The sequence below is a fragment of the Brevibacterium sp. ACRRH genome (genome assembly GCF_022346365.1).
In the GTDB taxonomy this organism is placed as follows: Bacteria; Actinomycetota; Actinomycetes; order Actinomycetales; family Brevibacteriaceae; genus Brevibacterium; species Brevibacterium paucivorans.
Map to the genome: position 1 here is coordinate 172098 of NZ_JAKRMN010000005.1, position 57671 is coordinate 229768.

Consider the following 57671-nt stretch of genomic DNA (forward strand, 5'->3'; position numbering starts at 1 on the left):
TTCGCCGTCTGGCTGGTCACCATCTGGCGCTGTGTGGGTGCGAACACCGTGTAGTTCCAGAAGACCGGTCACGATCTCAACATCGCGAATTCGCGGAACGCTACGCAGAACTGACGGGGTCTCACCCAGAAGCGAGGCCACCATCGCCTTAGACACCAAGTTCTTGGCTCCGCGTACGCGAACTGTGCCGGCCAGAGGTGTACCTCCGTGCACGATCAGCATCGGAATCCTTTCTTTGGGCAACTAGAGCAATGCTAGCCCAGGCAGGGTTCCTTTGTTTTCAGTTTGCTCACTCTGGGACAGGAACAGTTGTGGGCTTGAAGCCTGGTCGCTGGGCTTCATACGTGTCGATATCGCCTTCGTGCTGCAGTGTCAGGCTGATGTCATCCAGCCCCTCCATGAGGCGGTAGCGCGTGAAGTCGTCGATGTCGAAAGGCAGTGTGAGGTCATCGCAGTGGACCGTCCGCGTTTCGAGGTTGACGGTGACTTCGATCCCAGGCTGGTTTTCGATGCGCTTGAGCAGCAGATCGATGTCACTTTGCTCAAGTTGGGCCACGACAAGGCCGTTCTTTCCTGCGTTTCCGCGGAAGATGTCGGCAAAGCGTGATGACAGAACGGCTTTGAAACCGTAGTCGCGTAGCGCCCACACTGCGTGTTCACGGGATGAGCCCGTTCCAAAGTCGGGTCCTGCCACCAGCACTGACCCGTGTGTGTACGGTTCGCGGTTGAGAACGAACTCAGGGTCTTTGCGCCAGCGCGCAAACAACGCGTCGTCGAAACCAGTTTTGGTTACGCGTTTGAGGTACACGGCCGGAATGATCTGGTCAGTGTCAACGGCCGAACGGTTCAATGGAACACCCACGCCGGTGTGTGAAGTGAACTTTTCCACGATGACTCCTATGTGCTCTTCGTTGCGTGGCTCTATGCCAGGTCTGCCGGGGTTGACAAGGTTCCGTTGACTGCGGTGGCCGCGGCCACGACTGGGCTGACCAAGTGGGTGCGTCCGCCTTTTCCTTGGCGTCCTTCAAAGTTGCGGTTCGAGGTGGATGCGCACCGCTCGCCTTCCGAAAGCTGGTCCGGGTTCATTCCCAGGCACATGGAGCATCCGGCGAAACGCCATTCTGCGCCGAAGTCGGTGAATACCTTGTCCAGCCCCTCTTCTTCAGCCTTCAGGCGCACTTTAGCCGAGCCGGGGACCACCAGCATGCGTACATTGGGAGCCTTTGAACGACCTCGGAGAACGCTTGCTGCGCTACGCAGGTCCTCAATTCTGGCGTTGGTACACGAGCCTAAGAACACGGTGTCCACCGCGATGTCTTTCAGCGGGGTGCCAGGTTCCAGGTCCATATAGGCCAAGGCGTTTTCTGCCGCGATTCGTTCGTTTTCGTCAACGATCTGGGCGGGGTCGGGAACCGACTGTGAAAGTGGCAACCCTTGGCCAGGGTTCGTCCCCCATGTGACATAAGGTTCGATGTCCGCGGCGTCCAAAACGACCTCGGCGTCAAATTCCGCATTCTCATCCGTACGCAAGGTCTTCCAGTACGCAACCGCCTGGTCCCACGCGTCACCCGTGGGCGCGTGGGGGCGACCCCGCAGGTACTCGAACGTGACGTCGTCGGGTGCGACCATACCGGCGCGGGCACCTGCTTCAATCGACATGTTGCACAGGGTCATGCGCGCTTCCATGGACAGGTTGCGGATCGCTTCGCCTCGGAACTCAAGCACGTGGCCGGAACCACCGTTGGTGCCGATTTTTGCGATGACAGCCAGGATGATGTCCTTGGCCGAGGAGTGTTCGGGCAGGGTTCCGTTGACCGTAATGGCCATGGTCTTAAACGGCTTGAGGGAGAGTGTCTGGGTGGCCAGCACGTGTTCGACTTCGCTGGTGCCGATCCCGAACGCAAGAGCACCGAACGCACCGTGGGTCGAGGTGTGGGAGTCACCACACACCACAGTGGTTCCCGGTTGCGTCAGGCCCAGCTGAGGGCCCACCACGTGTACGATCCCCTGCTCCACGTCACCCAAGGAGTGCAAGCGGATGCCGAATTCTTCAGCGTTCTTCCGCAGGGTTTCGATCTGGGTGCGGCTGGTGAGGTCGGCGATGGGTTGGTCGATGTCAACGGTAGGGGTGTTGTGGTCTTCCGTTGCGATTGTGAGGTCGGGGCGGCGTACTTTGCGGCCTGCGAGTCGAAGCCCTTCGAATGCCTGAGGGCTGGTGACTTCGTGGACGAGGTGGAGGTCGATGTAGATGAGGTCGGGTTCGTTGTTTTGACCGGCTGTGACAACGTGGTCAGCCCAGACCTTCTCCGCCAGTGTGGTTCCCACGGTAGATCTCCTTCACGACACGCAACCTGCACCTGCTACGTGGCGCCGGCGCTCACATGCGATTTTCGAGACTCACACTAGCCAGATGTACCACCATCCGAACTTGCATCTTAGATGGTGAGACCTACAATTGAGGGTATGAGCAACCAAAATGGAAGTGGCGTTGGAGTTATCGACAAAGCCGCACTCGTCTTGTCCGCACTTGAAGCCGGGCCCGCTTCGCTGGCTGAACTCGTGAGCCTCACCGGCTTGGCCCGCCCCACCGCACACCGCCTGGCGGTTGCTCTTGAGTATCACCGGCTGGTTGGGCGAGACCTTCAAGGGCGGTTCGTTTTGGGCCCACGCCTATCCGAGCTTTCATCCGCAGCCGGCGAGGACCGTCTGCTCGCTGCCGCTGGCCCTGTTCTCAACCAGTTGCGTGATCGCACGGGTGAGTCCGCTCAGCTGTTCCGTCGCCAGGGTGACTTGCGCTTGTGCGTCGCCGCAGCTGAACGTCCCGTGGGTCTGCGCGACTCCGTTCCTATTGGCGCAACCTTGAGCATGCGCGCGGGTTCCGCTGCGCAGGTTTTGCTCGCATGGGAGGAGCCAGACCGTATGCACACAGGCCTGCGTGGCGCACGCTTTTCTGCCACGATTCTTTCTGGTGTCCGCCGCCGAGGTTGGGCACAGTCGATCGCGGAACGTGAACGTGGCGTTGCTTCAGTTTCCGCTCCCGTGCGTGGGCCAAGTTCGCGAGTTGTGGCGGCGGTGTCGATTTCCGGACCGGTTGAGCGATTGACCAGGCAGCCTGGTCGCTTGCACGCGCAGTCCGTTCTGGAGGCGGCGAAGGCTCTCACGGATGCGCTAAACCGCGCATAAAACGCTTTTACACAGCGGGGTTGCCCTCACGTGGGGTAGCCCCGCTTTTTATGTCCGAATTGCGTAACATGTGTGGTGTAGCACCACCATGGACAAAGGATGCCAGCATGACTGACAACTACCCTTCAAACGGCGCACCTAATAACCCGACGCCACCCTCCAACGCACCCAGCGCGTACGGTTCAAGCCCATATGGTTCCGCCCCGCAGGCAACCCCGGGCAACGTGCCTCAGGGATCGGCCCAGACGAGCCAGGTTCCGCAGCAACAGTATGCTTCTGCACCTGTTCAACCGGCCGCTGGCCAACCGTACCCAACGACCAATTACAGCACGGGCGGGGTTCCCGTCCAGAACGTTCAGCCAACTGGCCAGGTTCAGACGCAGGCTCCTAAAGGCAATGTGTTTACGCGCTTCGTCAAGGCACTGTTTGATCTGAAGTTTGAAACCTTTGTCACGATCAACTTTGCAAGTGTCTTGTACACGCTTTCAATCGTCACTGCAGTGGGAACATGGCTTCTGTGGATCGTCATCACCGCGCTTGCTTCTGCGGCCGCTAGTGGTCTCAGCTACGCCCTTTCTGGTGAAGGCGGTGGACTCTTGGGCATGATGTTCCTGCCCACTATTTTCCTGGGGTGGATTCCTGCTCTTGCGCAGATCATTTTGTCGCGTATTGCGCTCGAATTCATGGTCGCCAATATCCGCACAGCTCAAAACACCACCGAAATGCGGAGGGCTCTGACCGACTAGTCGGAGCTAGCAACCGCATACGGCACGCATGAGGGGCGCATCTGTGTAGATGCGCCCCTCATTTGTATGAAGTTTTGGAATGTGTACCCCCGAGCAGGTTCGAACTGCCGTTTCCGCCTTGAGAGGGCGGCGTCCTAGGCCACTAGACGACGGGGGCTTGTGCTGAAATAGCGCTGGGGTACCAGGACTTGAACCTAGACTAAATGAACCAGAATCACTCGTGCTGCCAATTACACCATACCCCAATGCAAGACTCGGGCTTGAAGCCCGCGTCGGCAACGAAAGACTACTTTACATACCTCGGCGCTCTTGTGCAAAACGGACTCGCATTTGTGTTGCCCATCACAGGGGGGCGCTATCATCAAACCATCTCACCGGGTGTTTTCAAGGAGGCGAAAATGTTCGTATCAACTGTGGCGTTGTGCTCCCATCTTGTCATGAACACCGGCCCGCAGGTTCCCTTCTATGCCGACGCAGGTGTTGTGGCCATGATGTTCGTAGCTCCTGTTTCACTCATATTGCTGGTCACTGCGATAGTCCTGGTAGTTTTCGCCCGGCTCAAACCGCTACACACGACACTGCTGATTCTGTTAGCAGTATTCGTGCCCATTCTGGGTCCGATCATCGCGATCATCATCGCTACCGTACTCAAACGGCGCAACCAAGCTGTGAGCTAGCTACTCGCACCTAGGCAGACCGCGCGCCATCACACTTCGCCGCGCGTCATGGCCAGCAGGCGGTCCAGCACCCGCTCCCCTGACGCACGCAGTCCGTTGTGCTCATACTCGTTAGTCACCCACGGCTCAACACCCGCGAGCTTGGCAGTGGCCAAGGAATGTTTGCACGGCACATACGCATCGTCGAAGTACACCGCAGCAGCCGCGGGAACCTTGCCACGTGCGTGAGCAAGCTTGTCCGCGTCCCACATGACCGGCCACTCGTGGTCTGCCAGCAGATGCGCCACATCCTTCCACGCCTCCAGAGGACCGGACTCAAAGTGATCCTGCGTCACGTGCTCTCCGGCCAAAGCGAACGGCGACTGCCCTTCCGGGCGGGCCCGCTCGGCCGCCCAACGCGTAACGACACCGGATGCCCAGCAGCTTTCGTGCAACACCGCATAGATGGGGTTGCGCGCACCAAATGTCAAAGCGTCCTGGAGGTCGTGACGCCCGGCGACCGAGTCACCCAGTGCCAACAGATAGTTCAAGCGTTCCGCTCCCCCGCTGGCGCCCAGGAACTGGCCCAGTCCACGCACATGAGCCTGCGTAGCCACTGTGCCATCCGGCAACTCAATCCCATCAGATGCCCGCTCAAACAGACGCTCATACGCCTCGCGCGCATGCGGATAGCGCTTGAAGAACCGCTCCGATTTCCCGGCCATGATCGTCCACGTGTCCTGGTACGCCACCGCAGGATCAGCTTCACCGCCGTCCGCACCTGGCACCCGTGGTAGCCCGCCGGTGAACATGACACGCTCCAAGGACTCAGGGTGTTCGGCCAAGTACCGCAACGCGGTAAATCCGCCGAACGACTGCCCCAACACCGCCCATGTGGAAGCACCTAGGGACTGGCGAACGACCTCGGCGTCCTCCACAATGGCGTCCGCCCGGAAATGCGTCAGGTAGTCCGCCACCGTGGCCGGTGTCTGGTTGTCGCCCGTGCCCACAAAGTGCCCGTCAACAAAACCAACAGGGCTGGACTGCCCGGTGCCCCGCTGGTCCAACATGACCACGTTGTAGTCGCGAAGTGCGCGCCCGACCCATCCGGAAGGGTCGGTCACTCGCTGGGCTTCAAACCCCGGCCCACCCTGCAGGTACACCAGGTACGGCTTCTCTGCGGAACCCGGCAGGGAGTACACGCGCGCGAACACCTCGAGCTCCCCTGGGGTGTCCCCAAAGTGATCGAGCGGCACCGTGACGGTGTGTTCGTCAACGTTGAGTCCGGGAATCGTGTACGTGCGGGTGAGCATGGGTCTCCTTGTCGTTGTTCGCCGAGGTGGTTGCCGGGTTTCGTGGCTCAGGGCGTGCTTGCGGGTTACTCAGCCAGGTGCTCGCGTAGTTTGTTGAGACGGAACATGGACGAGTCCTTGCCCAGAATCTCCATGGATTCGAACAGAGGTGGCGAGATTCGGCGTCCAGAAACTGCCACGCGAAGTGGCCCGAACGCCAGACGAGGCTTAATGCCGGCCTTGTCCACCAGGGTTTCTTGCAGTGCCGTGTGGAGCGTGTCTGTGGTCCAGTCGGTGATGGGTTCCAGCGTTTCGATCGCTTGGTCCAGAACCTGTGGCGCGGTGTCTTTCAGTGTTTTGAGGCCGTCTTCGTAGAACTCGAAGTTGTCGTCTGACACGAAGAGGAAGCGCAGAAGATCAGGGGCTTCGCTGAGCAGGTTCATGCGGGTCTGCACAAGCGGCGCCGCTTCCTTCAACACTGCCAACTGCTCGGCGGTCGGTTCCTGGGGCAACACCTCGGCCGCTTGCAGGTACGGCACCAGACGCTGCGCAAAGTCGTCAACGTCCAACATGCGAATGTGGTCGGCGTTAATGGCCGTGGCTTTCTTCACGTCGAAGCGCGCCGGGTTGGGCAACACGTCGTGGATGTCGAACGCTTCGATGAGTTCATCAACGCTGAAAATGTCGCGGTCAGCAGCGATCGACCAGCCCAAAAGCGCAAGGTAGTTGATGAAACCTTCGGGGATGAACCCGTTGTCGCGGTGGTGGAACAGGTTCGATTCGGGGTCACGCTTGGACAGCTTCTTGTTGCCTTCGCCCATCACATAAGGCAGGTGACCAAACTCTGGGGTGCGCTCAGCAACACCGATCGCCTTGAGGTGTTCATACAAGACAATCTGGCGTGGGGTTGAGCTCAACAGGTCTTCACCACGCAGCACGTGGGTAATACCCATGAGCGCGTCATCAACCGGGTTCACCAGGGTGTACAGTGGCTGGCCGTTGGCGCGCACGACCACGAAGTCGGGAACAGAACCGGCCTTGAACGTAATGTCGCCGCGCACCATGTCGGTGAACGTGATGTCTTCATCGGGCATGCGCACACGCCACACAGGTTCGCGGCCCTGCGCCTTAAACTCTGCGATCTGTTCCTGGGTCAGGTCACGGTCATACCCGTCGTAGCCCAGTTTGGGGTCACGGCCGGCAGCCCGGTGACGGGCTTCAATTTCTTCCGCGTTGGAGTACGACTCGTAAATGTGGCCGCCGGCCTTGAGCTTCTCAATGATCTGGGCGTAGATGTCGCCACGCTGTGACTGGCGGTAGGGACCGTGTGGTCCGCCCACGTCGATACCTTCGTCCCAGTCCAGCCCCAGCCACTTCATCGCTTCGATGATTTGGCCGTAGGACTCTTCTGAGTCGCGGGCGGCGTCGGTGTCTTCGATACGGAAAACAAAGGTTCCGCCGGTGTGCTTGGCGTATGCCCAGTTAAACAGGGCGGTACGCACCATTCCCACGTGCGGGGTTCCGGTTGGTGACGGGCAAAAGCGGACTCGTACAGTCACGGTGTTCCTTCTTTGTATGTGTGTTCGTGTGTGTAAGTGTGGTGGTGAAGTTACGTTACGACGTTAGACGTCCATGACGGGGTTGGACAGGACTCCCAGCCCGTCAATCGCAATGTCAACGCGGTTACCCGCCTCAATGCGGCCAACTCCCGCGGGTGTTCCCGTCAAGATGACGTCACCGGGCAGCAAAGTCATGACTTCGGTGAGGTGGGCAATGACGGTGGGAATGTCGAAGATGAAGTGTTCTGTGTTCCCGTCTTGTTTGAGGTCACCGTCAACCCACGAACGGATGCGTACGGTTTCTGGGTCGTATTCGGTTTCGATCCATGGCCCCAGCGGGCAGCTGGAGTCGAAGCCTTTGGCCCGTGACCACTGTTTGTCGATCCGCTGGATGTCGCGAAGTGTTACGTCGTTTGCCGCGGTGTATCCCAAAACATAGGAATACGCGTTTTCTGGCGCGACGTTTTTGGCGATCTTGGAAATGACCACGGCCAGCTCAGCCTCGTAGGACACTTCTTCACTGATGGCAGGCAACCGAATAGGTTCGCCGGGCCCCACCACCGAGGTGTTGGGCTTGAAGAACGTCAGCGGGCTCACCGGGACCTCGTTTCCGAGTTCGCGGGCGTGGTCGGCAAAGTTCCGGCCCACACCAATGACTTTTGAGCGGGGCAGGATCGGGGCCAACATCCGCACTTCGTCATAAGGCAGGCGTTCGCCGGTCGATTGCGCAGGGCTAAAGAATGGGTCAGAACTTAGGACAGCCACCTCCAGTTCCGAGGTGTCGAGAGTTCCGTCGTCGCTAACTTCAGGGAGGTTTCCTTCAACTACGCCGTAGTGTGGCGCGTCGTTGTGAACAAAACGAACGATTCGCATGGGCACTAGTCTAGTAGCCATGGAAACCCTCGCTTCGAATCCTGCGTATTCCCCTGTCACCGAATACTTGCAATCGATCCATGAAGCCGGTTTGAGGAAAACCGGTGGGGCGATGGCAGATTACATCCCCGAACTCGCCAATCAGGACCCCACTCTGTTTGGGCTGTCCCTGTGCACCCCAGAAGGAATCGTCTATTCCGTGGGAGACTCCGATACGCAGTTTTCTATCCAGTCGGTATCTAAGCCGTTCGTATATGCGATGGCACTTGCCGACCGTGGCCTGGAGCGCGTCAACGAATCTGTCGGTGAGGAACCGTCTGGCGACCCGTTTAATTCGATCAGTTTGGATGAAGAGACCGGACGGCCAGACAACCCCATGATCAACATTGGTGCGGTGACCACCCACGCTTTGGTGCATTCAAAAGGCGCCAGCAGGGAGGAGCGCGAAAAGCGGATTCTTGCCGGGATGAGCGCTTTTGCTGGCCGGGAGTTGTCCTATGACGACGCCGTGTATGAGTCTGAGATCGACAAGGCGTGGCGTAATTTGGCACTGGCTGCGTTGGTGCGTGCAAATGACCTCATCATCAGTGATCCCGCCGAGGTGGTGCGTGGCTACACGCGTCAGTGTTCCGTTGCGGTGACGGCCAAGGACCTGGCAGTGATGGGCATGACTCTGGCTTCCGGTGGAGTGAACCCGCAGACGGGTGAGCGCGTGGTTCCCGAATGGGTGGCCCAGCAGGTGTTGTCCGTGATGACCACGTGCGGAATGTATGACGCGGCTGGTGACTGGCTCACCAATGTGGGGATTCCCGCCAAGTCGGGGGTTTCTGGCTGCATTATGGGATCTTTACCCGGCCAGATGGGTGCGGCGGCGTTCTCGCCTCCGATTGATAAGTTCGGCAACTCGGTGCGTGGCGTGGACGCGTTTGAACGCATGAGCGAAGATCTGGGTCTGCACATGATGAGGCCGCCAAGCCCTGTCCTGTCGTCTGTTCTGGAAAAGGAAACGGATAGCTCGGGCCGCCTGCACATCCACATTCAGGGAAGCATGGACTTCTCGCTGGCTGAAAAAGCGTTGCGCTCCATTCTTGAGACCTCGCAGAACAACCAGCGCATCGTCATCGATTTCAGGAGCGTGCCATCGGTATCCCTGGTGGGATACAAGTTGCTCCACGCTGGAATCTTTGAACTCAAGCGCCGTGGTCACACAGTGACCATTCTCGACCCCAATGAGCACTTTGCGGACCTGCGCGATGAGGTCTACACGTCACTGTCGGACATCGAACCGACCGAAGAACCCGTGGATTCGAGCTGGTTCGCTAAGTAATGTTCGACCTCGGACGAATCTCTGCCAATCTGCCCGCAGCCTCGCTCGTGGAGCAGATTGCGGATCAACGACCTCGGGTAGCTGTTATTCAGGCACCCCCGGGTTCCGGTAAGACCACTGTGGTCCCGCCTGCGGTTGCCAATCTGGGTTCAGGGCGGGTGATCGTCACGCAGCCGCGCCGCATTGCCGCTCAGGCGGCGGCTGCCCGGTTGCGGGAACTGTCCGGGTTGCCAGTGGGGTATACCGTCCGAGGTGACCGTGACGTCCCAGCGAATGCGAAGGTTGAGTTCGTGACGACTGGGGTGTTGATCCGTCGGTTGTTACGGGACCCGGAGCTGCCCGGAGTTTCGGCCGTCATTTTGGACGAGGTCCATGAACGGTCGATCGATTCGGATCTTGCGTGCGCATTCGTGGCTCAGGTCGCGGCGATGCGGGATGACCTGCGCGTGTACGCGATGTCGGCCACGTTGGACAGTGCCATGTGGACGGGTCTTCTCACGCAAGCCACGGGTGAAGAGGCGGCGCTGTTGTGCGCTCACGTGCCCACGTTTGAGTGTGAGACCGTGTGGGAACCTGGGCCGCGTCCGCTCACTGAGCGTGGCGTGGACTGGGGCTTCTTGGACCACGTGGCAGGCGTCGCGGTCGCCGAGGCCGGGCACCGCGGCGAGCGCGGTGGGGACGTCTTGGTGTTTGTGCCTGGCGCGCGCGAAATTGAGCGCGTGGCGGCCAGTGTGCGCCGTGACTTCCCCACCGAGGAGCTGTCCGGCCGTCTCAGTGTCGCGGCACAGCAGCGGATCGTGCGCGGTCACGTACCTGGCAGCACCCGGGTGATTGTGGCGACCAACATTGCCGAGTCGGCGATCACGGTTCCAGGTGTTCGTTCTGTGGTCGATGCTGGTTTGGATCGGCAGGCGCGGTTTGATTCCGTGCGCGGGATGTCCGGCCTGGTCACGGTGGGTGCGTCAAAAGCGGCCATGGTGCAGCGAGCGGGCCGTGCGCACCGCGAAGCCCCGGGCCTGGCCATCAGGTGTATGAACCAAGCGGATTTTGCGTCCCGGCCAGCCCACACTCCCCCAGAGATCACAACCTCAGACCTCACGTCTACTGTGCTTGATTTAGCGGTGTGGGGAACCCCGCTGGGAGTCGGGCTGGACATGCCAACGGAGCTGCCGCCTCGGGCAACGGAGCGGGCGGTGCAGGCACTCACTGCGCTGGGAGCGTTGGACGAGGACGGGGAGGCGACCCCGGTTGGGCACAAGCTCGCGAGCGTCCCGGCTGATCCGCATGTGGCTCGCGCGCTGTTTGACGGGGTGGAGAAGGTGGGGCCGCAGGCGGTGCGGGTCGCGTGCGCGCTGGCCGCTGATGAGAGGGCGCGCGATGTGCCGGAGTTAGTGTCGAAGCTTTCGGGCACGGCGGCATTTGAGCGCGAAGTTGCGAGGCTTTCCCGGATTGCCGGTGTTGATGCGCCCCAGGGTGCCGTGCCACGTTCTGTTGTGGGGTTGGTGACCGCGTTGGCGCGGCCGGAGTGGATTGCCCGCCGCCGAGGTGACACCTACCTGGCTGCTTCCGGAACCGGTGTGCGCGCGGATGGGTTCGATGACTGGATCGCGGTTGCCAGCATGGCACGTGCGGGCAGTGAGGCGCGTGCACAGTTGGCCGTGTCGATCGATGAAGCGACTGCGCTAGTGGCCGCCGGGGCGCTGCACCGCACGGTTGAGCGTGCCGAGTTTGTGCACGGTAAAGTGCAGGCCCGGAAGGTGGAGGAACTGGGTGCGATTGAGCTTGCATCAACTCCGGTGCAGCCGTCAGCTCAGGCGGTTGTGGACGCTGTGCGTGTTGCGTGTGCGACACGTGGGCTACACGCCGTGGTGCCGGGGATTTCCGAGCAGCCGGGTGAGGGTGATCCCGCGTTTGAGGCCTTGCGTGCACGGTTGGGTTTTGTGCACGCCGTCGTGGGTGATCCGTGGCCCGATGTCACCTTGGATGCTCTGCGGGATCTCACATGGCTGGAACCTGATCTGGAGAAACTGGGGCGTGGACACAAGGTTGACCTGGTGGCGGCCCTGCAGCGCGTGTTCCCGTGGCCGGAAGCGGCCCGGTTTAACGAGTTGGTTCCTGAACGTCTCGAGGTTCCCAGTGGTGCAAAAGTCCGGGTCACCTACCCCACGCCTGAGTCCCACGGCGACGAAGCGGAAGCGCCTGTGTTGGCGGTGAAGCTCCAGGAGTGCTTTGGTCTGGCGGACACGCCTTCGATTCTGGGGCGTCCAGTGCTCATGCACTTGTTGTCACCGGCCCGCAGGCCCCTGGCAGTCACGGATGATCTGCGCAGTTTTTGGAATGGCGCGTATGCGCATGTGCGGGCCGAAAATCGGGGCAAGTACTCCAAACACCCGTGGCCTGAGGACCCGTGGAACGCGATTCCCACGGCGCGCACTAACCGGTCAGCACCTCGGTGATCTGCCCGCACCTGGCCGATAGAATAATTCCAGACTTCAGAAAGGGGCGCTCATGAAAATCGTTGCTGTTTCAGGTGCTGCAGGAAATATCGGATACAACGTTCTGGGCCGGCTCGCTGACGGCTATGTCTACGGGGACGAACCCATTGAGTTGCGCCTCCTCGAAGTCCCACAGGCGGTTCAGGCTCTGGACGGGGTCATTATGGAGCTCGTGGACCACGCCTCGCCGCGCATCGCAAACATCGTGGCCACCGATGATCCCGAGGTTGCTTTTGACGGCGCCCACGCGGCCTTGCTCATTGGTTCGGCACCCCGCAAGGACGGCATGACGCGTGGCGATCTTCTTGAAGTCAACGCTGGTATTTTCGCCACCCAGGGCCGTGTTCTGGGGCAGGTCGCGCACCCTGACTGCAAGGTCGTCGTCACGGGAAACCCTGCCAACACGAACGCGTTGGTGGCCGCCCACCACGCAGAAAAAGAGGGATTCAACCCCGCAAACATCACCGCGCTCACCCGTCTGGACCACAACCGTCTGATTGGACAATTGGCCCAGCGCGCTCGCGTGAGTGCGGGTGAGATCGCTCAAGTGGCCGTGTGGGGTAACCACTCGAACACACAGTTCCCTGACCTCACGTTCGCAACCGTGAGTGGCGCTCCTGCCTTGGACGTCATTGACAGGGAAACCTGGTTGGACACCATCGTCCCTACCGTCGCCACCCGCGGTGGCGCCGTGATAAAGGCCCGAGGTGGTTCCTCGGTGGTATCTGCAGCGTCAGCGACCTTGGATCATCTCCGCGACTGGGAGCAGGGAACGGACGGCCGTTGGGTGTCCATGGCGGTCCCCACCCAGACATTGCCTGAAGATGCGCGCTACGGTGTGCCAGCCGGAGTGGTCTGTTCCTACCCGGTGACGATTGCGAACGGCACTTACACGGTGGTTCCCCAGCTGGAACTGAACGATCTGCAGCGGGAGCGGATTACTGCCTCGGCCAACGAACTTCTTGACGAACGCTCCACCGCAGCGGGCAAAGGACACCTCGACTAAACCGTGCACATTCTTTCACCCCGCGAATGGCGGGAACTTCGTGACGTTCACGAACAGGCCGTTCATGAACGCACTGCTTCCCACCTGGAACGCCGGTCCCGTGGCGAAAAACACCCGGTTGAGGACTTCCTTTTCACGTACTACCCGTTCAAACCCGGCAAACTCGCCACATGGCACCCGGGTGCGGGAACAGCGGTGGTGGTTGAGACCTCGGCGGATGAGGCCTACTTCAACCGGCGCTGGTACACATGCAGCCAGCACGCCGGGCACACGGTAGCCCACGTTGACGTGCACGCGTGGGCATCCGACCGCGGCCAGGGGGCCACATTCATCCGGCAACTGTTGGAAGCGACCGTGGACCGGGAGGCCTCATTCGGGTGTTTTGGGCTCCACGAATGGGCCATGGTGTACAAGCAGACGGCTCACGAACACCGCCACTCGCAAGTGCCATTGCGGTTGAGCCAAGAAGAGACGGACCGCGTGGTCGAAAACCACCGCATCCAGTGCAGTCACTACGATGCGTTCAGGTTCTTCACTCCCCCGGCGCGTCCGCTGAACACGCTGCAACCCACGCGGCAAGGGATGCGCGCGAACGAACAACCCGGGTGTCTACACGCCGGAATGGACTTGTACAAGTGGGCGATGAAGCTGGAGCCGATTGTGGAATCTGCGACGGTGTTGGACGCGTTCGACCTTGCGCGCGCGATTCGCACTCTCGACATGGAAGCCTCACCTTACGATGTGCGCGCGTGGGGGTACGGGGTCGTCGCGATTGAAACCGCCCAGGGGAAGGCCGAATACATGCACCGGCAAGAGGATTTTTCCCTGCAGGCTCAAGACTTAAGACGCCGTCTCATCACCCAGATTGACCAGGCACTAGAGCTGATCTAGTTGCCCGGCTGGTGCTAGACTCCCAGGCATGGGTCGGTTCAGTTTTTTGCAGTGGCCGGTGGTGCGTCAGCTCACCACTGGTGACGCGTTTGGTCGCGGCCCTTCCGTGACCAGTTCAAAGACCCAGAACACTGAACCGCGCACGGTGACCGCTGACAAAGTCGTTCAGTCCGTGTGCCCCTACTGCGCCGTGGGATGTGGGCAACGCATCTTCGTGAAAGACAACAAGGTTGTACAGATCGAAGGTGACCCGGACTCCCCTATTTCACGTGGACGCTTGTGCCCTAAGGGTGCAGCCTCAGAACAGTTGGTCAACGCGCCTGGGCGTGTCACGGATGTCCTGTACCGTGCTCCCCACTCCACGGATTGGGAAAAGATCAGCTTAGACACCGCGATGGACATGATCGCGGATCGTTTCATTGAAGCGCGTCGCGCTCACTGGCAAGACACTGACGAACACGGTCGTCCGCTCAACCGCACCATGGGAATCGCGTCCCTGGGTGGAGCCACGATCGACAACGAAGAAAACTACCTGGCTAAGAAACTGTTCACCGCCGCCGGCGCTGTTCAGATGGAAAATCAGGCGCGTATTTGACACTCTGCCACGGTCCCCAGTTTGGGGTCCTCATTTGGGCGAGGAGGCGCCACCCAGTACCTCCAGGACATGGCCAATGCCGACTGCATTGTGATCCAAGGTTCTAACATGGCTGAAGCTCACCCCGTTGGGTTCCAATGGGTGACGGAAGCTAAAAAGCGTGGGGCACGCGTCATTCACATCGACCCTCGCTTTAGTCGCACCTCGGCACTTGCTGACAAGTACGTGCCTATCCGGGCGGGTTCGGACATTGTGTTCTTAGGAGCGCTGATCCGGTGGGTTATTGAAAACGACGCGTACTTTGCTGAGTACGTGCAGGCCTACACCAACGCCGCCACGATCATCAACGAAGACTACCGCGACACGGAGGACCTCGACGGGCTGTTCTCTGGGTTCGACAAGGACTCCAAAACCTACGACCAGTCCAGCTGGGCGTACGAAATCGACCCTGAAACGGGTCGCCCAGCCACCGACCCCACATATGAACACCCCAGGACTGTTTTCCAGATCCTTAAACGCCACTACGCGCGCTACACCCCTGAGCTGGTGGAACAGATGTGTGGCATTAAGCGTGAGGACTTTAAGTACGTGGCACGCTCCATTACGCAGAACTCTGGGCGGGAACGCACCACGTGTTTTGCCTACGCAGTGGGCTGGACGCAACACTCCATGGGAACGCAGTTCATCCGCACGGCAGCGATCCTCCAGCTTCTGCTTGGAAACATGGGACGCCCCGGCGGTGGAATCATGGCGCTGCGCGGGCACGCCACCATTCAAGGTGCCTCCGACATCCCAACCCTGTTCCACTTGCTTCCCGGCTACCTGCCCATGCCCAAAGCCGGAACACACGACACCCTGGACCAATACCTCGGCGCCGTGGGTGACAAAAAGAAGAAGGGCTTCTGGGCCAACGGTGATGCGTACGCGGTGAGCCTGCTCAAGTCGTGGTGGGGTGACAAGGCCACACCAGAAAATGACTTCGCGTACGACTACCTCCCCCGCATCAACGGGCCACACGGCACGTACCAGTCATGCATGTTGATGCTTGAAGACAAGGTTGACGGGTACTTCTTGCTGGGGCAGAACCCGGCGGTGGGTTCCGCGAACGGTCGCATGCAGCGCATGGCCATGTCGCACCTCAAGTGGTTGGTTGTGCGCGACTTCAACATGATCGAATCGGCGACCTGGTGGAAAGAAGGGCCCGAAATCGAAACGGGCGAACTGCGAACAGAAGACATCGGCACCGAAGTCTTCTTCATGCCGGCTGCCAACCACACGGAAAAGGCCGGAACGTTCACCCAAACTCAGCGCCTTGTACAGTGGCGCCACCAGGCCATCACCCCACCCGGGGATGCCACCTCGGACTTGGAGTTCCTCTACGACTTAGGAAACCGGATCCGCGCAAAGCTCGCCGACTCCACCGACCCGCGTGACCGTCCGCTCTTGGACCTCACGTGGGACTACCCGGTTGATGAGCACGGCGAACCCGACGCGTCAGCGGTCCTTGCCGAAATCAACGGATTCCACCTCGACGGCCCCAACAAGGGTGAGCCACTTGCCAACTTCAATGAGATGCGGGCGGACGGAACCACCTCGGGCGGTTGCTGGATCTACACCGGTGTGTTTGCAGACGGAATCAACCACGCCGCCAACCGTAAACCGGGGCAGGAACAGGACGTCGCGGCCCGCGAATGGGCCTGGGCATGGCCGGCCAACCGTCGCATGCTTTACAATCGCGCATCCGCTGACCCGCAGGGAAAGCCGTGGTCAGAACGGAAGAAGTACGTGTGGTGGGACCAAGACCAGCAACGCTGGACGGGTCACGACATTCCGGACTTCCCAGCCGACCGCGCACCCGACTACGAACCGCCAGAAGACGCGGTGGGCCCGGCTGCTCTTGCCGGTGACGACCCATTCGTGATGCAAGCTGACGGTAAGGGGTGGCTGTTCGCGCCCACCGGTGTGGTCGACGGGCCTATGCCCACGCACTACGAACCACCGGAATCAGCGATTCCTAATCCGCTGTACGACTCGCAGAACAGTCCAGCGCGCATGACGATCGCAGACGACATCAACCTGTACTCGCCGGGCAGTGGTGAAGCGGGCAAGGACGTGTACCCACACGTGTTCACCACGTACCGCCTCACGGAACACCACACGGCAGGTGGAATGAGTCGCTGGTTGCCGTACTTGGCGGAACTCCAACCGGAAATGTTCTGTGAAGTGTCCCCTGAACTGGCTGAGCTTGAAGGCCTGACGCACGGGGAATGGGCCACCTTGATCACGCCGCGTTCAGCGATTGAGGCCCGCGTGATGGTCAGTGAGCGGTTCACGCCACTGGACATTAACGGGCGCACGGTTCACCAGATTGGTTTGCCGTACCACTGGGCGCAGGGTTCGCACGCGGTGGTGTCTGGGGATTCGGCGAACGACCTCATTGGTGTCACCATGGACCCCAACGCGCAGATTCAGGAATCCAAGTCGATCGCGGTTGCCATCAAACCGGGGCGCAGGCCACGGGGTGAAGCGTTGCGGGATTTGGTTGATAAGTACCGGGCCGAGGCGGGAGTCACCTTGGATACCGGCCACGACCTCCCAGCACAGGAAGGTGCAGTTCCTCCACCGGGCGAAGGGCCTGCACCGGTCGAAGGTGCTGAAGCGACGCGGGAGAATCAAAAGTGGGATGATAAGCGTGCGCGATTTGAACGAGGTGACAAGTAATGGGCCAGCTAGCTGGAGCGACCGACCCGATTGCTGATGCCAACTGGCACACCCCTCACGAACGCAAAGGCTTTTTCACCGACTCCTCCATTTGCATTGGGTGTAAAGCGTGCGAAGTTGCGTGCAAAGAGTGGAACCGGAACCCGCAAGACGGCTCCTTGGAGATGCTGGGTTCGTCCTTTGACAACACCGGTGGTCTAGGCGCGAACACGTGGCGTCACGTGAAGTTCGTTGAGCAGGGCAAGGACGATATTGCGAGCGCACGCGAGTCCGGCCGCAAGCTGGTGAGCCTGGGTATGCCACAGGTGCGCCCTGCAGGTAGCTCCCCCGAGGCGCGGGCCACCTTGCCTGCCCCGTCAGAAGATCTGTCGAACGTCGATGTTTTGGGTGGTTTGGCTAATCCCACTGGCGCGGGTGCTCCCACCGGCGCAGACGCGCAGCCGGATACCCCTGAGTTCCGCTGGTTGATGAGCTCGGATGTGTGTAAGCACTGCACCCACGCAGGTTGTTTGGATGTGTGCCCCACGGGTGCGCTTTTCCGCACGGAGTTTGGCACTGTCGTGGTGCAAAACGACGTGTGCAACGGGTGCGGAACGTGTGTTGCTGGGTGCCCGTTCGGGGTGATTGAGCGTCGTGACGATGGCACGGTGAACACAAACCCGGACCGTGAACCGTTGGACCAAGAAGTCCCGAATCCCGGCACGGCGAACAAGTGTACGCTCTGTTATGACCGGCTGGTGGAGGGTCAGACCCCTGCATGCGCGCAGACGTGCCCCACCACGTCAATTAAGTTCGGTGACCATGACACGATGGTCGAAACCGCGCAAGAACGCGTGGCCGAGCTACGTGAGTCCGGCATGACTGAAGCGCGGCTGTACGGCGCCAACCCCAACGACGGTGTGGGCGGAACGGGTTCGGTGTTCCTGCTGTTGGACGAGCCCGAGGTGTACGGCTTGCCACCTGACCCGCGGGTGCCCACAGCGGATCTGCCCAGCATGTACAAGCGTGCGGGAGTGGCCGCGTTGGGTATGCTCGCAGCTGCTACAGTCGCGTTTTTGGGAGGTCGCAAGTGACGCAAGAGTTCGACAGTTACCGGCCTCCTAAACGCGAAAAGCGTTTCCGTAAGTTCTTTGGGCAAGGTGGCAAGCGTAAAAAGCGCGGTGGCGAAGACCTCATGGTGGATGAGGCACAGTTCGAGTCGTATTACGGTCGTCCCATTGTAAAAGCGCCGCCGTGGAAGCACGAGATTGGCGCGTACCTGGTGTTGGGTGGGATTGCCGGTGGTTCTGCTCTGCTGGCGGCTGGTGCTCACATGACGGGGTTGCACGAGCTTCGTCGTAACGCCAGGCTCACGGCATTGGGTGCGATTAGTGCCGGTGCGGTGGCGCTGATTGCTGACCTGGGGCGTCCCGAACGCTTTATTAACATGATGCGCACCGTGAAGGTCACGTCTCCTATGAGTTTGGGGTCGTGGATTTTGGGTGGTTTTTCCACCGGTGCGGGTGTGGCTGCCGCGGCCGAGGTCGTGCGCATGTTGGAAGGTCACATCCCCGGCGAAGATACCGCGTTGGTGAAGGTCGGTAAGAAAACCCTGTTCGCCATGGAAACCCCGGCAGGGTTCCTCGCGTCTGCTTTGGGTGCGCCGCTTGCCGTGTACACGGCAGCTCTCTTGTCCAACACAGCAGTTCCCACCTGGAACGCGGCCAGGCGAGGGTTGCCGTTTGTGCTTGCCTCCTCGGCGTCTTTGGCAGCCGGAGGCGCGGCCATGGTCACCACCTCCCCCGCGCAGGCGGGGCCAGCGCGGCTTTTAGCGCTCATGGGTGTGGCCGGTGACCTGATTGCGCTGACGTGGACCAAGAAGGACATGCACCCATTAGAGGCCGAACCGCTTGAGATTGGGCACGCGGGCAAGCTCATGCACCTGTCCGAGGCGTGCGTGATCGCCGGCGGTGTGGGCACTGCCCTGGTGGGGCGCAACCGGGTGGGTGCGATTGTGTCGGGCGCGTGCCTGGTGGCAGGTTCGGCACTGACCAGGTTTGGGGTCATGGACGCGGGGCACGCGTCAACGCAAGACCCCAAGTACGTGGTGGAACCGCAGAAGGCCCGGTTGCGGGCACGTCAAGAGGCGGGTATCACGCACGACTCAATTGTCACGTGAAGTGACTGGCTGAGCGTAAAGACTGCGTAAGCCTGCGGTCATAACTCTAAAACGTCGCCGCTCCAGTTGCGCCGTAGCCACCTGTCGTGTGATGCAACCACGACTGCTCCTGGGTACCCCGGAATGGCTGCCTCAAGTTCAGTGACGAGCGCCAATGACAGGTGGTTCGTGGGTTCGTCCAGCAACAGCACGTCTGGCGGATCGGCCAGCTGGATCGCCAGGGCCAGGCGACGTTGCTGTCCCACGCTTAAAGCTTCGACAAGACGATTCTGGTCCCAGGGCGCGATCAGCCCAAACGTCGACAGAGGAACCTGCTCCGCCCGCGCAACTCCCACCATGTCTGCGTACGCCTGCGCTACCGTGCGACCTGACCTCCGGCGGTGAGGATCGGGAAGAGTTGTCTCTTGCGCCAGCATTCCTACGCGCACACCACTACGACGAGTCAGGGCACCTCGGGACGGAGATAAATCGCCGGCAAGCACGTGAAGCAAAGTGGACTTTCCCACCCCGTTTGCACCGGTGACCAGCAGTTTTGTAGACGGACCAACCGTGAGGGACACTGTAGCAAGCCGGTTCTCAACGCTGACCTTCACGGCGCTGAGAACGGTACCAGTTTTAACCGGTTCAGGTTGATTAGCGGCGGTCAGACCTTGGAACTCTAACTCTCGAGGTGGACGCTGAATTTGTCGTTGTTGAAGCTCCTCTAACCGTGCACGAGCGTCGTTCACGCGGCGCGAGACAACTTTAGCGTTCCGGTCAGCGTAGAACTTTTTGGCCATTCGAATCTCACTACGAGGTTCGCGTCCCGGATGGCCGACCGTCCGACTGTTGCGCAACGTGGCGCTTAACCGTTTGAGCTCTGCTTGTTCTTCTTCGTATTGGAGCTCCCATCGGTTTCGGACCTGTCGACGTTCGTCTAGATAGTCGGTGTAGGTACCCGTGTAGCGAGTGACGCCCACGCCTGAAGCTGGACCGGCCGAGGTGTCTTGTGCCTTATGAGGTACTGGGCGGGGGTCAAGGTCAACCAAGCCGGTGACAGACTCATCGAGGAACGCGCGATCGTGACTTGCTATCAACACAGGTCCGGTCCACTCGGCCAACATTTGGCACAGGTGCTCGGAAGCTGCGTCGTCCAGATGGTTGGTGGGTTCGTCCAACAAGAGTACGTCCGGTCGAGAAAGCAACAGCCACACCAGAGACAGGCGGGCACGCTCGCCACCTGACAAGGATCCAGTAGGAAGCTCACGGTCGAGGTGAGCGAGCCTGAATCCTGCCAGCGTTGTGCTGATCCGGGTATCTATTTCCCAGGCTCCCAATCGTTGAGCGGTTTCCAACGTTGTGGCAAGTTGTTCGGCAGCACCTGGCGCATGTGGATCTTCAGCCAGCGCTTGTGAAGCCTGTTCAACTGCTGCTGCAGCTCGCCGGACATGGGCTACGGCGGATTCGAGGGCGTGAGCGACAGAATCGTCCATGTCAAACGGCGGACGCTGGTGTAATAGGCCCACCGTAGCCAGTCCCCCTGGCCGAGACACGTGGACAATTCCGGTGTCTGGTTGAGTGTGTCCGGCAATGATCCGCAATAACGTGCTCTTGCCAGAGCCGTTCTCCCCGATCAATCCCACACGGCTGTCAGCAGGAACGGAGAAAGAAATGTCGGTCAGGACACGGCGGTCGCCAAATGATTTAGAGATCCCCTCAACTCGAAGGTGAGCAGGGGATGACGCAGGTGAGTTGGTGGTAGACATAATGATCCTCGTGGTCGCGCGGTCTCCCGCCGGGCACGGCCTCGGTCGCGGGAGCGGAACGAAGATCACTTGAGCATGAGGCCATCATACACAAGGTGCTTCACCAGATGTGTGGCAGGGGCTGTTCTTAGCTGATCTGGATGCCCGGTTCGTCCGTGGTGTAGCCAATCACCGGGTGGCCCGGAATCTCACCGACGAGCAATAGTCCGCCCGAGGTTTGAGCGTCCGCCAACAGGATCACGTCGTCATCGCTGATGCCTGAGCCCACCTGGAACTGCTCGGCCAGATTCGACTTCACCCAGTCCAGGTTTCTGCGTGACCCGCCGGGGATGAACCCTTCGCTCACACTTGTTCTGGCGGCGTCCAAAACAGGAACAGCGGACATGTCGATGCGGGCACCCACTCCTGATGCACGGCACATTTTGAACAGGTGACCCAGCAGGCCAAAGCCGGTGACGTCGGTGGCTGCGGTAATGCCAGCCTGTGTCGCGGCAACCGCTGCGTCACGATTGAGCGTGGTCATGGATTCGACTGCTTCAGGGAAGACGTCGCCGGTTGCCTTGTGGCGGTTGTTGAGGATTCCCACACCCAGCGGTTTGGTCAACGTAATGGGTAGGCCCGGCTTGGCAGCGTCGTTGCGCATGAGCGCCTCAGGGGTCACGGTGCCGGTTACGGCCATGCCGTACTTGGGTTCAGGGTCGTCCACCGAGTGCCCACCGATCACGGGGACTCCCGCTTGTTTACCGACCTCGAGTCCACCGGCCAGCACGTCCTTGAACAGAGATGGAGGCAGGACCTCACGTGGCCAGCCCACCAGGTTGATGGCCACCACTGGGGTGCCACCCATCGCGTAGATGTCGCTCAGCGCGTTAGCCGCTGCGATGCGTCCCCAGTCGAACGCGTCGTCAACGACAGGGGTGAAGAAGTCCGCTGTTGAGAGCACGATCGTGTCGTTGCCGATGCTCACTGCGGCGGCGTCGTCACCGTCGTCCAGTCCAACGACAACCGAGTCGTAGTCTTGGCCGGCCAGTCCTTTCACGGCTTCTTCGAGTTCGCCCGGCGGGATTTTGCAGGCGCACCCGCCACCGTGAGCAAGGGACGTTAAACGTGGAAGGTCGTGAGCAGTCATGGGCCCAGCGTATCCCAGGCTTACAGCTCATGCGCGTAGCGCACCCCACGTGTGCAACGATGTTCTCAATGTGCGTGTGAGCGCGCATTCAACCAAGCACCGGCTATGAGGGAATACGTTTTCGATGGAGAACGCCAGCGAACAAAACTTTGTCTTGACCGTTGCAGTGAAAATCAATTCAGCTGAATACGAGAAATTTGTGGAAAGTGTCGAGGCAATGCTCCACGCTCATAAGGCTTCGAACTGGGTGATTGACCCATTCGGAACTGACGAGCAATTCGACTTCTACGAAGAAATGTTAGACAACTAGGTGAGGCCCTTCGATGGTAGGTTTTGCTCATGGAGGCGTCCGGGTCCTGGTGGGCCCCGCAGTCTTCAAAACTGTTGAAACCGAGTAGCTCGGTTTGGCGGGTTCGATTCCCGTCCGCCTCCGCCACAGGAAGGGGACACGTGTCTGAAGATCCGCGTCGCAATTTGCCACGCACCGATGCTCTGTTGGCCAGTGACTGGGTTCGCGCGGCCTCAACGCACCTCAACGCGACCACCACACGGGCAATCGTCCGACGGCACCTAGACCGCGCACGCACGCAACCCTCTTTCACCTCGGCGACCTTCCGTGACGACCTCGTCGCAGACCTCACCCGCTTCAACTCCGGCATTTACCGCTCCACGATCAACGCGACAGGCGTGGTGGTCCACACCAACCTGGGCCGCGCCCCGTTGAGCCCGTGGGCCTCAGAAGTCGCCGGGCACACCGCCGCGTACGTCGACATTGAGATGGACCTGGAATCCGGCAAGCGGGGGCGCCGAGGTGTCGAAACCACCGACGCTCTCACCCTCCACGTGGCTGCCGCTGAGGACGCGCTGGTGGTGAACAACTGCGCCTCGGCGCTCATGCTCGTGGCCGCACAGAGCCGGCCCGGCCGCATCCTGCTTTCGCGCGGGGAGTTCGTGGAAATTGGGGCGGGTTTCCGTTTGCATGAACTCATGCGTTCGGTGGGTGCCACCATCACCGAGGTGGGATCCACCAACCGCACCCACCTGGCGGACTATCGGCGCGAGTGTGAAGCCGGCGAGGTGTCCGCGATTCTCAAGATCCACCCGTCCAACTATGCGCAGTCCGGGTTCACGTCCTCCCCCAGCACGCAGGCGCTCGCACAGCTGGCGCGCGAATACGACGTACCGCTCGTTGTGGACATCGGTTCGGGCCTTTTGGCACCCAACCCGCACTTGCCCAACGAACCGGATGCCACCTCGGAGTTGGAAGCCGGGGCAGACATTGTGCTGTTTTCTGGCGACAAACTGCTAGGTGGCCCGCAGGCCGGCATCATTCTGGGCAAGCGGCAGCTGGTCACGCAGCTCGCGACGCACCCGTTGGCGCGGGCGGTGCGGGCCAGCAAGTTCGTGTTGGCCACCTTGGCGGCCACGGTCGTGGGTGAGGAACCGCCCGTCCACACGTATGTGGGGTTGTCGTCTGAGAACCTCCGCGAGCGCACCGAAACGCTGGCGGCAACGCTCAATGCCGCCGAGGTGTCAGTCGAGATCACGCCCCACGCCGGTCGCGTGGGTGGCGGCGGTGGTACCGGGGTGGAGCTTCCCGGGTGGGCCGTACGGCTGCCGGAGTCGTTTGCGAAGCCGTTGCGCGTGGGTGAACCGTCCGTGGTTACGCACGTGCAGGACGGGGCGTGCCTGGTGGACGTGCGGTGCGTTGACCCGTCGGACGATCACGTGCTTGCGTCGCGGATCATCGAGTGTGCCCGGGCGGCAGGCAATGCAGGCGCGGAAACTGAGCACACGGATCGCTGACATGTCGTTTGTTGTCGCCACGGCCGGGCATGTGGATCACGGTAAGTCCGCACTGGTGCGCGCCCTGACCGGGTCGGATCCAGACCGGTTAGATGAAGAAAAGCGGCGCGGGCTCACGATTGATTTGGGCTTCGCGCACTGCACGCTGCCCAGTGGCACGCACGTGTCGTTTGTTGATGTGCCCGGCCACGAACGCTTCATTGGCAACATGCTGGCTGGGCTCGGTCCGGCTCCTATTGTGTGTTTCGTCGTGGCGGCCGATGAAGGCTGGTCGGCGCAGTCCACTGATCACCGTGACGCGCTCGAGGCTCTGGGAATCTCCCGAGGTGTCATCGTGCTCACCAAGTGCGACTCGGCAACGCCCGAGCAAATCGCTCACGTGAGTTCCCAAGCCCGCACCGAACTCAGCTGCCTGCCGGGCGCTCCCCTGGTGACCACCTCGGCGGTCACCGGGGACGGGCTTCCGGAACTCCTTGACGCCTTGGACGAGGTCACCAGTGCCGCTCCCCCACCTGCCACGCACGGGCGGGTGCGCATCTGGGTTGACCGCGCGTTCGCCATCACCGGCGCGGGCACGATTGTCACGGGAACTCTGGGCGAAGGCACGGTGACTACCGAGCAGAACCTGGAGCTCACCTCGGCGCAGGCCCGCACTCGCGTCACGGTCCGGGGGCTGCAGAATCACAATGCGTCGGTCAGTAGCATCGCGCCGGTATCCCGAGTGGCGCTGAACCTGCGCGGGATCTCTGCACAGGACATTTCCCGAGGTGACGCCCTCATCACGCCGGACGCCTGGCACGTGGCGGACGTTGTGGACGTCGCAGGCGTGGCTGTGGACACGATTCCCACTGACGTGACCGTGCACATTGGCGCGGCCAGCATGCAAGCGCACGTGCGTCCCTTGTCCCACCGTTACGCGCGGCTGAAACTGTCCCATGCGATTCCCGTCCAGGTGGGTGACCGGCTGGTGGTACGTGGAAGCGGGGAGCGCGCGGTGCTGGGCGGTTTGACCGTGTTGGATGTGGACCCGCCCGAGCTTTTTCGGCGCGGATCTGCCGTTGAGCGCGCCCACGCCCTTGACCACTACTCCCCTGCCGACATTACGGCCGAACTGACCCGTCGCGGGTGCGTGCGGGAGTCCACGTTGACCACGTTCGGCTACGAAGTGCCTGGTGAGGCAGACCAGTTGCCGACGGGGGTTGCGCGCATGGGCGCGTGGCTCGTGCGGGAGGACGTTGTGCGCACGTGGGTGGCACAGGTTGCGCGGCTGCTTGAGGACGACGCCCGAGACCCGCTGTCACGGGGCGTGCCGCTTGCGCAGTTGGCGAAGAGTGTGGGGTGCCCGCGTGAGTTGGTAGAGGGGCTGGTTGAGTCCCCCGCCGAGGTGGTTTCCGGCTTTGCGCGTCTACCGGGCTCTGGTTCGTTGGGGACTGCAGAAGCTGGTGTCGCGGAGTTGGAGCGGCGCTTGTCTGAGCACCCGTTTGATGCGCCGGAAGCCCGTGATCTGGAGGATCTGGGCTTGGGTGTGCGTGAGCTTGCCGCTGCCGAGCAGGCGGGCAGGCTGTTGCGTCTCAGCGACGGCGTGGTGGTGCTTCCGTCTACGCCGGCGCGCGCCATGCGAGTGCTGGCTGGGTTGACGCAACCGTTTACGTTGAGCCAGGCCCGGCAGGCGTTGGACACGACCCGCAGGGTTGCCATTCCGCTGTTGGAACACACAGACGCCCGAGGTTGGACCACCCGTGTGGATGGCAACCTCAGGCGTGTGCGAGGTTAGTTTCAGTTGTCCTGAGCGGTTTCTTCGAGGTCTTCCTCTTCACCGTCTTCGTCGTCGAACTCTGCGTCATCGACGTACACCAGGCCGGAGTGGGCCAGCAGAACAGGAGTGTCCTGTCCTTCCCACGTGCCAATGAGCTGGCCCGGCTGGTTTGCTTCTTCTTCGCTGAGGCCTTCAAGGTCGAGTTCTGCGAAAAGTTCAAGAACGCCGATCAGGTTTTCGTCGTCCTCTTCTTCTTCGAGTTCGATCTCACCGGTTCCGATGACGTCTGCGAGACCCTCGGTGATGGGGGTTTGCGTGTCGCCGTCGACCAGGAACTGTTCTGCGCCGCTGCGTTCTTCACTGATAGTCACGTCGAGTGCCTCAGCAAAGACAGGGTCTGACATGCCCAGGTACACGTAGCGTGTTCCCAGCACCGAGTGCTCCATGGTGGTGATGAGTTCGTCTTCTTCGGCATCTTCCAGCGGTTCGGGGCGGTACACCAGTGGCACCTGAAGAACTGAGCCGTCGGGGGTACGCACAATGTGTACTTCCATGCCGATCTGGCCAGCAGGGTCGTCGAAACGGTAGCTTGTGAGTTTCTCGATGTCTGCTTCGTCGGTTCCTAAGACCGTGGCGATGACCTGGTTCTTGGAAGGTGAGAGTTCTGCGTTGTAGATCTGGGCCATGGTGGGGCTCCTTTTATGCTTTGCGTGTGCCGGGAATCCACTCGCCGTCTTCCACCGTGTAGTCGGCGAAGATCGCGGGGGCTTCCTTCTTCATAATCTCACCGATCTTGTTAAACACGAGGCGAATTTCTTCCTCCGCACCCTTAGCGGTGCGCATTTCAATGACGTGGCGCAGCGTACGCAGGTTAGCGGTGAACACGATCCCCGTTGCCAAGCCCTCAGGGGCGAAGCGGCGCATGAACGACGTCATGTGCTTCTTGTGCGTAAAGTTCTGGCCTTCTTCATCAAGCCCAAAGTGTTCGCTCATCCACTTCTGGTGCTCTTCCATCCGGTCAAGCAGGTCCAAGCTACGCTTCATGAGTTCTTCATCTTCACGCGCCCATTCGGGGAACCAGAAAGGAATGTCTTCTAGGCGCACATAGCGCAAGGACTCTTGCGAGTATGCGGCGCCGGCGCGGTGACGGATGAGTTCGTGGGTAAAGACGCGCGACACGTTGTGCAGAATGAACGTGTAGCTGGCGTGTTCCAGAACGGACCCGTGCTGGGATGCGACCACGTTGCCCAAGTACTGCGTGGAGTCCGTGCGCACGCGACCCACGTTTGGGTTAAGCCCCGGTTCCCACGAGCGGTAACACATGCGTCCGGCGAACTCCAGAAGGTCTTCGCTGTCAGGGGACTCCTGGTCGCGCACGCGGTCTGACCATGCGGTTCCGCCTACTTCTTCAAGGTAGGCTGTGATCTCTTCCCAGTCGATTTTGGGGCGTGAAATCAGTTCAACACTGGGCTCAACGGGGCGCACGTGGGCTCCTTCTGTTGTGGTACTTTTGACTGCCAGTCTAGTGGTTTATGCGTGCGGTTCACGCACGTTCAGGGAACTCGTTTCGTCCACTCTTCAGTGCCGAATTTCGTGTCGATGAGTTCGCGTGCTCGCTCCAATTCCTGAGCTGTGACGGCGCCGCTGCTGGCCCCGGTTCTGCGAGTGAACGTGTCGATCATGGTGTGAATGACCTGTTCACGGCTCACACCCGTTTGGCTACGCAACGGGTCCACGCGCTTCTTGGCTGAAGCAACACCCTTGTCGGAAATTTTCGCTTTTCCGATGCGCAGAACTTCGACCATTTTGTTGGCGTCGATGTCGTAGCTCAACGTGTCGTGGTGGAGGACAGCTCCAGCGGACACGCGCTTCTGAGCGGCTCCCCCGATTTTTCCGTGTTGAGACACGATGTCGTTGATGGGTTCATAGGTTGCTCTGACACCCAGCTGGGTGAGCGCATCCAAAATGAACTGGTCCATGAATGCGTAGGACTCTTCGTAACTTAATCCGGCTACCAGGCTGTCTGGGGCGTAAATCGAGAAGGTCACACAGTTGCCACCTTCCATGAACATCGCTCCCCCACCGGACACCCGGCGCACCACCTGCACGTCATAACGCGCAACACCTTCAGGTTCGACTTCGTTGGAGTACGACTGGAATGAACCGATCACCACGGCGGTGTCGTCCCACTCCCAAAACCGCACGGTGGGTTTCCTGCGCCCAGCCGCCACCTCTTCGAGGAGCACCTGGTCGAGTGCCACGTTTTCAACCGTGGGGCGAGACTCGTCGTGGAAAATCTCCCACTCGTGGTCCCAAAAATCGGTGGCACCTGTCAGACCGCGTCGCACCGCGAACGCGACATCAGCGGTACTGAAACCTTGCAAGTCCACCTGGGCGCCCACCTCGGCGGCGGCCTGGTTAACAGCCTTATCCAGCCGCTCAGTGATCTCTTCACGGCTGTCCGCGGTGCTCACACCCACCAGGGCGGGGGCCAGCGCAAAGTACGCTTCGTCAGGCTCTAAGAAAAAGTCGCCGGATACCTGCGCGTGGGTGATGACACCGTCGGTGAGTTCACCGTCGACCACCACGAGTTTTCCGCCAGGGACTTTTCTTTCCGTGTGAAACGTGTTCATACAGACGAGCCTACCGCTTTGGGCCCAGCTGGTGTGGGTGTCCTGTCTGCCGAGGTGGGTGCCGGCTTTAGTCGAGTTCCTCGCCTGCGGTTTCCCGGCCGAAGAACACCATGACGATCACGGCCACGAACACCAGGGCGCCGGTGAGTGCGAACGTGTTGACCAGCCCGATGTTGGGCCACAGGAGCGAACCGAACACGATGGGGGCGATCCCGATGGCCAGGCGGCTGGCCGAGGACGCCCACCCGAAACCAGACGAGCGCAGGCGCGTGGGGTACAGCTCGGTGACATAGGTGTAGAGCGCGGGAACCGAAACCTGGATGAGGAATCCGAACAGCAGGATTGCGATCACGGCTGGGCGCGAAAGCTGTGTGCCGGAGTTTTCGAGTTCAAGTGCAAACCACACGAGTGATCCTGCTGCCAGAACCGCCGAGGCGCCCAGTACCCATTTGCGGCCAATGACTTCGATGAGGAGCGCCGAAGCAACGACACCGGCGATTCCAATCGCGGTCATGCCACCTGTTGTGATGAACGCGGCTTGGTCGGTGAGTCCTTGCTTCTTGAGGATTCCGGGGAGCCAGGTCAGTGCCGCGTAGTACAGCAGAAGCACCGACACGAACAGGGTCCACGAGGTGAGGGTAATCTTCCACGAGTACTGCCACAGCAGGTTCACCTGCCCGGTCATGGCACGCAGGCGTTGCATGAGAGGTGCCGCTTTGGGGGCTTCTTCAACGCCGTCGTGGGACCATTCGGTGACGTTGGCGCCGGTGCGCTTGACGAGTTTTCGAATGACCGCGTCCGCTTCCGCGTTGCGACCCTGGGACAGGAGGTACATGGGTGATTCTGGAATGAAGAAGCGAACTGCAACGATCAGCAGCGCCGGAAGCACCATGACCAGCATGATGGTGTGCCATGATGCGAAGCTCACCAGCCACGCTGAAACAACGGCGCACAGAGTCGCGCCCACCGGCCACCAGCCGTCCATTGCCGTGAGCACGCGTCCGCGGTGTTTCGTGGGTGTGAACTCGCCTACCAGGGCGTAGTCAACCGGGATACACCCGCCGAGCCCAAACCCGGCGCAGAAACGGAAGATCAAGAACAGTGCGTAGTTGGGTGCTAACGCTCCCAGCACCGTGAACGCGGAAAAGATAAGCAGGGTGAGTGTGAACGCTTTTTTGCGCCCCATGCGGTCAGCAATGCCGCCCCAGATGAACGCCCCCAGGGCCATTCCGATGAGGTTAGCGGTGGCGATCCAGGCCGCCTGCCCAATGCTGAGGCCCCACTCTTTTGCCAGCAGTGGGATGAGGAACCCGTTGAGGGCCACGTCCCACGCGTCAAACATGAAACCAAGGCCACCCACAATGAAGATTGCGCCTTGAACATTCCATTTCCAGGGGAGGTTTGATACCACCTGTTGTGCCGTTGGCACTTCCGTTGCCACACGATTCATGACAGTTATTCCTATCTGAAGTGGCGCGCCGATCAGATCTGCCGACCGGAATTTGTGTGCCGTCACTGCGGCCTGGAAGTTGAGTGGCTATTGAGCCCTTCCACGAGCTAGGTCACACACCGTACGCGCTTAGCGGTATAGCTTACTCCGTTTTTGAGTGGGGTGAAGCTATACCGCTAAGCGTGAGACGGTGCGAATTTCGAGGAGCTTAGGCCAGCTTGACCATCCAGCCTTCGGGGCCCTCAGCGCGGCCGTACTGGATGTCAAGCAGGGTCGAGCGAAGTTTCATGGTGACTTCACCTGGTTCCGTGCTCTGCTCAATTGTGTAGTCGTCTGACACCAAGCGACCGATTGGCGTGATCACCGCGGCGGTTCCACAGGCGAACGCTTCAACAATTTCACCGGCAGCGGCGCGTTCACGCCATTCAGCAACCTCGATGTCACGTTCAACTGGGGTCAGGCCAATCGACGGTGCCAGCTCCAGCAGTGAACGGCGGGTCACACCATCAAGAATGGTTTCGGAAACGTTTGGGGTGAGGAGTTCGTTGTCCTTGGTGACCAGCATGAGGTTCATGCCGCCCAGCTCTTCCAGGTACTTCGATTCTTTAGCGTCGGTGAACATGACCTGCTGGCATCCCTTTTCAGCCGCTTGGTTACCGGCCTTCAGGGACGCCGCGTAGTTACCACCGCACTTAGCGAAACCGGTTCCGCCGGTGCCAGCGCGCTTGAGGTCCTGGGACAGCCAGATGTCGACAGGCTTGATACCGCCGGCGAAGTACGGTCCGGCAGGTGACGCGATCACGTAGTAGTCGACTTCCTGGCTTGCACGAACGCCCAAGAACGTTTCGGAAGCGATCATGAAGGGGCGCAGGTACAGCGACACTTCATCAGCTGCGTCCATCGGGGTTGCGACCCAGGCTTCGTCGAGTTCGACCAGCGCTCGGAGTGATCCCACGAAGTCTTCGGCGGAAATTTCTGGTAGTGCCAGACGGGCGGCTGACTTGTTCATGCGTTCCGCGTTCTTGGTGGGACGGAAGGTCCACACCGAACCGTCAGCGTGACGGTATGCTTTCATACCTTCGAAAATTTCCTGCGCGTAGTGGAAGACTGCGGCGGCTGGGTCCAGAACCAGAGGGCCGTAGGGCTTCACGGAGTGCGCGTGCCACCCTTGTTCTTTGGTGTAGCGGATGTGGCTCATGTGGTCGGTGAAGTAGTCACCGAAGCCTGGCTTAGCAAGGATTGCTTCGCGCACACCCTGTGGAGCGGGCTGCGAGTTCTTCTGCTGGACAAATGTGCTCATAGTAAGTCTCCATTAACTCGATTCGCTTCTGTGACCGATGTTACTCCCTTAGCCGATGCGTTGCGCGATCGCGTCCCCAATTTCTGAAGTTGAACGCTTCGCATCGCCGCGTTCGACGATGTCGGCTTCGACTGCAGTTTCAATTGCTTTGGCGACGACGTCGAGTCCCAGGTTCTGTGCCATGAGGGCTGCGGAGAGGATCGTCGCGGTGGGGTCGGCGATCCCCTCACCTGCGATGTCGGGGGCGGATCCGTGGATGGGCTCAAAGAGGGACGGTCCGGTTTCGTTGACGTTGAGGTTCGCCGAGGCGGCAAGACCAATCCCGCCCGTCACCGCGGCGGCGAGGTCCGAGATGATGTCGCCGAACAGGTTGTCGGTGACGATCACGTCGTAGCGCTGTGGGTCGTTGACGACGTACATGGTGCAGGCGTCGGCGTGTTCGTAGTTGACGGCTACATCCGGGAACTCCGGTGCGATTTCTTTCACGACGCGCTCCCACAGGTTTCCCGCATGGACCATGACGTTGGTCTTGTGGACGTAGGTGAGTTTCTTGCGACGCTTGTTGGCTTGTTCAAATGCGTAGCGGACCGCGCGTTCGACTCCGTAGCGGGTGTTGACGGAGATCTCATTGGCGACTTCGTGTTCTGTGTGGGCGCGCAGGAATCCACCTTGTCCCGAGTACGACCCTTCGGTTCCTTCACGCACCACGATGAAGTCGATGTTCCCAGGGTCTTTCAGGGGCGAGCTGGTGCCTGGGAAATAGCGGGAGGGGCGCAAGTTGATCGCGTGGTCGAGTTCGAAGCGCAGTTTGATGATGACGCCACGTTCAAGGACTCCGGATGGCACGCGCGGGTCACCGATTGCGCCAAAGAAAATGGCGTCGTGGGTGCGCAGCTGTTCGAGTTCTTCGTCGGTGAGGGTTTCGCCGGTTTCCAAGTAGCGTTCGGCAGAGGGCCCGAACTCGTTAAGGTCGAGCTCAACGGAGTCGCTGCTTGCTTCAATTGCGCGTTTGAGGACTTTCAGCCCTTCAGGGACTGTTTCTTTTCCGATTCCGTCGCCGGGAATTACTGCAATCTTGAACGTAGTCATAGGTTTCACAGTAGCCCCTGCATCTCACTATTCAGTAACACATCTCACAAACTGGTCGATTCGCGGGCGCTCGTTTCATACACTGCTCATATGCCCACAACGATCCGCAACAAACGCGCTGCCGCACTGCCCGCGAAACTGTCCAGGAGCTGGCTACTGGTCAACGCACTTCGCCCCGAATCCTTTGAAACCGCCCAGACGAGCGAGTCAGATTCGGTGATCTTCGACCTCGAGGCGGCCGTCCCGGAAGTCTCCAAGGACCAAGCACGCGACAACGTGGTCAACGCTTTGTCCACCGACATGGCGGGGTGGGTGCGCATCAACTCGATCAACACGCCCTTGTGGGAAGAGGACCTGGATGCGCTCAACGGCCTGCCGGGCCTCAAAGGCGTGATGCTACCCAACACTGAAGAGCCGGATCAGGTCACGCTGACCGCAATGCGAGCAGGTGCGGGCATTCCAGTTTTAGCCCTCATTGAAACGGCGATCGGGATCGAGGCTGCGACCCGCATCGCGCAGGCGCCGGGCACGTTCCGCCTGGCCCTAGGTACCAACGACTTCCGTAAGGACACGGGCGTGGGCGATGACCCCATGGCGCTTGCATACGCGCGCTCACGGCTGGTCGTTGCCACGCGCGTGGGTGGTTTGCCGGGCGCAATCGATGGCCCTTCCCCCGCGAGCGCGAACTCCAAAGCCCTGCTCCATGACTGTGGCTGGACGTTGAAGATGGGGATGACGGGCAAACTCATTTTGAACCCGCAACAGGCGGTGACCATCAACGACGCGTTAGCGCCCAGCGAGGATGATCGCACGTGGGCGCGCAAGATGCTGGAAGAAGCAGAAGCCGCCGGCGATAACGCGATCGCCGACGGCTCCTACCTGCCCCGACTGTCCCGCGCGAAGAAGATCGCGCAGTTGTCAGACTCCTACGGGCTGTGGAAGAACTAAGTTACTTCTCTTCGATGTTCGCAACCCGAGCGAAGCTTGCCCCAAAGTCAGCAGCGACGGTGTCAACGACCTCGGCCGTCACTTCCGAATCAACTGCGAGCACGGCCAACGCCTGATCATTCTTGGGCGAGACCTGCATGGCTTCAATGTTGATGCCCAGATTGCCCAGCGCCTGACCGAACAGGCCAATGACGCCGGGGCGGTCGTCGTATTTAAAGACGACGAGGTGGTCGCTGAGTTTCATTTCGAGGTCGTAGCCGTCGATTTCGGTGAGTTTCTGCACGTCCTTGGGGCCGGTGACGGTTCCAGCGACGCGGATTTGTTGCCCCGCCGAGGTGGCAGCGACGAGCGTGACGACGTTGCGGAAGTTCTCGCTAAGGGGTTCGGTAGCGAGTTCGACGGTGACGCCGCGTTCTTGGGCAAAAAGTGGGGCGTTGACGTAGGACACTGCGCCGTCGACCACGTCGAGGAAGAGTCCTTTGAGCGCGGACAGTTTGAGGACGCTGACGTCCTTTTGGGTCACTTCGCCACGTACTTCAACGCGCAGGTGAGTGACCGGGTCGCCGGCCATGGCTGAGACGACGCGACCCAGGCGTTCGGTGAGCGCGATGCCGGGGCGTACTTGTGGGTCGATGGCGCCACCGGCGACGTTGACAGCGTCTGGCACGAGTTCACCGGCCAGGGCTTTGCGCACGGATTGTGCGACGGCGATGCCGGCTTTTTCTTGGGCTTCTGCAGTGGAGGCGCCCAGGTGTGGGGTGACGTTGATGCGGTCGTGGGCCATGAGTGGTGAGTCCACGGGTGGTTCTTGGGTGAACACGTCGATGCCTGCGCCACCTACGCGGCCGTCTTCGATGGCTTTGGCGAGTGCAGCTTCGTCGACGATGCCACCGCGGGCAACGTTGATGATGCGCGCGGTGGGTTTGACCTTGGTGAATGCTTCCTCGCCTATCATGCCGATTGTTTCTGGGGTTTTGGGCATGTGAACGGTGATGAAGTCGGATTGTTCGAGGAGTTCGTCGAGGCTCACGACGGTCACGCCCATTGCTGCTGCGCGGGAGGAGGAGATGTAGGGGTCATAACCGATGAGGTTCATGCCAAAGGCTTTTGCGCGTTCAGCGACAAGGCCGCCGATGCGCCCCAAGCCCACGATGCCCAGGGTCTTTTCGTAGAGTTCAACGCCGGAGAGTTTGGAGCGGTTCCACTCCCCTGCTTTGAGGGAGGCGTGGCCTGCGCCGTAGTTGCGGGCGGAGCCCAGGATGTGTGCCATGGTGAGTTCGGCGGCCGAAATGATGTTGGAGGTAGGCGCGTTGACGACCATGACGCCGGCGCGGGTGGCGGCGGGGATTTCTACGTTGTCGAGGCCCACGCCAGCGCGTGCGATGACTTTGAGTTCTGGGGCTGCAGCGATTGCTTCTGCGTCCATTTTGGTTGCGGAGCGGATGAGCACGGCGTTGACGTCTTTGAGGGCGGGGAGGAGTTCGGTGCGGTCTGCCCCGTTGCATTTCCTGATTTCGAAGTCGGGCCCCAGTGCGTCGACGGTTGCGGGTGAGAGTTCTTCTGCAATTAGGACAACGGGTTTCACTGTGCCTCCTGAACACGTGCTGATGACCCAGGTGCGGGATACGGGTCTATACGTATCTTATTCATGGTGATGAATATGTTTTACAGCGGGGTCTGCTTTCACCGCCGAACATTTCATACCGCGGGACGATGAACAGCGCTTGCCCTCTACCTAAACTAATGAGCATGAGAAAACCGTGGCACGTGAGGGCGTCGCAATTCATGTCGGCCCACATGTGGGTGGTGGACTCGCTTTTATTCGCTGCTCCACTGGTGCTCTTTACGGTTGCATTTCCGGCGTATGAGCCCGGCCTGCGTGGGGTACTTCAGGTCGTGCTTTTGGTCGCGATGAGCGCGTCGCTCGTGTTTAGGCGAACGTTTCCCCTGGTCACTGGGTGGATCGTGGTGGCGACTGGGTTTCTTTACGCGTTGACGTTTGCATTCCCGCACCCAGCCCTTATCACCGTCCCTATTACTGTGCACGCGGTCACGGCTTATGCACCTCGGCGGTGGGGAAAGATTTTCCTGGGCATTGGAATTGTGGCGGCGTTTATCTTTGCGGCCAGTAATTTCACGTATTTGTATGTCTCTGATGCCCGGCTTTCGGATGTCACCGCTGGTGAACTGCTGTTCATAGTGTCGGCGGCGCTGGTTTTCCCGATGGTGACGGTGGCGCTGGCGTGGACGCTTGGGGATATTCATTGGCGCAAGCGTGATGATGCGCAGCGGATTGCCGAGCGCAACGCGCTACTGGAGCGCGAACGTGAGAATGAGATTCGGCTGGCGTCCGATGCGGAGCGGATGCGAATTGCACGCGAGATGCACGACATTGTTGCCCACTCGATGTCGGTGATTATTACGCAGGCTGATGGTGGTCGTTATGCCGCGAAGGCTTCACCACGGGCCGCGGTGACCGCGTTGGAAACGATTGCAGAGACTGGCCGTGAAGCGCTGAGTAACTTGCGTGGGATGTTGGGTGTTCTGCGTGATCCCAGTGCCAGCGCTCAGACTACTCCGATGCCAGGTATTCACGACCTCGGCAGCCTGGTTGAGAATGTGCGGGCGGCGGGGCTTGAGGTGACGTTGAGTACTGCGTCGGATTTGCCCGAGTTGGCGCCGGCGGCTCAGTTGGCGGTGTACCGGATTGTGCAGGAGGCGCTTACCAATACGATGAAGCACGGTGGGCCGGATGCGCGTGCGGATGTCACGGTGGAGCCTGGTGAGTTGGGGATTGTGGCGCGGGTTGTTTCGACCGGTCGGGCCGCGTCTGCTGTGGCGCCTGGGTCTGGGGCCGGCATCCAGGGGATGAAGGAGCGTGCGCATATTCATGGGGGTTCGCTTACGGCCGAGCCCACTGAGACTGGTTTTCTTGTTCAGTTCACTCTTCCGGAGGACGTGACATGACGGTTCGGGTGTTGCTTGTTGATGACCAAGTGTTGGTGCGGGCGGGTCTTGCGATGGTGATTGATTCGCAGGATGACATGCGAGTGGTGGCCCAGGCGGAGAACGGCAGTGAGGCGGTCGAGGCGGTGCGGGCGCATGCGGTCGATGTGGTTCTCATGGATATTCGCATGCCGGTGATGGATGGGTTGACTGCTACGCAGGAGATTGTGGCGTTGGGTGATGCTGGGGCGTTGCCGCAGGTTCCCACCATCATTGTGTTGACGACGTTCGATACGGATGATTATGCGTTGACGGCGTTGCGGTCGGGTGCGAGTGGGTTTTTGTTGAAGGATGCCCGGCCCGAGGTGTTGTTGGACTCGATCCGTCAGGCGCACGTGGGTGGCGCGGTGATTGCGCCGACGACGACGCGCCGGCTGTTGGAGACTGTGGTGACGGCGCCTGCGGTGCCGAGTGAACACGCCCAGAAGTTGGAGCGGCTCACGGCGCGTGAACGTGAAGTGTTTGAGCTGGTGGCGCGTGGGAAGTCCAACGCTGAAATTGCGGGCGAGCTGTTTATGGCGGGCCCCACTGTGAAGACACACGTGGGTCATATTCTGACTAAACTCGAGGTGCGCGACCGCATCCACGCCGTCATCTTCGCCTACGAGGCCGGCGTCGTGTGAGGGACGAAACGGCGCAAAACGAGCGAAACTGCGCATTATATTGCGTAGTTTCGCTCACTTTGCGACGTTTGAGCTGAACTACTCCCCAAAAACCAACCTCACCCCACCCAAATCTCATCCTCAAGGATGAGCCGCACACCCAAAGCCATATCCCGCAGGCTGATGTTTCCGCCACACAACTTAGCGACAGTAGAAACATGAACACATCTACGTCATCAGCATTCCCCGCGATTTCGGCTCGCGGCCTCAGCAAAACCTACGGCACCGGCGAGGCGGAACTCACCGTCCTCAACCACTTCGACATCGACATCCAATCCGGCCAGTTCACTGCGATCATGGGCCCGTCCGGCTCGGGTAAGTCAACGCTCATGCACATCCTGGCCGGCCTCGACACCCCCGACTCTGGCACGGTCACGCTCGCCGGCCGCGCCATCACAGGAATCAGCGACACCAAGCTCACCCGCATCAGGCGCGCCCACATGGGCTTCATCTTCCAGGCGTTCAACCTGATACCGGCCATGACCGCTGACGAAAACATCATGCTCCCGTCCAAACTCGCCCGCAAAAGCATCGACCTGGACTTCAAGAACGCGATCGTGGAAAACCTGGGCCTGAGCGAACGCCTCACCCACCGCCCGCACGAACTCTCCGGTGGCCAGCAGCAGCGCGTGGCCGTGGCTCGCGCCCTGGTAAACCAGCCTGACGTCATTTTCGCTGACGAACCCACCGGCGCCCTGGACAAGCGTTCCGGGACCGAGGTGTTAGAGACTCTGCGCGCATGCGTCTCCGAGATGGGTCAGACAGTCGTCATGGTGACCCACGACCCGGCAGCGGCCGCGTACGCCGACCGTGTGGTCCTGCTGGCTGACGGAAACATCGCCGGCGAGGTCTTCGACCCCACCGTTGAAGAGGTTTCCCAGGCCCTTCTGGAGGTCACCAAATGATCGTCAAAGCGAATCTTCGTTCCGGTGGTTCGCGTCTGGTAGCTGCCGGAATCACCGTCATGGTGTCGGTGGCATTCGTCGTTGCAGTGGTCAGCCTGCTCACTGCGTTTAACAACACAATGCGCGACCAGTTCAGTGTGCAGTACTCCGGCGCCGACCTCCTGGTCTCCCCTGACGAAAACGATCTGACGGACAAAACCCAGAAGACCGTCGCATCGGTAGACGGCGTGAAAGACACTCAGATCATCGACCAAGGCTCCGTGTTCACCACCTCGGACGAATTCGCGTTCGTCTCCGTGTGGCCAAAGCACAGCGGCATCTCAATCACAGAAGGCCAGGCCCCTTCTAAAAAGGGCGAACTTCTGTACGACGCGAAAATGGCGGAAAAACAGAACAAGAAAGTGGGCGACAAGGTCGAACTCGTCGTGCCCTCTGAAGACGGCGAAGGCGAAGACACCCACACCTTCACAATCACCGGTCTGGCACAGGTTCCATCCAGCGTCCCCATGTTCTTTGCCACCGACGTTTCGAACCTGTACCCCGCCACCGACCACATGCGCGTTTTCGTCGACAACCCGTCTAACGTCGCCCAGGTCCAAGACGCCGTCGCGAAAGCACTGGCCGGCGCCAAGGACGTCAAAACCGAGGACACCAGTGCCAAATCAGCCGGCGGCCTCCAGGTTTCTACCCCCGACCAAATCGTGCAGCAACGCATGAAGGAAATGACCGGTGAAGCAACGACCCTGGTCGCTTTCATCGCCGCCTTCATCATCGTCGCCCTGTTCGTCGCCGGGCTGGTCATCTCCAACACGTTCCAGGTGCTGGTCGCCTCACGCACCCGCACCCTGGCACTCCTGCGCGCAGTTGGCGCCACCCGCTCCCAACTCCGCAACGCGACCCTCGCTGAAGGCGCAGTCCTGGGTCTCATCAGCGCGATCCTCGGTGTCTTCGTGGGCTGGGGCTTCGCGGTCCTGCTGACACTGGCCGCACGTGCCTTCTTCCAGCCCACCTTCGCGCTGGCGCCGCTCACCCTCCTCGCAGCCGTTCTCGGACTGGCCGTGGGTGTTACCGTGACCGTCATCGCCTCGTTCTGGCCCGCGCTCAAAGCCACCCGAGTGTCCCCTATCGACGCGCTGGCACCCGCCGACATCCCAGCCCCGGCCTCCCGGTTCCCGTGGATCCGTCTGGTAGTAGGGACACTCCTCACCGTGGTTGGAGTCGCCGTGCTCCTTCTCGGCGCCGCCATGGGAGAACTCCTCCTGGCACTGCCCGGCGGCATCCTCGCCTTCAGCGGTGTTCTGGTGCTCAGCCGCGTATTCGTACCACCCATGGTTGCCCTGATCGGTCGCGCCGGAGAAGCGATCTTCCGCTCCCCCGCCTTGGGCCTCGTCGCACGCAACGTCAAACTGTCGCCGCGACGCACAGCCTCAACGACCTCGGCGCTTTTGGTGGGCGTCACCTTGGTGGCGACCATCCTGGTGGGCGCGCAGACCGCCCGCACCACCGCCAACAACGAACTCAACCAGGACGACCCCATCGACGTGGTGGCGACGTCGACCTCGGACAAGACCGCCGACACCATCAAAAAGTCGGACGCCGTAGACAACTTCGTCACCCTCCCGGGCGTGCAGGCCAAAGCCTCCGTGCCACTGGGGCACCAACTCGACGAAAAAGACGACTCCCTGACCCAGGTCGTGGGCGTCGACACGCACGACCAAGCCACCAAGGACGTCCCACGCGACACGCGCTTCCTTCCCGAACCCGGCACCGTGAACGTGCGCGACACCCCGGACACCAAGAAGCACGACGGCAAGAAGGTCGACCTCACCGTTGGCAACAAGAAGGTCAGCCTCACACTCAAGACCGTCGAAGGCGTGCCCCCAAACACGGTTGTTGCCAACAAGGCCGACGTCACCGACCTGGGCCTCGAAGAGTCGAGCGGTCAGACGTGGGTGCGTGTCACGAGCTCCGCATCCGCGCAGGACATTTCCAAGCTCCAGGCTCAGCTGGAAAACTCTGGCGTGATCGCGTACGTCGACGGCGCCAGCCTGCGCGCGCAGTTCTCGCAAGTCCTCAACATCATGACCGGCATTGTGCTGGGACTGTTGGCCACCTCGGTCATCATTTCGATCGTGGGCGTGGGTAACACGCTTTCCCTGGCGACTATGGAGCGCAAGCGGGAGACGGCTCTGTTGCGGTCCATGGGGATGTCGCGGTGGTCGGCGGCGTTCATGGTTGCGGCCGAGGCGGTCCTCATGGCCCTCACGTCGCTGGTCGTTGGTCTGGGGCTGGGGATCCTGTTCGGCTGGACCGGCGTGCGGTCTCTCCTGACGGCCGACGGCCTCGCGGTTCCGCTGGGGATTCCGTGGCTCATGTTTGGGGTGCTCGCGGTGGTGGCGCTCGTGGCGGCCCTGGCAGCCTCGGCGCTACCGGCAATCTCCGCCTCCCGCACTCAACCCGCGCAAGGCGTGGCAATGCGGTAGGGCACCCACCGGGAAACGAAAAAGGAAGCGTGGAGTCCACGCTTCCTTTTTCGTGCTGTTAGCCGTTGAGCTAAACGGACCTCAAAGTCCGGACCTCACACTTAGAAGTCGTTCGGTGTGTACGGTGCGCGTTCCAGCGCGAACAGCGACCGAGCTTCCAGGGCCGCATCTGGGCGGACTTCCGTGATGCGGCCGGCACGGGCAAGCACCACAGGGTCGGCGCCACCCAAGTACAGGGAGCCCAGCTCAGAAACGTTCATTTCCAGGTCGGCAGGTTCGCCGTCCTCCAGCTTGGTAACGGTCGCTTCCTGACCGTCGGATACCAGGCGGTACGTGCCGTCGGCGAATCCCATGTCGTCGTTGATGCGCAACGTCAGTTCGCCACCAACCAGCCACGCGCGCGCTTCCAGCGACTTCTTCACATCGAGGATACGCAACCAGATTCCGTCGTTTTCGTTGACGATCTTGGCACGGCGCGGGTCCGTCAAGAGCCACGGCAGAGGTGACTGGTGCGCTGCGTTGTTGAACTTCACCTTCACGCTCAAGTCGATCGCACCCAGGAATGCCCACAGGGCCGAGTACGCGTCGTTGCTCACTGCGATGAAGTCAAGCAGTTCCAGGGTTCCGTGGGACCAGTCGTCACCTGCTTTGTGCTTAAAGGAAACGAAACCGTCTGGCTTTCCATTTTCGTCATAGTGCAGGGCACCGCGCACGGCGTCATCGGCTTCCCCGGACTCAAGGTCGTGCCCGGCCGCGAAGTCGTAGAGCGCCTGCTGACGGCCAATCGCACCCGGTGACTTTTTCTGGAACTCTGCGTAGATCTGTGGCGCCAGTTCCTGCAGTGCCTTCGCGTCGCATATTTCAACGCGGCGGTCAGGTTCGGCAATCAGTTGGAAACCAGGGGATGTGTCCACTTCCAGGTCGGTGAGCCAGGATGCCGCCCCAAAGCCAAAGCGACGGTAGATACCACCTTCGGTGACCGTGAGCGCTGCGAACGGGTAGCCTGCGTCAGCTGCGTTGGTGAGGTTTTCCGTCATGAGGCGACGCAACAACCCGCGCCTGCGGTGAGTGGGGCGCACCGTCACCCACGTGATGAGGTGAGCGGGAATGAGCTTTCCGCCACCTACGTTCACGTTCTTTTCGAAGTGCGCAAAGGTCGCAACTGGAATGTCGGAATCCAGCGCGTGGTCGTATGACTCTTGGGTGTAAGCAGCAGTGAACACACGATCGTCAGCGATCGCACGATTCACTCGTTGTAGCAGCTTTTCCCCCGACACGCGCTTGTCGTGGAACCCCGCACGCACCGCATGAATGTAGTTGGTGGTTTTTGCATCTGGGGTGTTGTCGGTGATGGTGGGCTTGAACGTCTCAAAAATGTAATCGGTCACAAACTTCAGACTAACGCACCTAGCGGAATAAATGTCATGCGTAGCCGGTTATGCAGTTGGCTTTGAGCCTACCCATGACCTTTACCCGTACAGAGGAACCGAATGGAACGTGTTGCGACGCGCATCAAATGGCCGCGCCTGATGAGCAATTCAACTGCTCGCGCAGGATTCGTCATTGTTGTGTTCTTTTTGTGCATGGTTCCTGCAGCCCCAATTCTGACAGCGATCACCGGTAACGACCCACACTCGTTCAACACCGACCTACTGCGCCCGGACGCCGTTCCGGCCGGCGCGTTCGGTGGCATGAGCCTCCAGCACCCCCTGGGCGTTGAGCCAAAGACCGGCCGTGACTTGCTCGCGATCGTCACGTGGGGCTCGCATGTGTCTCTCTTCATCGGGCTCGCGTCAACCGCGGTGTCAGTGCTGATCGGAGTGGTTGTTGGCGTGGCCGCGGGCTTCTTCGGTGGCGTGTGGGACCGGCTACTTAGCCGCGTCACCGACATCGTGTTCGGCTTCCCGTTCCTCATTTTCGCCATCGCGTTGGCAGCCGTCATCCCACCTGAAGTCAATCGGTCATTGGTCCTGGTGGCAGTGATTGGCCTTTTTGGCTGGCCCTCAATCGCACGAGTGGTCCGCGCGGAAACCCTGAGCCTGCGCACCCGCGGCTTTGTGCGCGCAAGCATCGCTCAAGGCGCAAGTGGCTTCCGTACCATCACGCGCGAAATCTTGCCAAGCCTTCTTGCCACGATCCTGGTTTTCACGACTCTTTCCATCCCCGGCAAGATCGGCGCTGAAGCCACACTCAGCTTCTTGGGCGTAGGCGTGGACCCGTCCACGCCGTCGTGGGGCCGCACCATTTCAGACGCCATCGACTGGGTCCAAGTCGACCCCGCGTACCTCCTGTTCCCGGGACTCGCGATCTTCCTCATCACGCTGGGGTTCACTCTCTTAGGCGACGGTCTACGCGACGCAGTGGCAGGTGAAAAAGCATGAAGTGGTGGCCCATAACTCGTTTCCTCTTGTCACGCCTGGCCGGTTCCTTGGTGGTGCTTCTGGTCATCGCCGTGGCAAGTTTCGCAATCTTCTACATGCTCCCCAACGACCCAGCTCAGCTCAGCTGTGGTAAGCCGTGTACGCCGGAACGCCTCGCTGAGGTGCGCGCGTACATGGGCATCGACAAACCGTGGCTGGTCCAGCTGGGCGCGTTCTTGTGGGGCATTGTCGCCGGTCGCACGTTTGGTTCCGGCCAAGCCGCCATCGAATGCGCAGCCCCGTGCTTCGGCTATTCCTTCCGCTTGCGCGCAGACGTCAGCGACCTCCTCGCTGACCGCATCCCGGTCACCTTGTCGATTGCGATCGGCGCCCTGGTGTTGTGGACGGTCGTGGGTGTTGCCATGGGTACGTGGGCGGCCCTTCGCCGAGGTCGTTTCACCGACCGTGCCCTCACGGGTCTGTCTGTGGTTGGGGTTTCGGCTCCCACCTATTTAGTGGGCCTGCTGTTTATTCTGCTGTTCGGGTTCACCCTCAACGTACTCCCGATTGGCGGGTACGTGGCGTTTACCGATAGCCCGTTCCAGTGGGCGTTCCACCTGATTTTGCCGTGGGTCACGTTGGCAATCATCAACGCAGCAATCTATGTCCGGTTCACCCGTGGTTCAATGCTCGACATTATGAGCCAGGACTTCATTCGCACCTCCCGCGCAATCGGCCTCACGGAGGGCCAGGTTGTGGGCCGTCACGGTTTGCGTAACCTCGTGGTCCCCATTGCGACTCTTGTGGCCTTGGACTTTGGATCCCTTCTAGGCGGCGCCGTTGTGACCGAAAAGGTCTTCTCAATCCAGGGTGTCGGTTCCCTCCTGTTGGACGCCGTAAACAACTTGGATGTGCAGCTGGTGGTGGGTGTAACCCTGTTCGCTGCACTGGCAGTGGTTCTTGCGAACTTCTTAGTCGACATCGTCTACGGGGTTCTCGACCCCAGGATCGGGGCTCCCACGTCATGATGATTCGGTGGTACTTAACCAGGTGCCCGCGCATCGCGTTTGTTTTCCCGCCCGGAACCCGATGTTGAGCGCACGCCAACTCACGCACTCGCTTGCCGCGCACACGTGGCTGCCTCAACAACTTTCTTGACGCAAAGGAAACAATGAAACATCTCAAAACTCTGTCTGCCATTTTTCTTGCAACCACCATGGCAGTCACCGGTTGCAACGCAAACAACTTTGACGAAGAGAAGTCCGGGCTGGGAGAAACCGCTAAGGGTGGAGACTTGACGATCCTCACCTCGGGCACGGAAATGGACATGGACCCAGGTAAGAGCCAAGGTCTGGCCATTACGTCCCTGGGTCTGGTGGCACGGCGTCTGACCACGTGGAAGATCCAACCGGATGCCACCCCCGAGGTCGTTCCCGACTTGGCTACGGACACCGGGACTCCCAGCGAGGACGGTAAGACCTGGACGTTCACCCTGAAAGACGGCGTGACGTTCGAAGATGGAACCCCGATTACGTCCAAGGACATCAAGTACGGGATCGAACGGTCCTTTGCGAAGGAACTTTCGGGCGGTCTGAGCTACCACAAGACGCTCCTGAAGGGGGCGGAGAAGTTCGCCGGCCCGTTCGATGGCAAGGAGCTCGACTCGATCGAAACACCGGACGACAAGACCATCGTGTTCCACCTCAACGAAGCGTTTGGTGACTGGCCGTGGATCGCCTCGATGCCCGCTTTCACCCCTGTGCCTAAGGACAAGGACAAGCCGGCGGAATACGGGAACGCGCCTGTCGCCTCGGGACCCTACCGGGTTGAATCAAACACCCCGGGCACTTCAATGGTTCTCAAACGCAACGACAACTGGAACCAGGACACCGACAAGGTTCGCACAGCCGGCCCGGACACCATCACGTTCAAGATGAGCCAGGACCCCACGGTGGCGGCGCAGTCGCTGATCAGTGACTCGAGTGAAGCGCAGACCTCGTTTGGTGCGGACTTCATCCCTGCAGCTCAGTTGGCGCAGGCGCAGAAGAACCCGTCCGCGAAGTCCCGTTTGGTGACCAGCGGTGATGGTGCGTTGAAGTATCTGGCGATTAACACCGAACGCATTTCAGACGCCGACGTTCGCAAGGCGTTGAACTTCGCGGTCGACAAGAACGCGGTTCGCATCGCTTCCGGTGGTGAGATCTCCGGTAGCTTCGCTTCCACGCTCATTTCACCCGGAATCCCTGGGCGCCAAGATTACAACCTGTACGAGGCACCGGATTCTGGGGACGCTGAAAAAGCCAAGCAACTACTCGAAGGCAAGGACGTGGGCACGCTGACGCTACTGACCCGCAACGACCCGATCTCGTCAGCCCAGGCTCAAGCGATCTCGCAAAGCCTCAGTAAGGCAGGCGTGAAGGTGCGGATCAAAGCTGAAGACACCAACTCGTTCTCTGCGGACGCGACCCAGGGCGAAGGTGACTACGACCTGGTGCTGTCGTCGTGGCAGCCGGACTTCCCATCAGCCAACGCCAACATTGAGCCCCTGTTCGCGTCGTCGCAGATTGGCAACGGAAACTACAACATTTCGCGGTATTCCAACCCCAAAGTCGACGACATGATCAGCAAGGCAACGCACACGATCGACGATAAAGAGGCGCAGAAGTTGTGGGCTGAAGTCGACAAGGCGATCATGGAAGACGCACCCGTTGTTCCGCTGATGTACACCAAGAACTCGTTCATGCACGGTTCTAAGGTGGAGAACTTCATCATCGGTTCGTTCCCTGCCTACCCCAACTACCTCAAGGTGTCGCTATCTCAGTGAGTGCTTTAGAGATTCGGAATGTGTCGGTGTCGTTTAACGGTGCCGAGGTCACCCACGACGTGAGTTTTGACGTGCCGGCATCGTCGGTGGTTGCGCTTGTGGGTGAGTCTGGTTCCGGTAAGTCGGTCACGGCACTTTCGCTGTTGGGTCTCACCGGGGCTTCGGTCACCGGTGAGGCCCACCTGGCCGACGGCACGGAACTCATTTCTGCCTCGCCTCAGCTGCTGCGTTCCGTGCGTGGGAAGCGCATTGGCATGATTTTCCAGGAGTCCATGGGGGCTTTCGACCCCATGTACACGATCGGGCATCACGTGCGTGAAGCCATGCGTGCGCATGGAACTGAGACCCCCGTCGCCGAGGTGTTAAAGAAGGCCGGTCTGAAAGATCCCGAGAGGATCGCGGGGTCGTATCCTCATCAGCTTTCGGGTGGGCAGTTGCAGCGTGCGATGATCGCGCTTGCGACTGTGCATTCGCCTGAAGTCCTCATCGCCGATGAGCCCACCACGGCCTTGGACGTCACGGTTCAGGCGGGGATTTTGGATCTGTTGCGCGACATCGCTGACGAACGCGCGGTCCTGTTGATTACGCACGATATGGGAGTCGTTGCCGATGTTGCGACCCATGTTGTTGTGATGAAGGACGGGCGTGTGGTTGAGACAGCGGGTGTCCGTGACCTGTTTGAAAACCCGCAGCACCCGTACACGCGGACACTGCTGGAGTCGGTGCCCCGGATTACGGACCGGGCCGCGGACGAGCAGGACACGGGTGAGTCTGTTGCGGCTCAGGTGGAGCACGCCCGGGTTGAGCACGGGTCGACGGTTGCGCTTAACGATGTGTCACTGACGATCCCCGCCCACACGATCGTGGGGTTGGTCGGTGAGTCAGGCTCTGGTAAATCGACGATCGCTAACGTGCTTACGGGTGCGCAGAAGCTTGCCAGTGGGACCGCCGAGGTCGCAGGGACTGCCGTTGTTCCGGGGACTTCCCGGCAGCAACGGCGGTTGCGGTCGCGTGTCGGAGTGGTGTTTCAGGACCCGGCTGGTTCGTTGAATCCTCGGCGCACGATTGGGGCTCAGATTGCTCAGCCGTTTGAGTTGCACACGCGGTTGTCGCGCCGAGATATCGCGCGCAAGGTTGATGAGTTGCTGGGCGACGTTCAGTTGCCTGTAGAGTTTGCGCGCCGTTTCCCGCGGGAACTGTCCGGCGGGCAGAAGCAGCGCGTGGCGATCGCCCGAGCCTTGGCGCTGGAACCCGACCTTCTCATCGCAGATGAACCCACCTCGGCCTTGGATGTTTCTGTGCAGACCGGGATCCTGGACCTGCTTGCCGAACTGCACGAGAAGCGCCAGTTCGCTTCCCTGTTCATCAGCCATGATCTGGCGGTGATCAGTCAGGTGGCGTCGCGTGTTGTTGTTTTGCGCGATGGGCGCGTGGTGGAAGAAGGCGAGACGGGGCAGGTTTTGGGGGCGCCCAATTCGGACTATACGAGGTCGCTCATTGAGGCAGCGCCCGTGCCGGATCCTGTTGAACAAGAATTGCGCCGCGAAAAGTCGCGCGGATATCGTTGAAGCATGACTACTTCCCATGGCGTAACCCCACCGAACGTTCCACATTCCCACAACGGGCCGTTTGAAACTCCTGCGCAGGAGCCACGTAACGAACCGTTCGAGAACCACTATCGCACAGCGCACGACCGCTGGTGGATGGGGCTCGTGGGGATTGTTGCGACCCTCATCGTTTTCTTTGTCGTGTCGATTGTGGGTGGCATTGTCGCGGTGGCAGTTGATTTGGCGACTGGCGCGACTTCACAAGAAGACGCCATGGCCGGCAAGATCACCAACACTCCGCTGTTGTTGCTCACGGTGAACCTGTCGCTCATATTGGGTGGTCTTGTTGCTTGGCTCGCGCACCGGATTCTGCACAAGCAGCCGTGGTCGCGCATGTTTTCAGTGTTGCCGCGCATGCGGTGGAAGTGGTGGGGGCTGAGCCTGGCGTGTACGGTGCCGTTGTTCGCGCTGTACATGGGAGTCGGGTTTCTCTTTGACAACGGCGCAATTCAGGGGTCGGGTGACTCGTCGTTCACGTTTGACGGTACGGCGTTGGCGTACTTGCTCATCATTGTGTTGACCACGCCGTTTCAGGCCGCGGCTGAAGAGGTCATGTTCCGTAGCTACGTTCCGCGCGTCTTTGGTTCGTGGATCCCGCGCGTGGGAGGCGTAGTAGGCGTCATTGTTGCCACGATCCTGTTCACGCTTGCGCACGGAGCTTCCGACCCATGGCTGTGGGCGTACTACGCGGTGTTTGGGCTGGTCATGGCTGCGCTCACGCACTTCTCTGGTGGTATTGAAGCCCCCGTCGTTGTCCACGCAGTGAACAACGTGACCATGTTCCTCATAGCGTTGTTCTCGGGCGATATTTCTAATGCGTTCGAACGAGGTGAAGGCTCCGGTGGCGCGTTCATGCTGTTCCCAATGGTGGCGCTCATCGTTATTGCCGGTGTTTTGACGCTTGTTGCGCGTTGGAAGAAGGTCGAGACTGTGGCGCCCGTTCACGTTCGTCCGGTTAAGCAGGACCAGGTTCCTTATGGACAGCCGGGGCAGGTTCAGACGGGGCAGCCAGGTCAGGTTTCGCAGGGTCAGGTTCCTCCAGCTCAGCCGGGTCAGTCTGGGTACGCTCCGCAAGGACAGCCGGGGCAGGTTCAGCCAGGTCAGCCCCAGGGCCAAGTTCCTCCAGCTCAGCCAGGCCAACCTGAAGCGCGCCCGCAGCAGTCGTTCGAACCTCCAGCGGACCCGACGAACCGCCCGCACGCCTAACTCGCACGTGACAGATTAGCTCAGGCCACCTCGGGGCCAGTCGAAACGGCGCAAAGTGAGCGAAACTGCGCATTATATTGCGTAGTTTCGCTCACTTTGCGCTGTTTGGCCTTAGCTAAATCGCCTGGCTCTTCTCTCACGTAGGCGCGAAAACCAGTTACTCTACACAGCTCACGGAAAACCGCGGACTCATGTAGACAAACGGACAGAACCCACCCCTACCGCGAAGCACCTTCCCTCCCAGACACGCATCCCGCTAGAGCAACATCCAGGCTCGTCACCGGAAGATCGGCCAGCACCCCTGTGTGAAGAACGTGCGGCGAGTCCCACAAGTACCTCTGGTTGTGTAGTTCGCGGAAGGTTTGCGAAAACAAGCCCGTCACCCTCATCACAGTCCAGGGAATCTGAATCACCCCAGACGTTTCAGGTTTAGAAGCCACACGCGCAAACGCACGAGCCAACTCAACTTGCGACACCGGCCCAAGCGCCGGCGCATGAACGACAGACGGTAGGTCATACGCGTTTTCAACCGCATACACCATCCCACGGACCAGATCGGGGATATACGTAATACTCCGAGGCGCCCTCACGTCACCCAAACCAAGCGGACGACTACCCTTCATCACGCGATCAAACGCCAACTGGTGAAACACCGCCCCAGCCAATGACGCAGTGGGACCAATGAGATCCGCGGCAACAACGGACACGGTCCTGCCACCGTGCGCCTCGCGGTTGCGTAACAGTTGAGCCCGTACTTCCCCTAATGGCGACGCTGGCTCAACCGGGTCCCCCTCCTTCAGCTCCTGCGCTCCGGTCCCCCACGCATACACAGACTCGGGGAAAACCACCGGCACGTCACCAGCCCATTCGAGCAATTGTTTCTCGCGCGGAATCAGCACGTCCCGCCAGGCGCGCGCACTATAAGGCGCGTGCATACAGTTAAACACCCCGTCGAACCCATCCGACCTCAACTCAGGGAGCACTTCCTGCACATCACCCTGGATAACCTCAACTCCCCTGCGCTGCGCCATACCTGACCGCTTCACGACCGTGACGCGATCCCCACGCTCAGTCAGCTGCCGAACAAGCTCCTGCCCAATCTGGCCATACCCAATTACCAAGTACTTCATTCCGCCCTCCACAATTAAGCGAACACCGTTCACATAATTAACCTACCCCAATTCGCCACAATTGTGAACACTGTTCACAAACAAATCACCTCAACCTTTGCCACACTGTGTACATGACCACTCGAAAGCCTCACGCCGAGTCACGCGCCCAGATGCGCAAGGGCATCATCACGCACGGCACGCGACTTCTGGAGAAGCATGGGCACGCAGGACTATCACTTCGCGAAGTCGCGCGATCCATGGGCGTCGCCCCTTCAGCGTTGTATCGGCACGTGAAAAACCGCGACGAACTCCTCACCGTCCTCCTCGTCGAATCGTTCAACCGCGTAGCAGACCACGTCGAGAAAGCGACGCATACTGCCACAACACCTCACGCGCGCCTTCACGCACTCACCCACGCGCTACTCGAATGGGCGCAACGCCACCCGCAACAGTGGGCCCTGATGTACGGCACGCCGGTCCCCAACTACGCCGCTCCCGCAGAGTCCACAAACGAACCCGGCACCCGGGTCCTCACCCTGTTCGTTCACACGGTCGCCGGCTTCGACCTCGGGACGGAACCTGCCTCCCAAGAACTCAAAGAAGAACTCGCCCGAGGCGCCACAGACCTGGGCGCGGAAATGTCGCCTGAGCGCGCCACGGGTGCGGTGCTAGCGTGGACGTCTCTCATTGGCCTGATTAACGCGGTTCAGTTCGGCCAGCTTGGCCCGGAACTTACTGACCTTGGCAGCGATCTGCTCGATTCGTGGCTACGGAATTTACTTGGCACCCAAACAAGCCGTACTCTCTGATGTGACACACTCCACTTTTGCCCATATCTATTGAGACAAGGAGAACCATGAACGGTGCGCACAGCCTGACGCAAACCCTGCTCGCCAACGGTGTCGACACGGTGTTTGCCAACCCGGGAACCTCGGAAATGCACTTCGTTGCAGCCCTTGATGACACCCCGGAAATCAACTGCATCTTGGGCCTGTTTGAAGGCGTGGTCACGGGAGCCGCCGACGGTTACGCGCGCATGAAGGACACACCGGCCGCAACACTCCTCCACCTGGGTCCTGGCCTGGCAAACGGACTATCCAACCTGCACAACGCGATCCGCGCACAGTCCCCGATCGTCAACGTCATTGGTGACCACGCGATCTACCACCGCCAGTACGACGCCCCGCTCACCTCGGACGTCGAAGGCGCCGCACGCCCGTTTAGCCACTGGGTGCGCACAACCGCGAACGCTGACTCCGTCTCCCACGACACGGCCGCCGCGATCGCCGCGTCACTGACCAACCCGGGCCAGATCGCCTCGCTCATCCTCCCTGCCGACTCCGCGTGGAACCCGGTCGAGAACCAACAAGAACCAGAAAAGGCATTCGTGCCCGCCGCCGGAATCCCTGCAGACGACATCATCGAAGGCGCAGCAACTGCCCTCAAGAAAGCCAAGAACCCAGCAATTCTTCTAGGCAAAAACGCCCTGCGCGAAATCCCACTCCGCAGCGCAGGCCTGATCGCAGAAGCAACCGGCGCTGACCTGCTGTGCCCCAACATGGTCGCGCGCGTCACCCAGGGTGCTGGCCGCGTGCCAGTCAAGCGCGTCCCGTACGCCACCCCTGCCGCCGTTGACTTCCTCAAGGACTACGACCTGCTGGTCCTGGTGGGGTCCAAGGCCCCAGTCGGGTTCTTCGCCTACCCCAACCGCCCCAGCGCGCTCACTCCCCCAGCCATGCACGTGGTGGAGCTCGCCCAGCCACGCCACGACCTCACGGCCTCGCTCCAGGCCCTGGTCACAGCGGTAGGCGCAGACAGTGCGAAAGAGGCGGCGACCTCGGCGCTGGACCTGCCCGGCCTGCCCACCGGCTCTATCACCAAAGAGAAACTGGGCGACCTGCTGGCCAACATGATTCCGGAAAACGGCATCGTGGTCGACGAAAGCATCACCACCGGTTTCACGTTCTTCTCCACCGCATCCACCGCCCAGCCGCACGACTACATGTTGGGAACCGGCGGATCTATTGGCTACGCGCTCCCCACGGCGGCCGGCGCGGCGGTGGCCTGCCCAGACCGCAAGGTGATCTGCCTAGAGTCCGACGGCTCCGGCATGTACATGCCACAGTCGCTGTGGACGTACGCACGTGAGGGGCTGGACATCGTGGTGGTGATCTTCTCGAACCGCAAGTACCAGATCCTGCGCGACGAAATGCGCAACGTGGGCGCCGACTTTGGCGGCCCACGCGCCGAAGCCCTCATGGACCTCACCAACCCCACGATCGACTGGGTGTCACTGGCCAACTCGATGGGTGTGGACGGTCAGGCCGTGGACAACATGGACGACCTCGCAACCGCCTTCCGCGCAGGTCTGGACGCGCAAGGCCCGTACCTCATCGAAGTCGTGATGTAACGCAAGGTCAACCGCCGCCGAGGTGGCAGCAACTCCGCGCGTCCGGCACCTCGGCCCCGTTCCGTAAGCCCCGCAAAAACGCTTGTGGCCCTCAGCTCAATGCTGAGGGCCACAAGCGTCGCAAGGGCAAGCGCTACACGTTAGCGTGCAGCGGTGCCCTCGGTGTAGTCGTCGTCGGAGTCCTTGAGCCATGCGAACATCTTGCGCAGTTCGCGGCCGGTGGCCTCGATTGGGTGCTGCTCTTCCTTAGCGCGCAGTTCGTTGAATTCCTGTGCGCCGTTCTTCTGGTCGTCCATGAAGCGCTGGGCAAACGAACCGTTCTGAATGTCTTCCAGAACAGCCTTCATGGAAGCCTTCACTTCTGGGGTGATGACACGTGGACCGGACACGTAGTCACCGTATTCTGCGGTGTCGGAGCAGGACCAGCGCTGCTTAGCGATTCCACCTTCAACCATGAGGTCGACGATGAGCTTGAGTTCGTGCAGAACCTCGAAGTATGCGATCTCGGGCTGGTAGCCAGCTTCGGTGAGGGTTTCAAAACCGGCCTGAACCAGGTGCGAAACACCACCGCACAGCACGGCCTGTTCACCGAACAGGTCGGTTTCGGTTTCTTCCGTGAACGTGGTCTTGATTCCGCCTGCGCGCAGACCACCAATGGCCTTGGCGTAGGACAGCACGGTGTCCCATGCGCTTCCGGTTTCGTCCTTTTCAACAGCGACAAGTACGGGCACACCTCGGCCGTCAACAAATTCGCGGCGCACAATGTGGCCGGGGCCCTTAGGCGCAACCATGATAACGTCCACGCCTTCAGGCGCCTGGATGTAGCCAAAGCGGATGTTGAATCCGTGGCTGAACACCAGGGTCTTGCCGGCGGACAGTTTGTCCTTGATTTCGTTGTCGTAGATGTCAGCCTGAACCTGGTCGGGTGCAAGGATGACAACGACGTCGGCCCAGTCGGCAACTTCGCCTGGGGTTCCCACTTCGAAGCCCTGCGCGGATGCCTTGTCGCGGCTCTTTGAACCTTCAGCAAGACCAATACGAACGTCAACGCCTGAGTCGCGAAGGCTCAGTGCGTGCGCGTGGCCTTGGCTTCCGAATCCAACTACGGCAACTTTCTTGCCCTGGATGACTGACAGGTCTGCATTGTCGTCGTAATAACGCTCTACCATTGCTTCTCCTTGTTTTTGTGCGTGTGTTTTTGAGTATATGAGGTTGTACGAGGTTGGTTTAGTTCCGCAGGGCCTTGTCCGAAATGGACTTGCCTCCGCGTCCGATTGCCACGGTTCCTGATTGCACGATTTCCCTGATTCCAAAAGGTTCGAGCACCCGTCGCAGCGCGTCAAGCTTGGACTTTTCGCCCGTTGCTTCAATACACACTGCGTCAGCTGACACATCGATGATGTGGGCGCGGAACAGTTCGCATGTGCTGGCGATTTGTGCTCGCGCCTGTGGATCAGCTTTGACCTTGAAGATCACGTGGGCGCGCCTGACGGATTGTTCGGGCTCCAGCTCCACGATCTTGATGACGTTGATCAGCTTGTTGAGCTGTTTCGTCACCTGTTCAAGGGGCGTATCGCGGACGTCAACCACGACCGTGATACGGGAAATCTCTTCAATTTCTGTTGTTCCCACTGCGAGGGAATCAATGTTGAAACCGCGACGGGCTAGCAACCCGGTGAAGCGCGTGAGCGCGCCGGGTTTGTTTTCAATCAGAACCGAAAGCGTATGGCGGCTCACTGTCACAGCTCCTCCATGGGGTCGTCGAAGTCTGGTTGCATGTCGCGGGCGTACTGGATCTGGTCGTTGCTCACGCCGGCAGGAACCATGGGCCACACCATGGCGTCGGCCGGAACGGTGAAGTCAATCACCACGGGGCGGTCGTTGGTTTCAAGCGCGGTTGCAATCGCTGCGTCCACGTCTTCGTTGCGGTCTACGCGCATCCCCAAGCACCCGTAGGCTTCGCTGAGTTTCACAAAGTCGGGGACGCGCACGGATTCGTGCCCGGTGTTGAGGTCTGAGTGGGAATACCGGCCGTCATAGAACAGGGTCTGCCACTGGCGCACCATCCCCAGGGACGAGTTGTTAATGACCGCGACCTTAATAGGGATGTTGTTGAGCGCACAGGTAGCGAGTTCCTGGTTGGTCATTTGGAAGCACCCGTCACCGTCGATTGCCCACACGGTGCGTTCTGGCTGCCCCACTTTCGCACCCATAGCGGCAGGCACGGAGTACCCCATGGTTCCCAGGCCACCTGAGTTGAGCCACGAGTTTGGCCGGTCGAAGGTAACGAACTGGCTGGCCCACATCTGGTGCTGTCCAACACCAGCAACGTAGGTTCCTTCCGGCCCGGTCAGGGCCGAAATCCTTTCGATCACGTACTGCGGGTCGCACAGTCCTTGATCGTTGGGCTCAAATCCAAGCGGGTAGGTGGTCTTCCACGTGTTCAGCTGTGACCACCACGCACCCCGGTCATTCTCCAAAGCCGAGGACCTCGAGGCGGTGAGTTCGGCCGTCAACTGGGCGAGCACCTCGGCGGCGTCCCCCACAATGGGCACGTCTACCGCGCGGTTCTTCCCAATTTCAGCCGGGTCAATGTCAATGTGGATGACTTTGGCGTTGGGGGCGAAGGTTTCGAGGTTGCCGGTGACGCGGTCGTCGAACCGGGCGCCCACGGCGATGAGCAGGTCCGACTTCTGGAATGCCGTCACCGCGCTCACCGTCCCGTGCATGCCCGGCATGCCCACGTGCAGCGGGTGCGAGTCGGGGAAGGCGCCGCGTGCCATCAGGGTGGTGGCAACGGGGATCCGGGTGGCTTCGGCCAGTTCTTTCAGCTGTGGGCTGGCTTGGGCGCGGATCACTCCCCCGCCCACGTAGAACACCGGCCGGGCGGACTGTTCGATGAGTTTGATCGCTTCTTTGATCTGCTTGGCGTGTGGCCGGGTGGTGGGCCGGTAGCCGGGCAGGTTGGGGGCGTCGGGCCACACGAATTCGGTGACGGTGTTTTGCGCGTCCTTGGTGATGTCCACCAGGACTGGGCCGGGGCGTCCGGTTGAGGCGATGTGGTACGCGGATTGGATTGCGTGCGGGATGTCTTCGGCGCGCGTGACCAGGAAGCTGTGTTTGGTGATGGGCATGGTCATGCCCACGATGTCGGCTTCTTGGAACGCGTCAGTTCCCAGCAGGGTTGAGGACTGCTGGCCGGTGATGGCCAGGACTGGAACGGAGTCCATGTGTGCGTCAGCTAGCGCGGTGACCAGGTTGGTTGCGCCCGGCCCCGAGGTCGCCATGCACACGCCCACGCGTCCCGTCGCCGAGGCGTAGCCTTCCGCAGCGTGTCCGGCGCCTTGCTCGTGGCGCACCAGAATGTGGTTGATGGTTTTGGAGTCAAGGAGCGGGTCGTAGGTGGGGAGGATCGTGCCGCCGGGGAGGCCGAATACCGTGTCGACACCAAGGAGTTCGAGGCTGCGAATGACGGCTTGCGCGCCTGTGAGATTCTCTGGCGAGGTTCGTTTTGGTACCGGGTGGGCCCTGGTGGCCGAGGCCGGTGCCGGTTGCGTTGTGGCCAAGATAGCTCCTTAGTCTGGGTGGTCGTGTGACCAATAAAAACGCCCCTTACCGTTATCCGGAAGGGGCGCGCGGGTTCGTCCTTTTTAGAACGCTTGGAGTAACTCCGCGCGCTTGCTAATAAGGACGACAATGTTGTTCATGTCACTTAGTGTAGGGGGCGCCCACCGCGCGGTGTCAAACATTGACATGGAGTGACCAAACTGTGAGATGTGAGAAAGTGGGAGGCGTGGATTGTTCGTGTTTTGACGCCGGCCTGTGCCGCTCCTGCACGCTTCTCCCCGTTTCCATGAGTACGCGCGTGGAGTCGCAGCAGGCCGAGGTCGCTGACCTGTTGGCACCGTTTTGGGTAGCCGGGGAAGAAGGGGCACCGGGAGAAGAAGCGGCAACGGGGACACCGAAACAAAACTGGCTGCCCCCGGTTGTTGGCCCGGAGTCCGGTTTCCGCATCAAGGTCAAGATGGTGGTCGCGGGAACCACCGAGCAGCCCGCGTTGGGCATCTTGGATGACGACGGAATGGGAATCGACCTCACCGACTGCCCCTTGTACCCCGAATCTATCCACACCGTGATTCGCACACTCCCCTGGCTCATCAAGCGCGCGCAGGTCCCGCCGTATAACGTGCGCAAACGTAAGGGCCAGCTCAAGCACGTGATCGTCACGGCAGGTGATGACAACCGGGTGATGGTGCGGTTCGTGTTGGCGTCGCAGTCTGCCCTGCCGCGCATTCAGGAACACTTGCCCGCGTTTATGGACGCGTGTGAAGGGGTCGAGGTGTTTTCGGCGAGCGCGAACATCAACCCTGTTCACACAGCGATTATCGAGGGTGACGAAGAGATCGCGTTGCACGGCCCGCAGTGGTTGCCGGTGACGCAGGGGCGGGTGCAGTTGAAGGTTCGGCCGCAGTCGTTTGTGCAGACGAATACTGTCGTGGCGTCTGGCCTGTATGAGCAGGTGCGTGAGTGGGTTTCCAACGCCGAGGTGTCCGCCACCTCCCACGGCCGTCACCTCAGGGTGTGGGACCTGTTTTGTGGGGTGGGAGGTTTCGCTCTGCACGTCGCCGGGCCGGGTCGGCAGGTCACGGGGGTCGAGGTGGCCCCTGCTGCGGTCGAGTCCGCGCGGGAGGTGGCAGGCGAGAACGACCTCGGGCTGATCTTCATCTGTGCCGATGCCTCCCAGTGGGCCCGCCAACAGACACAGGTGCCGGACGTGTTGATTGTGAATCCACCTCGGCGCGGGATGGGTGAGGACATGGCCGGGTGGGTCGAGCAGTCCGGGATTCCGCACGTGATCTATTCGAGTTGCAATCCGCGCACTTTGGCGGCTGATCTTGCAAAAATGCCCGGGTACAAGATTGAGCAGGCGCGGTTTTTGGACATGTTTCCGCATACGTCCCACGCCGAGGTGGTTGTCAGGTTGGCGCGTCAGGCTGGTGGGAGTACGGACGCCGAGTAGAAAGCGCGAGGAGAGGGATGTCGGAAAAAGACAAGATGCTTGCTGGTGAAATGTACGACTCGTCGGATCCGGAGCTGACGGCGCTTCGGGTTAAGGCTCGGAAGTTGGCCAGGAAATACAACTTGACCGATGAAGACGAGCCTGAAGCGCAGCGCGAAATTCTCGCAGGGCTATTGCCTTCCGCTTCCGCGATTCCAGCCCTGCAGGCGCCGATCTACTTTGACTACGGGTGCAACACGGTGTTTGGCCAACGGTGCGAGGTGAATTTCAACTTCACGTGTCTTGATGTGTGCCCGATCAGCATTGGTGATAACGCGTTTATTGGCCCGAACGTCACGATCGCAACGCCCATGCACCCGTTTGTGCCCAGCGAACGTAATGCCCGGACGCGTGCGGATGGTTCTTCCTACACGCTGGAATACGCCAAGCCGGTCACGATTGAACGCGACTGTTGGATTGCTGCCAACGTCGTTATTTGCGGTGGGGTGACCATAGGTGAAGGTTGTGTCATCGGTGCGGGAAGTGTCGTCACACGGGATATTCCTGCGTATAGTTTTGCGGCGGGAAACCCGTGTAAGGTCATTCGCGAAATCCCCGTCCACGGGAGTACGGGGCCGGAATAGCTGGTGGCCGGACGGACTAGAATGGGAATGAACGTACAAGGCGAGGGGACGATATGCGACTAAAGAAAATTCAGGCGCGTCTAGAAGAGTCACAA

At 60.5% G+C, this 57671-nt stretch carries 48 protein-coding genes and 3 tRNA genes (2 of these 51 cut by a window edge); 29 read left to right on the top strand and 22 right to left on the bottom strand.

Annotated features, from left to right (window positions below; translation table 11 throughout):
- From murA to leuC, 3 genes are all read right to left on the bottom strand, one after another.
- Positions 1–222: the beginning of a UDP-N-acetylglucosamine 1-carboxyvinyltransferase gene (murA, locus tag MHX53_RS06895; protein WP_239271705.1), read on the bottom strand. Its footprint begins 1098 nt before the window's first position; the window shows 222 of its 1320 coding nt (coding positions 1–222); it begins with the start codon at positions 220–222; its stop codon lies beyond the left edge, outside the window.
- A gap of 67 nt (positions 223–289) precedes the next feature.
- The gene (gene leuD, locus MHX53_RS06900) at positions 290–889 is read right to left on the bottom strand and encodes a 3-isopropylmalate dehydratase small subunit (RefSeq protein ID WP_239271706.1); all 600 of its coding nucleotides are present in this window, start codon (positions 887–889) and stop codon (positions 290–292) included.
- 32 nt (positions 890–921) lie between these two features.
- Entirely contained in the window at positions 922–2325 is a 1404-nt protein-coding gene (gene leuC, locus MHX53_RS06905) for a 3-isopropylmalate dehydratase large subunit (RefSeq protein WP_239271707.1), read from the bottom strand.
- A 138-nt stretch (positions 2326–2463) separates the two neighbouring features.
- On the opposite strand from leuC, the gene MHX53_RS06910 reads away from it, so the two are divergent.
- Entirely contained in the window at positions 2464–3183 is a 720-nt protein-coding gene (locus MHX53_RS06910) for an IclR family transcriptional regulator (RefSeq protein WP_102238688.1), read from the top strand.
- A 107-nt stretch (positions 3184–3290) separates the two neighbouring features.
- Complete coding sequence (locus MHX53_RS06915) at positions 3291–3929, top strand: DUF4282 domain-containing protein (protein ID WP_239271708.1); 639 nt, start codon at positions 3291–3293, stop codon at positions 3927–3929.
- Positions 3930–4013: 84 nt separating this feature from the next.
- On the opposite strand, the gene MHX53_RS06920 is transcribed toward MHX53_RS06915, so the two are convergent.
- Both MHX53_RS06920 and MHX53_RS06925 read right to left on the bottom strand, forming a co-directional pair.
- A tRNA-Glu gene (locus MHX53_RS06920) sits at positions 4014–4086 on the bottom strand.
- Positions 4087–4102: 16 nt separating this feature from the next.
- Positions 4103–4174 (bottom strand) — tRNA-Gln (locus tag MHX53_RS06925).
- A gap of 153 nt (positions 4175–4327) precedes the next feature.
- Here MHX53_RS06925 and MHX53_RS06930 point away from each other — a divergent pair.
- The gene (locus MHX53_RS06930) at positions 4328–4606 is read left to right on the top strand and encodes a hypothetical protein (RefSeq protein ID WP_239271709.1); all 279 of its coding nucleotides are present in this window, start codon (positions 4328–4330) and stop codon (positions 4604–4606) included.
- 29 nt (positions 4607–4635) lie between these two features.
- Here the strand turns inward: MHX53_RS06930 and MHX53_RS06935 are convergent, their stop codons facing one another.
- The 3 genes from MHX53_RS06935 to MHX53_RS06945 all read right to left on the bottom strand — a co-directional run bounded on the left by MHX53_RS06935 (position 4636) and on the right by MHX53_RS06945 (position 8309).
- The gene (locus tag MHX53_RS06935; protein ID WP_239271710.1) at positions 4636–5898 is read right to left on the bottom strand and encodes an alpha/beta fold hydrolase; all 1263 of its coding nucleotides are present in this window, start codon (positions 5896–5898) and stop codon (positions 4636–4638) included.
- Positions 5899–5963: 65 nt separating this feature from the next.
- Entirely contained in the window at positions 5964–7436 is a 1473-nt protein-coding gene (gene gltX, locus MHX53_RS06940; RefSeq protein WP_293848236.1) for a glutamate--tRNA ligase, read from the bottom strand.
- Positions 7437–7499: 63 nt separating this feature from the next.
- A complete protein-coding gene (locus MHX53_RS06945) occupies positions 7500–8309 on the bottom strand; it encodes a fumarylacetoacetate hydrolase family protein (protein ID WP_239271711.1) in 810 nt (269 codons plus the stop codon).
- Between the two features lie 19 nt (positions 8310–8328).
- On the opposite strand from MHX53_RS06945, the gene glsA reads away from it, so the two are divergent.
- Genes glsA through nrfD form a run of 7 tightly spaced genes read left to right on the top strand, consistent with a single transcriptional unit; the run spans position 8329 to position 19502 of the window.
- Positions 8329–9636, top strand: a complete 1308-nt coding sequence (glsA, locus tag MHX53_RS06950) for a glutaminase A (protein WP_239271712.1) — start codon at positions 8329–8331, stop codon at positions 9634–9636.
- Entirely contained in the window at positions 9636–12092 is a 2457-nt protein-coding gene (locus MHX53_RS06955; RefSeq protein ID WP_239271713.1) for an ATP-dependent helicase C-terminal domain-containing protein, read from the top strand. The genes glsA and MHX53_RS06955 overlap by 1 nt, the downstream gene beginning before the upstream one ends.
- Positions 12093–12144: 52 nt before the next feature.
- The gene (locus MHX53_RS06960) at positions 12145–13137 is read left to right on the top strand and encodes a malate dehydrogenase (protein WP_239271714.1); all 993 of its coding nucleotides are present in this window, start codon (positions 12145–12147) and stop codon (positions 13135–13137) included.
- A gap of 3 nt (positions 13138–13140) precedes the next feature.
- Positions 13141–14028, top strand: a complete 888-nt coding sequence (locus MHX53_RS06965) for a 3-methyladenine DNA glycosylase (protein WP_239271715.1) — start codon at positions 13141–13143, stop codon at positions 14026–14028.
- Between the two features lie 28 nt (positions 14029–14056).
- On the top strand, positions 14057–17344 hold the full coding sequence (gene fdnG, locus MHX53_RS06970) for a formate dehydrogenase-N subunit alpha (protein ID WP_239271716.1): 3288 nt from the start codon (positions 14057–14059) through the stop codon (positions 17342–17344).
- Entirely contained in the window at positions 17344–18417 is a 1074-nt protein-coding gene (locus MHX53_RS06975; RefSeq protein WP_239271717.1) for a 4Fe-4S dicluster domain-containing protein, read from the top strand. Before fdnG ends, MHX53_RS06975 begins: the two co-directional genes overlap by 1 nt.
- Positions 18414–19502, top strand: coding sequence for an NrfD/PsrC family molybdoenzyme membrane anchor subunit (gene nrfD / locus MHX53_RS06980; RefSeq protein ID WP_239271718.1), 1089 nt, complete (start codon positions 18414–18416; stop codon positions 19500–19502). Before MHX53_RS06975 ends, nrfD begins: the two co-directional genes overlap by 4 nt.
- A 38-nt stretch (positions 19503–19540) precedes the next feature.
- Here nrfD and MHX53_RS06985 read toward each other — a convergent pair whose 3' ends face one another.
- On the bottom strand, positions 19541–21247 hold the full coding sequence (locus MHX53_RS06985; RefSeq protein WP_239271719.1) for an ABC-F family ATP-binding cassette domain-containing protein: 1707 nt from the start codon (positions 21245–21247) through the stop codon (positions 19541–19543).
- A 127-nt stretch (positions 21248–21374) separates the two neighbouring features.
- Complete coding sequence (gene selD / locus MHX53_RS06990) at positions 21375–22376, bottom strand: selenide, water dikinase SelD (protein WP_239271720.1); 1002 nt, start codon at positions 22374–22376, stop codon at positions 21375–21377.
- Between the two features lie 124 nt (positions 22377–22500).
- Between selD and MHX53_RS06995 the strand changes: the two genes are divergently transcribed.
- The 4 genes from MHX53_RS06995 (at position 22501) to selB (ending at position 25956) form a co-directional block, all read left to right on the top strand.
- Positions 22501–22686, top strand: coding sequence for a hypothetical protein (locus tag MHX53_RS06995; RefSeq protein WP_239271721.1), 186 nt, complete (start codon positions 22501–22503; stop codon positions 22684–22686).
- A 31-nt stretch (positions 22687–22717) separates the two neighbouring features.
- Positions 22718–22812 (top strand) — tRNA-Sec (locus MHX53_RS07000).
- 14 nt (positions 22813–22826) lie between these two features.
- The gene (selA, locus tag MHX53_RS07005; protein WP_239271722.1) at positions 22827–24182 is read left to right on the top strand and encodes an L-seryl-tRNA(Sec) selenium transferase; all 1356 of its coding nucleotides are present in this window, start codon (positions 22827–22829) and stop codon (positions 24180–24182) included.
- A 1-nt stretch (position 24183) separates the two neighbouring features.
- On the top strand, positions 24184–25956 hold the full coding sequence (gene selB / locus MHX53_RS07010; protein WP_239271723.1) for a selenocysteine-specific translation elongation factor: 1773 nt from the start codon (positions 24184–24186) through the stop codon (positions 25954–25956).
- A 2-nt stretch (positions 25957–25958) separates the two neighbouring features.
- Here selB and MHX53_RS07015 read toward each other — a convergent pair whose 3' ends face one another.
- The 6 genes from MHX53_RS07015 to MHX53_RS07040 all read right to left on the bottom strand — a co-directional run bounded on the left by MHX53_RS07015 (position 25959) and on the right by MHX53_RS07040 (position 32410).
- Positions 25959–26624 carry a hypothetical protein gene (locus MHX53_RS07015; RefSeq protein ID WP_239271724.1) on the bottom strand — a complete coding sequence of 222 codons (666 nt, stop codon included), beginning with the start codon at positions 26622–26624 and terminating at the stop codon, positions 25959–25961.
- A gap of 13 nt (positions 26625–26637) precedes the next feature.
- Positions 26638–27423, bottom strand: a complete 786-nt coding sequence (gene thyX, locus MHX53_RS07020; protein ID WP_239271725.1) for an FAD-dependent thymidylate synthase — start codon at positions 27421–27423, stop codon at positions 26638–26640.
- Positions 27424–27491: 68 nt separating this feature from the next.
- The gene (locus tag MHX53_RS07025) at positions 27492–28571 is read right to left on the bottom strand and encodes a biotin/lipoate A/B protein ligase family protein (RefSeq protein ID WP_239271726.1); all 1080 of its coding nucleotides are present in this window, start codon (positions 28569–28571) and stop codon (positions 27492–27494) included.
- A 67-nt stretch (positions 28572–28638) separates the two neighbouring features.
- The gene (locus MHX53_RS07030; protein ID WP_239271727.1) at positions 28639–30021 is read right to left on the bottom strand and encodes an MFS transporter; all 1383 of its coding nucleotides are present in this window, start codon (positions 30019–30021) and stop codon (positions 28639–28641) included.
- A gap of 208 nt (positions 30022–30229) precedes the next feature.
- Positions 30230–31321 carry a branched-chain amino acid aminotransferase gene (locus tag MHX53_RS07035; RefSeq protein ID WP_239271728.1) on the bottom strand — a complete coding sequence of 364 codons (1092 nt, stop codon included), beginning with the start codon at positions 31319–31321 and terminating at the stop codon, positions 30230–30232.
- Between the two features lie 48 nt (positions 31322–31369).
- The gene (locus MHX53_RS07040; protein WP_239271729.1) at positions 31370–32410 is read right to left on the bottom strand and encodes a 3-isopropylmalate dehydrogenase; all 1041 of its coding nucleotides are present in this window, start codon (positions 32408–32410) and stop codon (positions 31370–31372) included.
- Between the two features lie 90 nt (positions 32411–32500).
- On the opposite strand from MHX53_RS07040, the gene MHX53_RS07045 reads away from it, so the two are divergent.
- Entirely contained in the window at positions 32501–33358 is an 858-nt protein-coding gene (locus MHX53_RS07045; RefSeq protein ID WP_239271730.1) for a CoA ester lyase, read from the top strand.
- Position 33359: 1 nt separating this feature from the next.
- Here MHX53_RS07045 and serA read toward each other — a convergent pair whose 3' ends face one another.
- The gene (gene serA / locus MHX53_RS07050; RefSeq protein ID WP_239271731.1) at positions 33360–34943 is read right to left on the bottom strand and encodes a phosphoglycerate dehydrogenase; all 1584 of its coding nucleotides are present in this window, start codon (positions 34941–34943) and stop codon (positions 33360–33362) included.
- A gap of 164 nt (positions 34944–35107) precedes the next feature.
- Here serA and MHX53_RS07055 point away from each other — a divergent pair, with 164 nt between their 5' ends.
- The 4 genes from MHX53_RS07055 (at position 35108) to MHX53_RS07070 (ending at position 40414) form a co-directional block, all read left to right on the top strand.
- Positions 35108–36325 (top strand): sensor histidine kinase, encoded by a 1218-nt coding sequence (locus tag MHX53_RS07055; protein WP_239271732.1) that lies wholly within the window; start codon positions 35108–35110, stop codon positions 36323–36325.
- Positions 36322–36987, top strand: a complete 666-nt coding sequence (locus MHX53_RS07060) for a response regulator transcription factor (RefSeq protein WP_239271733.1) — start codon at positions 36322–36324, stop codon at positions 36985–36987. The genes MHX53_RS07055 and MHX53_RS07060 overlap by 4 nt, the downstream gene beginning before the upstream one ends.
- A 197-nt stretch (positions 36988–37184) precedes the next feature.
- Entirely contained in the window at positions 37185–37931 is a 747-nt protein-coding gene (locus tag MHX53_RS07065; protein ID WP_239271734.1) for an ABC transporter ATP-binding protein, read from the top strand.
- A complete protein-coding gene (locus tag MHX53_RS07070) occupies positions 37928–40414 on the top strand; it encodes an ABC transporter permease (RefSeq protein WP_239271735.1) in 2487 nt (828 codons plus the stop codon). The genes MHX53_RS07065 and MHX53_RS07070 overlap by 4 nt, the downstream gene beginning before the upstream one ends.
- Positions 40415–40515: 101 nt before the next feature.
- Here the strand turns inward: MHX53_RS07070 and MHX53_RS07075 are convergent, their stop codons facing one another.
- A complete protein-coding gene (locus tag MHX53_RS07075) occupies positions 40516–41802 on the bottom strand; it encodes a GNAT family N-acetyltransferase (RefSeq protein WP_239271736.1) in 1287 nt (428 codons plus the stop codon).
- A 102-nt stretch (positions 41803–41904) separates the two neighbouring features.
- Here MHX53_RS07075 and MHX53_RS07080 point away from each other — a divergent pair, with 102 nt between their 5' ends.
- From MHX53_RS07080 to MHX53_RS07100, 5 genes are all read left to right on the top strand, one after another.
- Entirely contained in the window at positions 41905–42795 is an 891-nt protein-coding gene (locus MHX53_RS07080) for an ABC transporter permease (protein ID WP_239271737.1), read from the top strand.
- The gene (locus MHX53_RS07085) at positions 42792–43802 is read left to right on the top strand and encodes an ABC transporter permease (protein WP_239271738.1); all 1011 of its coding nucleotides are present in this window, start codon (positions 42792–42794) and stop codon (positions 43800–43802) included. The genes MHX53_RS07080 and MHX53_RS07085 overlap by 4 nt, the downstream gene beginning before the upstream one ends.
- 143 nt (positions 43803–43945) lie before the next feature.
- Complete coding sequence (locus MHX53_RS07090; RefSeq protein WP_239271739.1) at positions 43946–45598, top strand: ABC transporter substrate-binding protein; 1653 nt, start codon at positions 43946–43948, stop codon at positions 45596–45598.
- Complete coding sequence (locus tag MHX53_RS11795) at positions 45595–47166, top strand: ABC transporter ATP-binding protein (protein WP_239271740.1); 1572 nt, start codon at positions 45595–45597, stop codon at positions 47164–47166. The genes MHX53_RS07090 and MHX53_RS11795 overlap by 4 nt, the downstream gene beginning before the upstream one ends.
- Positions 47167–47169: 3 nt before the next feature.
- The gene (locus MHX53_RS07100) at positions 47170–48411 is read left to right on the top strand and encodes a CPBP family intramembrane glutamic endopeptidase (protein ID WP_239271741.1); all 1242 of its coding nucleotides are present in this window, start codon (positions 47170–47172) and stop codon (positions 48409–48411) included.
- Between the two features lie 218 nt (positions 48412–48629).
- Here the strand turns inward: MHX53_RS07100 and MHX53_RS07105 are convergent, their stop codons facing one another.
- Complete coding sequence (locus MHX53_RS07105) at positions 48630–49541, bottom strand: NAD-dependent epimerase/dehydratase family protein (RefSeq protein WP_239271742.1); 912 nt, start codon at positions 49539–49541, stop codon at positions 48630–48632.
- Positions 49542–49654: 113 nt separating this feature from the next.
- Between MHX53_RS07105 and MHX53_RS07110 the strand changes: the two genes are divergently transcribed.
- Both MHX53_RS07110 and MHX53_RS07115 read left to right on the top strand, forming a co-directional pair.
- Positions 49655–50332 carry a TetR/AcrR family transcriptional regulator gene (locus tag MHX53_RS07110; protein ID WP_239271743.1) on the top strand — a complete coding sequence of 226 codons (678 nt, stop codon included), beginning with the start codon at positions 49655–49657 and terminating at the stop codon, positions 50330–50332.
- A 47-nt stretch (positions 50333–50379) separates the two neighbouring features.
- The gene (locus tag MHX53_RS07115) at positions 50380–51933 is read left to right on the top strand and encodes an acetolactate synthase large subunit (RefSeq protein WP_239271744.1); all 1554 of its coding nucleotides are present in this window, start codon (positions 50380–50382) and stop codon (positions 51931–51933) included.
- Positions 51934–52073: 140 nt separating this feature from the next.
- Here MHX53_RS07115 and ilvC read toward each other — a convergent pair whose 3' ends face one another.
- Genes ilvC through MHX53_RS07130 form a run of 3 tightly spaced genes read right to left on the bottom strand, consistent with a single transcriptional unit; the run spans position 52074 to position 55499 of the window.
- The gene (ilvC, locus tag MHX53_RS07120) at positions 52074–53102 is read right to left on the bottom strand and encodes a ketol-acid reductoisomerase (protein ID WP_239271745.1); all 1029 of its coding nucleotides are present in this window, start codon (positions 53100–53102) and stop codon (positions 52074–52076) included.
- A gap of 58 nt (positions 53103–53160) precedes the next feature.
- Positions 53161–53670 (bottom strand): acetolactate synthase small subunit, encoded by a 510-nt coding sequence (gene ilvN / locus MHX53_RS07125; protein ID WP_239271746.1) that lies wholly within the window; start codon positions 53668–53670, stop codon positions 53161–53163.
- A gap of 2 nt (positions 53671–53672) precedes the next feature.
- Entirely contained in the window at positions 53673–55499 is a 1827-nt protein-coding gene (locus MHX53_RS07130; protein ID WP_239271747.1) for an acetolactate synthase large subunit, read from the bottom strand.
- A gap of 287 nt (positions 55500–55786) precedes the next feature.
- On the opposite strand from MHX53_RS07130, the gene MHX53_RS07135 reads away from it, so the two are divergent.
- The 3 genes in view from MHX53_RS07135 to MHX53_RS07145 are tightly spaced (at most 53 nt apart) and all read left to right on the top strand, a layout consistent with a single transcriptional unit that may run on beyond the window.
- The gene (locus MHX53_RS07135; protein WP_239271748.1) at positions 55787–56953 is read left to right on the top strand and encodes a methyltransferase domain-containing protein; all 1167 of its coding nucleotides are present in this window, start codon (positions 55787–55789) and stop codon (positions 56951–56953) included.
- Between the two features lie 17 nt (positions 56954–56970).
- Entirely contained in the window at positions 56971–57576 is a 606-nt protein-coding gene (locus MHX53_RS07140; protein WP_239271749.1) for a sugar O-acetyltransferase, read from the top strand.
- A 53-nt stretch (positions 57577–57629) separates the two neighbouring features.
- Positions 57630–57671 carry the 5' portion of a hypothetical protein gene (locus MHX53_RS07145; RefSeq protein WP_239271750.1) on the top strand. Its footprint extends 624 nt past the window's final position, so 42 of the gene's 666 nt are visible here — the first part of the coding sequence; the start codon lies at positions 57630–57632; its stop codon lies beyond the right edge, outside the window.

Coding starts and splice junctions, on each gene's coding strand:
- MHX53_RS06910 (WP_102238688.1), top strand. CDS start 2,464: ATGAGCAACCAAAATGGAAGTGGCGTTGGAGTTATCGACAAAGCCGCA.
- MHX53_RS06915 (WP_239271708.1), top strand. CDS start 3,291: ATGACTGACAACTACCCTTCAAACGGCGCACCTAATAACCCGACGCCA.
- MHX53_RS06930 (WP_239271709.1), top strand. CDS start 4,328: ATGTTCGTATCAACTGTGGCGTTGTGCTCCCATCTTGTCATGAACACC.
- MHX53_RS06935 (WP_239271710.1), bottom strand. CDS start 5,898: ATGCTCACCCGCACGTACACGATTCCCGGACTCAACGTTGACGAACAC.
- MHX53_RS06945 (WP_239271711.1), bottom strand. CDS start 8,309: ATGCGAATCGTTCGTTTTGTTCACAACGACGCGCCACACTACGGCGTA.
- glsA (WP_239271712.1), top strand. CDS start 8,329: ATGGAAACCCTCGCTTCGAATCCTGCGTATTCCCCTGTCACCGAATAC.
- MHX53_RS06955 (WP_239271713.1), top strand. CDS start 9,636: ATGTTCGACCTCGGACGAATCTCTGCCAATCTGCCCGCAGCCTCGCTC.
- MHX53_RS06960 (WP_239271714.1), top strand. CDS start 12,145: ATGAAAATCGTTGCTGTTTCAGGTGCTGCAGGAAATATCGGATACAAC.
- MHX53_RS06975 (WP_239271717.1), top strand. CDS start 17,344: ATGGGCCAGCTAGCTGGAGCGACCGACCCGATTGCTGATGCCAACTGG.
- MHX53_RS06985 (WP_239271719.1), bottom strand. CDS start 21,247: ATGTCTACCACCAACTCACCTGCGTCATCCCCTGCTCACCTTCGAGTT.
- selD (WP_239271720.1), bottom strand. CDS start 22,376: ATGACTGCTCACGACCTTCCACGTTTAACGTCCCTTGCTCACGGTGGC.
- MHX53_RS06995 (WP_239271721.1), top strand. CDS start 22,501: ATGGAGAACGCCAGCGAACAAAACTTTGTCTTGACCGTTGCAGTGAAA.
- selB (WP_239271723.1), top strand. CDS start 24,184: ATGTCGTTTGTTGTCGCCACGGCCGGGCATGTGGATCACGGTAAGTCC.
- MHX53_RS07015 (WP_239271724.1), bottom strand. CDS start 26,624: ATGGCCCAGATCTACAACGCAGAACTCTCACCTTCCAAGAACCAGGTC.
- MHX53_RS07025 (WP_239271726.1), bottom strand. CDS start 28,571: ATGAACACGTTTCACACGGAAAGAAAAGTCCCTGGCGGAAAACTCGTG.
- MHX53_RS07030 (WP_239271727.1), bottom strand. CDS start 30,021: ATGAATCGTGTGGCAACGGAAGTGCCAACGGCACAACAGGTGGTATCA.
- MHX53_RS07035 (WP_239271728.1), bottom strand. CDS start 31,321: ATGAGCACATTTGTCCAGCAGAAGAACTCGCAGCCCGCTCCACAGGGT.
- MHX53_RS07040 (WP_239271729.1), bottom strand. CDS start 32,410: ATGACTACGTTCAAGATTGCAGTAATTCCCGGCGACGGAATCGGAAAA.
- MHX53_RS07045 (WP_239271730.1), top strand. CDS start 32,501: ATGCCCACAACGATCCGCAACAAACGCGCTGCCGCACTGCCCGCGAAA.
- MHX53_RS07055 (WP_239271732.1), top strand. CDS start 35,108: ATGAGAAAACCGTGGCACGTGAGGGCGTCGCAATTCATGTCGGCCCAC.
- MHX53_RS07060 (WP_239271733.1), top strand. CDS start 36,322: ATGACGGTTCGGGTGTTGCTTGTTGATGACCAAGTGTTGGTGCGGGCG.
- MHX53_RS07065 (WP_239271734.1), top strand. CDS start 37,185: ATGAACACATCTACGTCATCAGCATTCCCCGCGATTTCGGCTCGCGGC.
- MHX53_RS07070 (WP_239271735.1), top strand. CDS start 37,928: ATGATCGTCAAAGCGAATCTTCGTTCCGGTGGTTCGCGTCTGGTAGCT.
- MHX53_RS07080 (WP_239271737.1), top strand. CDS start 41,905: ATGGAACGTGTTGCGACGCGCATCAAATGGCCGCGCCTGATGAGCAAT.
- MHX53_RS07085 (WP_239271738.1), top strand. CDS start 42,792: ATGAAGTGGTGGCCCATAACTCGTTTCCTCTTGTCACGCCTGGCCGGT.
- MHX53_RS07090 (WP_239271739.1), top strand. CDS start 43,946: ATGAAACATCTCAAAACTCTGTCTGCCATTTTTCTTGCAACCACCATG.
- MHX53_RS07100 (WP_239271741.1), top strand. CDS start 47,170: ATGACTACTTCCCATGGCGTAACCCCACCGAACGTTCCACATTCCCAC.
- MHX53_RS07105 (WP_239271742.1), bottom strand. CDS start 49,541: ATGAAGTACTTGGTAATTGGGTATGGCCAGATTGGGCAGGAGCTTGTT.
- MHX53_RS07110 (WP_239271743.1), top strand. CDS start 49,655: ATGACCACTCGAAAGCCTCACGCCGAGTCACGCGCCCAGATGCGCAAG.
- MHX53_RS07115 (WP_239271744.1), top strand. CDS start 50,380: ATGAACGGTGCGCACAGCCTGACGCAAACCCTGCTCGCCAACGGTGTC.
- ilvC (WP_239271745.1), bottom strand. CDS start 53,102: ATGGTAGAGCGTTATTACGACGACAATGCAGACCTGTCAGTCATCCAG.
- MHX53_RS07135 (WP_239271748.1), top strand. CDS start 55,787: ATGAGTACGCGCGTGGAGTCGCAGCAGGCCGAGGTCGCTGACCTGTTG.
- MHX53_RS07140 (WP_239271749.1), top strand. CDS start 56,971: ATGTCGGAAAAAGACAAGATGCTTGCTGGTGAAATGTACGACTCGTCG.